The sequence below is a fragment of the Gammaproteobacteria bacterium genome, assembly GCA_035501935.1.
In the GTDB taxonomy this organism is placed as follows: Bacteria; Pseudomonadota; Gammaproteobacteria; order JAJPIJ01; family JAJPIJ01; genus JAJPIJ01.
In genome coordinates this window covers 57,672-115,342 of the sequence record DATJVC010000030.1, presented here as the reverse complement: position 1 = coordinate 115,342, position 57,671 = coordinate 57,672, and the positions used below count along the sequence as shown (strand labels likewise).

At 61.3% G+C, this 57,671-nt stretch carries 49 protein-coding genes, 1 tRNA gene, 1 other RNA gene, 1 pseudogene and 1 riboswitch (2 of these 53 cut by a window edge); of the genes and pseudogenes, 34 read left to right on the top strand and 18 right to left on the bottom strand.

All coding sequences use genetic code 11. From position 1 onward, the window contains the following. Together prfA and hemA are read right to left on the bottom strand one after the other, a co-directional pair. Positions 1-331 carry the 5' portion of a peptide chain release factor 1 gene (gene prfA, locus VMH34_08315; GenBank protein ID HTT08778.1) on the bottom strand. It extends 752 nt beyond the left edge of the window, so 331 of the gene's 1,083 nt are visible here — the first part of the coding sequence; its start codon is at positions 329-331; its stop codon lies off the left edge, out of view. 16 nt (positions 332-347) lie between these two features. Further along, on the bottom strand, positions 348-1,628 hold the full coding sequence (gene hemA / locus VMH34_08310) for a glutamyl-tRNA reductase (protein ID HTT08777.1): 1,281 nt from the start codon (positions 1,626-1,628) through the stop codon (positions 348-350). 188 nt (positions 1,629-1,816) lie between these two features. Between hemA and VMH34_08305 the strand changes: the two genes are divergently transcribed. From VMH34_08305 to ychF, 8 genes and pseudogenes are all read left to right on the top strand, one after another. Further along, positions 1,817-3,583, top strand: a complete 1,767-nt coding sequence (locus VMH34_08305) for a tetratricopeptide repeat protein (GenBank protein HTT08776.1) — start codon at positions 1,817-1,819, stop codon at positions 3,581-3,583. A gap of 5 nt (positions 3,584-3,588) precedes the next feature. Then, positions 3,589-4,197: a lipoprotein insertase outer membrane protein LolB gene (gene lolB / locus VMH34_08300; GenBank protein HTT08775.1), complete on the top strand. Its 609-nt coding sequence runs from the start codon at positions 3,589-3,591 to the stop codon at positions 4,195-4,197. A 7-nt stretch (positions 4,198-4,204) separates the two neighbouring features. Further along, positions 4,205-5,095: a 4-(cytidine 5'-diphospho)-2-C-methyl-D-erythritol kinase gene (gene ispE / locus VMH34_08295; protein HTT08774.1), complete on the top strand. Its 891-nt coding sequence runs from the start codon at positions 4,205-4,207 to the stop codon at positions 5,093-5,095. Between the two features lie 44 nt (positions 5,096-5,139). Further along, positions 5,140-5,214 (top strand) — tRNA-Gln (locus VMH34_08290). 230 nt (positions 5,215-5,444) lie between these two features. Further along, entirely contained in the window at positions 5,445-6,383 is a 939-nt protein-coding gene (locus VMH34_08285) for a ribose-phosphate diphosphokinase (GenBank protein HTT08773.1), read from the top strand. A 95-nt stretch (positions 6,384-6,478) separates the two neighbouring features. Continuing rightward, positions 6,479-7,141: pseudogene (locus VMH34_08280) on the top strand (50S ribosomal protein L25/general stress protein Ctc). A 165-nt stretch (positions 7,142-7,306) separates the two neighbouring features. Further along, on the top strand, positions 7,307-7,909 hold the full coding sequence (gene pth, locus VMH34_08275) for an aminoacyl-tRNA hydrolase (GenBank protein ID HTT08772.1): 603 nt from the start codon (positions 7,307-7,309) through the stop codon (positions 7,907-7,909). A gap of 9 nt (positions 7,910-7,918) precedes the next feature. Further along, positions 7,919-9,016 carry a redox-regulated ATPase YchF gene (gene ychF, locus VMH34_08270; GenBank protein HTT08771.1) on the top strand — a complete coding sequence of 366 codons (1,098 nt, stop codon included), beginning with the start codon at positions 7,919-7,921 and terminating at the stop codon, positions 9,014-9,016. Here ychF and VMH34_08265 read toward each other — a convergent pair. The 4 genes from VMH34_08265 to VMH34_08250 form a co-directional block, all read right to left on the bottom strand. Next, positions 9,013-9,474, bottom strand: a complete 462-nt coding sequence (locus VMH34_08265) for an EVE domain-containing protein (protein HTT08770.1) — start codon at positions 9,472-9,474, stop codon at positions 9,013-9,015. The two genes, ychF and VMH34_08265, sit on opposite strands and share 4 nt — an antisense overlap. Before the next feature lie 52 nt (positions 9,475-9,526). Continuing rightward, positions 9,527-9,713, bottom strand: a non-coding RNA gene (ssrS, locus tag VMH34_08260) — 6S RNA. Positions 9,714-9,785: 72 nt separating this feature from the next. Beyond that, a complete protein-coding gene (locus VMH34_08255; protein HTT08769.1) occupies positions 9,786-10,130 on the bottom strand; it encodes a cell division protein ZapA in 345 nt (114 codons plus the stop codon). After that, complete coding sequence (locus tag VMH34_08250) at positions 10,127-10,351, bottom strand: TIGR02449 family protein (GenBank protein ID HTT08768.1); 225 nt, start codon at positions 10,349-10,351, stop codon at positions 10,127-10,129. The genes VMH34_08255 and VMH34_08250 overlap by 4 nt, the downstream gene beginning before the upstream one ends. Before the next feature lie 159 nt (positions 10,352-10,510). Here VMH34_08250 and pepP point away from each other — a divergent pair, with 159 nt between their 5' ends. The 3 genes from pepP (at position 10,511) to VMH34_08235 (ending at position 14,434) form a co-directional block, all read left to right on the top strand. Next, positions 10,511-11,830: a Xaa-Pro aminopeptidase gene (gene pepP / locus VMH34_08245; GenBank protein ID HTT08767.1), complete on the top strand. Its 1,320-nt coding sequence runs from the start codon at positions 10,511-10,513 to the stop codon at positions 11,828-11,830. A 133-nt stretch (positions 11,831-11,963) separates the two neighbouring features. Next, on the top strand, positions 11,964-13,205 hold the full coding sequence (ubiH, locus tag VMH34_08240; GenBank protein HTT08766.1) for a 2-octaprenyl-6-methoxyphenyl hydroxylase: 1,242 nt from the start codon (positions 11,964-11,966) through the stop codon (positions 13,203-13,205). Beyond that, positions 13,202-14,434 (top strand): UbiH/UbiF/VisC/COQ6 family ubiquinone biosynthesis hydroxylase, encoded by a 1,233-nt coding sequence (locus VMH34_08235; GenBank protein HTT08765.1) that lies wholly within the window; start codon positions 13,202-13,204, stop codon positions 14,432-14,434. The genes ubiH and VMH34_08235 overlap by 4 nt, the downstream gene beginning before the upstream one ends. Here the strand turns inward: VMH34_08235 and VMH34_08230 are convergent. Further along, positions 14,431-14,832: a VOC family protein gene (locus tag VMH34_08230; GenBank protein HTT08764.1), complete on the bottom strand. Its 402-nt coding sequence runs from the start codon at positions 14,830-14,832 to the stop codon at positions 14,431-14,433. The genes VMH34_08235 and VMH34_08230 overlap by 4 nt on opposite strands. Before the next feature lie 53 nt (positions 14,833-14,885). On the opposite strand from VMH34_08230, the gene VMH34_08225 reads away from it, so the two are divergent. Continuing rightward, complete coding sequence (locus VMH34_08225) at positions 14,886-15,782, top strand: phosphoribosylaminoimidazolesuccinocarboxamide synthase (GenBank protein HTT08763.1); 897 nt, start codon at positions 14,886-14,888, stop codon at positions 15,780-15,782. Between the two features lie 65 nt (positions 15,783-15,847). Next, positions 15,848-16,081, top strand: a complete 234-nt coding sequence (locus VMH34_08220; GenBank protein ID HTT08762.1) for a hypothetical protein — start codon at positions 15,848-15,850, stop codon at positions 16,079-16,081. A 6-nt stretch (positions 16,082-16,087) separates the two neighbouring features. Here the strand turns inward: VMH34_08220 and VMH34_08215 are convergent, their stop codons facing one another. Beyond that, positions 16,088-17,032, bottom strand: coding sequence for a LysR family transcriptional regulator (locus VMH34_08215; GenBank protein ID HTT08761.1), 945 nt, complete (start codon positions 17,030-17,032; stop codon positions 16,088-16,090). Between the two features lie 182 nt (positions 17,033-17,214). Between VMH34_08215 and VMH34_08210 the strand changes: the two genes are divergently transcribed. Further along, positions 17,215-17,655 (top strand): DUF4440 domain-containing protein, encoded by a 441-nt coding sequence (locus VMH34_08210; GenBank protein HTT08760.1) that lies wholly within the window; start codon positions 17,215-17,217, stop codon positions 17,653-17,655. Between the two features lie 78 nt (positions 17,656-17,733). On the opposite strand, the gene VMH34_08205 is transcribed toward VMH34_08210, so the two are convergent. The 8 genes from VMH34_08205 to VMH34_08170 all read right to left on the bottom strand — a co-directional run bounded on the left by VMH34_08205 (position 17,734) and on the right by VMH34_08170 (position 26,552). Beyond that, a complete protein-coding gene (locus tag VMH34_08205; protein HTT08759.1) occupies positions 17,734-18,180 on the bottom strand; it encodes a hypothetical protein in 447 nt (148 codons plus the stop codon). Between the two features lie 2 nt (positions 18,181-18,182). Further along, positions 18,183-18,794, bottom strand: a complete 612-nt coding sequence (locus tag VMH34_08200; GenBank protein HTT08758.1) for a CBS domain-containing protein — start codon at positions 18,792-18,794, stop codon at positions 18,183-18,185. A gap of 199 nt (positions 18,795-18,993) precedes the next feature. Further along, entirely contained in the window at positions 18,994-20,022 is a 1,029-nt protein-coding gene (locus tag VMH34_08195; GenBank protein HTT08757.1) for a class I fructose-bisphosphate aldolase, read from the bottom strand. 66 nt (positions 20,023-20,088) lie between these two features. Further along, complete coding sequence (gene pyk, locus VMH34_08190; GenBank protein HTT08756.1) at positions 20,089-21,537, bottom strand: pyruvate kinase; 1,449 nt, start codon at positions 21,535-21,537, stop codon at positions 20,089-20,091. Positions 21,538-21,555: 18 nt separating this feature from the next. Further along, the gene (locus VMH34_08185; GenBank protein HTT08755.1) at positions 21,556-22,761 is read right to left on the bottom strand and encodes a phosphoglycerate kinase; all 1,206 of its coding nucleotides are present in this window, start codon (positions 22,759-22,761) and stop codon (positions 21,556-21,558) included. A 12-nt stretch (positions 22,762-22,773) separates the two neighbouring features. Further along, entirely contained in the window at positions 22,774-23,787 is a 1,014-nt protein-coding gene (gene gap, locus VMH34_08180) for a type I glyceraldehyde-3-phosphate dehydrogenase (GenBank protein ID HTT08754.1), read from the bottom strand. A 14-nt stretch (positions 23,788-23,801) separates the two neighbouring features. Then, positions 23,802-25,841, bottom strand: coding sequence for a transketolase (gene tkt, locus VMH34_08175; protein HTT08753.1), 2,040 nt, complete (start codon positions 25,839-25,841; stop codon positions 23,802-23,804). Positions 25,842-25,991: 150 nt separating this feature from the next. Beyond that, a complete protein-coding gene (locus VMH34_08170) occupies positions 25,992-26,552 on the bottom strand; it encodes a thioredoxin family protein (protein ID HTT08752.1) in 561 nt (186 codons plus the stop codon). A gap of 84 nt (positions 26,553-26,636) precedes the next feature. Here VMH34_08170 and metK point away from each other — a divergent pair, with 84 nt between their 5' ends. From metK to VMH34_08095, 15 genes are all read left to right on the top strand, one after another. Continuing rightward, a complete protein-coding gene (gene metK, locus VMH34_08165) occupies positions 26,637-27,800 on the top strand; it encodes a methionine adenosyltransferase (GenBank protein ID HTT08751.1) in 1,164 nt (387 codons plus the stop codon). Between the two features lie 44 nt (positions 27,801-27,844). Next, positions 27,845-27,923: riboswitch (S-adenosyl-L-homocysteine riboswitch) on the top strand. 26 nt (positions 27,924-27,949) lie between these two features. Continuing rightward, positions 27,950-29,377, top strand: a complete 1,428-nt coding sequence (gene ahcY / locus VMH34_08160) for an adenosylhomocysteinase (GenBank protein ID HTT08750.1) — start codon at positions 27,950-27,952, stop codon at positions 29,375-29,377. 22 nt (positions 29,378-29,399) lie between these two features. Next, the gene (gene metF, locus VMH34_08155; protein ID HTT08749.1) at positions 29,400-30,287 is read left to right on the top strand and encodes a methylenetetrahydrofolate reductase [NAD(P)H]; all 888 of its coding nucleotides are present in this window, start codon (positions 29,400-29,402) and stop codon (positions 30,285-30,287) included. A gap of 92 nt (positions 30,288-30,379) precedes the next feature. After that, entirely contained in the window at positions 30,380-32,869 is a 2,490-nt protein-coding gene (locus VMH34_08150) for an EAL domain-containing protein (protein ID HTT08748.1), read from the top strand. Between the two features lie 74 nt (positions 32,870-32,943). Further along, positions 32,944-34,368 carry a sigma-54 dependent transcriptional regulator gene (locus tag VMH34_08145; protein HTT08747.1) on the top strand — a complete coding sequence of 475 codons (1,425 nt, stop codon included), beginning with the start codon at positions 32,944-32,946 and terminating at the stop codon, positions 34,366-34,368. Positions 34,369-34,387: 19 nt separating this feature from the next. Continuing rightward, the gene (locus tag VMH34_08140; protein ID HTT08746.1) at positions 34,388-35,437 is read left to right on the top strand and encodes an AAA family ATPase; all 1,050 of its coding nucleotides are present in this window, start codon (positions 34,388-34,390) and stop codon (positions 35,435-35,437) included. Positions 35,438-35,683: 246 nt separating this feature from the next. After that, positions 35,684-37,339 carry a pilus (MSHA type) biogenesis protein MshL gene (mshL, locus tag VMH34_08135; GenBank protein ID HTT08745.1) on the top strand — a complete coding sequence of 552 codons (1,656 nt, stop codon included), beginning with the start codon at positions 35,684-35,686 and terminating at the stop codon, positions 37,337-37,339. A 12-nt stretch (positions 37,340-37,351) separates the two neighbouring features. After that, entirely contained in the window at positions 37,352-39,130 is a 1,779-nt protein-coding gene (locus tag VMH34_08130; GenBank protein HTT08744.1) for a tetratricopeptide repeat protein, read from the top strand. Between the two features lie 128 nt (positions 39,131-39,258). Further along, positions 39,259-40,977: an ATPase, T2SS/T4P/T4SS family gene (locus VMH34_08125; GenBank protein HTT08743.1), complete on the top strand. Its 1,719-nt coding sequence runs from the start codon at positions 39,259-39,261 to the stop codon at positions 40,975-40,977. Positions 40,978-40,993: 16 nt separating this feature from the next. After that, the gene (locus tag VMH34_08120; protein ID HTT08742.1) at positions 40,994-42,199 is read left to right on the top strand and encodes a type II secretion system F family protein; all 1,206 of its coding nucleotides are present in this window, start codon (positions 40,994-40,996) and stop codon (positions 42,197-42,199) included. Next, entirely contained in the window at positions 42,171-43,883 is a 1,713-nt protein-coding gene (locus VMH34_08115; protein ID HTT08741.1) for a hypothetical protein, read from the top strand. Before VMH34_08120 ends, VMH34_08115 begins: the two co-directional genes overlap by 29 nt. Positions 43,884-43,886: 3 nt before the next feature. Further along, positions 43,887-44,513, top strand: coding sequence for a hypothetical protein (locus VMH34_08110; GenBank protein ID HTT08740.1), 627 nt, complete (start codon positions 43,887-43,889; stop codon positions 44,511-44,513). Positions 44,514-44,523: 10 nt separating this feature from the next. After that, the gene (locus VMH34_08105) at positions 44,524-45,003 is read left to right on the top strand and encodes a hypothetical protein (GenBank protein HTT08739.1); all 480 of its coding nucleotides are present in this window, start codon (positions 44,524-44,526) and stop codon (positions 45,001-45,003) included. Between the two features lie 123 nt (positions 45,004-45,126). Continuing rightward, the gene (locus VMH34_08100) at positions 45,127-48,360 is read left to right on the top strand and encodes a hypothetical protein (protein ID HTT08738.1); all 3,234 of its coding nucleotides are present in this window, start codon (positions 45,127-45,129) and stop codon (positions 48,358-48,360) included. Positions 48,361-48,362: 2 nt separating this feature from the next. Further along, complete coding sequence (locus tag VMH34_08095; protein HTT08737.1) at positions 48,363-49,088, top strand: prepilin-type N-terminal cleavage/methylation domain-containing protein; 726 nt, start codon at positions 48,363-48,365, stop codon at positions 49,086-49,088. 1 nt (position 49,089) lies between these two features. Here VMH34_08095 and VMH34_08090 read toward each other — a convergent pair whose 3' ends face one another. Further along, complete coding sequence (locus tag VMH34_08090; protein ID HTT08736.1) at positions 49,090-50,856, bottom strand: ATP-binding protein; 1,767 nt, start codon at positions 50,854-50,856, stop codon at positions 49,090-49,092. An 85-nt stretch (positions 50,857-50,941) separates the two neighbouring features. Between VMH34_08090 and VMH34_08085 the strand changes: the two genes are divergently transcribed. From VMH34_08085 to VMH34_08065, 5 genes are all read left to right on the top strand, one after another. Beyond that, positions 50,942-51,724: an ABC transporter permease gene (locus VMH34_08085; protein HTT08735.1), complete on the top strand. Its 783-nt coding sequence runs from the start codon at positions 50,942-50,944 to the stop codon at positions 51,722-51,724. Continuing rightward, a complete protein-coding gene (locus VMH34_08080) occupies positions 51,724-52,440 on the top strand; it encodes a hypothetical protein (GenBank protein HTT08734.1) in 717 nt (238 codons plus the stop codon). The genes VMH34_08085 and VMH34_08080 overlap by 1 nt, the downstream gene beginning before the upstream one ends. Before the next feature lie 121 nt (positions 52,441-52,561). Continuing rightward, positions 52,562-55,357, top strand: a complete 2,796-nt coding sequence (gene glnE, locus VMH34_08075) for a bifunctional [glutamate--ammonia ligase]-adenylyl-L-tyrosine phosphorylase/[glutamate--ammonia-ligase] adenylyltransferase (protein HTT08733.1) — start codon at positions 52,562-52,564, stop codon at positions 55,355-55,357. A gap of 18 nt (positions 55,358-55,375) precedes the next feature. Then, positions 55,376-56,302, top strand: a complete 927-nt coding sequence (locus VMH34_08070) for a branched-chain amino acid transaminase (protein ID HTT08732.1) — start codon at positions 55,376-55,378, stop codon at positions 56,300-56,302. A gap of 17 nt (positions 56,303-56,319) precedes the next feature. Beyond that, the gene (locus VMH34_08065; GenBank protein HTT08731.1) at positions 56,320-56,532 is read left to right on the top strand and encodes a zinc-finger domain-containing protein; all 213 of its coding nucleotides are present in this window, start codon (positions 56,320-56,322) and stop codon (positions 56,530-56,532) included. Between the two features lie 20 nt (positions 56,533-56,552). On the opposite strand, the gene hemH is transcribed toward VMH34_08065, so the two are convergent. Further along, positions 56,553-57,671, bottom strand: partial view of a ferrochelatase gene (hemH, locus tag VMH34_08060; GenBank protein ID HTT08730.1) — the 3' portion only. 3 nt of this gene lie beyond the right edge of the window; only the last 1,119 of its 1,122 coding nucleotides appear in the window; the start codon falls outside the window, past its right edge; it ends in the stop codon at positions 56,553-56,555.

The following is a 57,671-nucleotide window of genomic DNA, read 5'->3' as shown; positions in this document are numbered from 1 at the left end:
TGTTGTCCGCCGGATCCTTGGGCAGCAACAACTGCTGCAATTCGTCTTCCAGGCGCAGGTTTTCAGCCTCGGCGCGTTTGAGTTCCTCCTGCGCCAGCTCGCGCATGGAGCGATCGGCGTCGTTGGCCAGCTCGCGGGCATGGGCCAGCGCCTCTTGTGTGTGCCGATATTGATCGAAGCACGCCACCACCGGCGCCAGCCCCGCGAGTTCCTGCGACAACATACGGAAGCGGTTCTGGTCGGCAATGATGCCGGGATCGGCCAGCATAACGTTCAATTCCTGCCGGCGTTCGGCGAGCGTATGCAATTTGCGCAGCAAAGAGTCTTTCATGGGGTGAACGAACAGTTTAGCCCGAATTCCCGCCGTTGCCCGGTTTGGGGGCGAGATCGAACAACTCCGCCGCCGCGCGCAGAAGGTCATCGCGGCCGTCGATGCCGGCGTCCTTGAGCATCACGGTGGGTGCGTGCAGCAACCGGTTGGTGAGCGCGCCGGCGAGTTGTTGCAGCACATCGGCGGCGGGCACGCCCTGTTGCAGTTGCTGCTGCGCCTTGACGAGCAATTCATCCCGCACCGACTCGGCGCGGCCGCGCAACTGTCGCAGCAGTTCGACGGCATCGTGCTGCTGCGTCCACTCGAGGAAGCGGTGCGCCTCCAGATCGATGATCTCCTGGGCCTGGAGGGCGGCGGCCTGGCGGGAGCGCAGATTGTCGGTGATGACGGATTGCAGGTTGTCGATGGTGTATAGATAGACGTCCTCCAGACCACTTACCGCCGGTTCGATGTCGCGCGGCACGGCGAGATCGACCAGGAACATGGGCCGGTGCCGCCGCGCCTGCAGGGCGGCGGCCACCGTGGTGCGGCTCAATACCGGCAGCCGGGCGGCGGTTGAGGAGATGACTATATCGGCCTCGGCCAGATGGCGCGGCAGATCGGCGAGTGGCATGGCGTAGCCGCCGAAGCGGGAGGCCAGCCCTTGCGCACGTTCCAACGTGCGGTTGGCGATGAGCAGGCGGCCAAGGCGCTGGCGGGTCAGATGATGCGCCGTCAACTCAATGGTGTCGCCCGCGCCGATGAGCAGTGCGGTGCAGGCGCGCAGATCACCGTGGATCTGCTGCGCCAGGCGCACGGCGGCGAAGGCCACCGACACGGGGCTGTTGCCGATGGCGGTGTCGGTGCGGACTTTTTTCGCCACGTGAAAGGAGTGTTGGAAGAGCTTGTTGAGTATGCGGCCCACGGTGCCGCTCTCGGCGGCAGCCTGATAGGCGGTCTTCAACTGACCCAGAATCTGCGGCTCCCCCAGCACCATGGAGTCCAGACCGCAGGCCACCCGCAGCAGATGCCGCACCGCCCCAGTTTCGGGATGATGATAAAGAAAAGGCCGCAAATCTTGCGCCACGGCGCCATGGTGCGCCAGCAACCACTCGATGGGCGCGGCATTGTCTGTGCTATCGACCACGCAATAAAGCTCGGTGCGGTTGCAGGTGGACAGAATTGCCGCTTCCAGCACGCCTCCAGTCGCGCGCAGCCCCCGCAATGCCGCCGGCAATTCGGCCTCGCTGAAGGCCATGTGCTCGCGCAGGCTGACCGGAGCACTGTGGTGGTTGATACCAAAGATTGAAAGCGGCATGGCACAAATCGATGAAAATACGCGGACGTGCGGGCATTCTGCGGTAAGGGACGTTGCGTGACAAGCAATGCCGGGAGGACCAAGCTGACCGCCCCCCGCCAACTAGGCTATAGTGATAATCATAGAAACCATCGAGTGGACCGGTCGTCTAATCCGATCTGCTGGACGTTGAAGTCCTGATGAACATAATGCCCTCCTTACTGACCCGCCGGCTATTGCTGCTCACGTCCTGCCTGGCCTTGTTGCTGGCGGGGTGCGTCGGCACGCCGCCGAAAACCTCCGGGCAGGAAACGTCCGCCGCATCGCCCGCCACCCAGGCGGCCCCGGCGCCGCAGGTGATCCCGCCGCTGGACCTGCACTACACGCCGGGAGAAGGGCTGACCGAGGACGTGCTCTATGCACTGCTGCTGGCCGAGCTTGCCGGCCAGCGTGGCCAGGTGGACGTGGCACTCGATCAATATATGCAATTGGCGCGCACCCTGCCTGACCCCAAAGTGGCCGAGCGGGCGACGCGCATCGCCATTTATGCCCATGACGAGGAGCATGCCCTCGAGGCCGTCCAGCGCTGGGTCTTTCTCGAACCGGACAATTTGGAGGCCCAGCAGGTGCTGGCCTCGATTCTCATTGAGGAAAATCGCATTGATGAAGCGCTGGATCACCTGGAAGTGGTGCTGAACTCGCCGCTCGGCACCTCGAGCCAGCGCACCTGGGCGGTGGCCAACACCCTGAGCCGACAGGAAGACAAACAGGTGGCCCTCAATGTCATGGAAAAATTGCTCGCCCGTCACGAGCGCAATCCCGACGCATTGTTTGCCTATGCCTTGCTGGCACTGCGTGCCGGCGATACGGACAAGGCGCGGACGGCCATGGAGGAGGTGATCGACACCGATCCGAAGAATCTTGGCGTGGTCGCCGCGTACCTCGGCGTGCTGGAGAAGCAGGGGCAGGGCGCCATCGCCATCAGCTGGCTGGAAGAAATGTTGCAGCAGCGTCCGAAGTTGGATGATCTGCGCCTGCTCTACGCCCGCATGCTGACTGAGGCGCGGCGATACGATGACGCCCGCAGGCAGTTCGAACGGGTCGAAAAATCCCAACCTAAAAATGCGGACGTGCACTTCGCCTTGGGATTGATCGCGCTGGAGGCCAGCCAGAACGGCGCGGCCCGGCGGCATTTCCAGAAACTTATTGCACTCGGTGAGCACGCCGATGAGGGCCGCTTCTATCTGGGCCAGATTGCCGAGCTGCAAAAGGATTACGCCGGCGCGGCAAAATGGTATCGCAGCGTCAAAGGCGGCGAGAATCGCTTCGACGCGCAAATGCGCGTGGCGCTGATGCTGGCGCGGCAGAACAAGGTGCAGGAGGCACAGAAGACATTGCAGACCGTCCCGGCCGAGAACGACGAGCAACGCCTGCGGCTGGTGCGGGCCGAGGCCGAGTTGCTGACCGAGGCCGGCCAATACGAACAGGCCATGGTCATCTATGACCGCCTGCTGCAGGACAGTGACGATGCCGAACTGCTCTACGCCCGCGCCATGCTGGCGGAGAAGATGGGCAAGCTGGATCTGCTGGAGCGCGATCTACGGCACCTGCTGGAGCTGGATCCCAACAACGCCCAGGCATTGAATGCACTGGGATATACGCTGGCCGATCGCACCACCCGCTATCAGGAGGCCCATGACCTCATCAAGAAGGCGCTGGAACTCAGCCCCAATGACTTCTACATTCTGGACAGCATGGGGTGGGTGCTCTACCGGCTGGGCCGGTGGGATGAAGCGGTCGATTTTCTGAAGCGCGCGCACACCATGCGCAAGGACCCCGAGGTGGCTGCCCATCTGGGCGAGGTATTGTGGGTCAAGGGTGACAAGGCTGAGGCGCGCGCCATCTGGAAGGCGGCGTTGAAAACAGCGCCCGATGACAAGACGCTGAAAACAGTCATCGACCGCTTCGGATTATAAATTAAGTGGGGCGCCGGTACGCCGCATTCTGGCTGTTCGGCCTGCTCGGACTGGCCGGCTGTGCCGAGATGAAGCCGCTCTTTCTACCGGAGGGGAAGCCGGAGTTGTCCCTGTGGCAACGCCGGCAGCAACAACTCCGGCAGTTGCAGCGTTGGGACATCCAGGGACGTGTGGCCATTGAGACCGCGCAGGACAATTGGACCGCCAGCGTCACATGGAAGAACGAGGCGGAACATTACCAGATGCGCTTCATGGCGCCTCTGAGCCAGGGCACCTTCGAACTCACCGGCGCGCCTGACCGCGTACAATTACGCATGCCGGACAAAACGCTGGAGGCGCCGGATCCGAGTCAGCTGATGCAGGAAAATCTCGGCTGGAGCCTGCCGGTGTACGGCATGCGCTACTGGGTGCTGGGTCTTCCCGCGCCCGGTCGCAAAACACAGGAGTTACGCGTCGATGAAGCCGGGCATCTGGTGGATCTGCAGCAGGATGGCTGGCGGATCAGCGTGTTGCGCTATCAGAAGGTGGGCGGGCTGGAATTGCCGGAAAAGATATACATGCAGAATGATCCGGTGAAGGTCCGGCTGGTGGTCGGGGAATGGCAATTGCATTGACAATGCGATGAGCACGAGCCTGCACTGGCCGGCGCCGGCCAAGATCAACCTGTTCCTGCACGTGCTGGGGCGGCGGTCGGACGGTTACCACGAATTGCAGACCGTGTTTCAATTCCTGGATTGCTGCGATCTGCTTGATTTCGAACGTCGCGATGATGGTGAAATCCTCCTCGTCACGCCGCTGCCGGGTATCACCGCGGAGCAGAATCTGGCGGTACGCGCCGCGCGTCTGTTGAAGACACATACCGGTATCGATGCCGGCGTTACTCTGCATCTCGACAAGCGTCTGCCAGTGGGTGGAGGCATCGGCGGAGGCAGTTCGGATGCGGCCACGGCCCTGGTGGCTCTCAATCATCTCTGGGACCTGCATCTGGCGGATCAAGAACTGGCCCAACTTGGAGTCGAATTGGGCGCCGATGTGCCGATCTTTCTCTATGGTCGTGCGGCCTTCGCCGAAGGCGTCGGCGAGCGGCTCACGCCTGTCGAGCCCCCGGAATCCTGGGTTGTGCTCATCAAGCCGGAATGTTCGGTTACCACGGCGATGGTCTTCGCCGACCCTGATTTGACACGTCATACTTCACCCATCACAATTCGCGCCTTCCTTGAGGGTACGGCGGTCGGAAACGACTGCGAAACGGTGGTACGACGCCATTTTCCGCCAGTGGCGGCCGCTCTGGACTGGCTTGCAGAGCGCGGGCCGGCGCGGCTGACCGGCACGGGTTCCTGCGTGTATGCTGCTTATGCTTCCGAGGCGCGGGCGCGGGCCGTGGGTATGCAGGTTCCCGCGCCATGGCGGGGTTATGTAGTGCGGGCGCTGAATCGCTCCCCGTTGCTGGACCGGCTGGAACACGCGCAGGCGAATGTCCAGATGAGTATGGACTGGCGATGGAAGCTTTAGATCGCCAGCAAACTGGGCGATCAGTTGTGGGCAGGACGACGAATTGGGGCGTAGCCAAGCGGTAAGGCACGGGACTTTGACTCCCGCATTCCCAGGTTCGAATCCTGGCGCCCCAGCCAATTTTATAAAATTTTCGAGTGATACGATGTGTGATGCATCGTAATGGATGGGTGGGCAATGCCAGGATGAGAACCTGGAAGGTTCGCCAATTCGCCCGGAGCGAATTGGAACAGCGGAGCGTAGCGACGCTGGCCCCGCAGGGGCGAAGGGCGGGATGCCCGGAATAGGACTGGCGCCCCGGCCAAATATATATGGTAAGCGAGGAGAGCAGGGCGTGGCGCTGGATCAGATGACGCTGTTCAGCGGCAATGCCAACCGCAAGCTGGCGGAGGCGGTGGCCAACTGTCTGCACTTGCCGCTCGGCAAGGCGGTCGTTGACCGCTTCAGCGATGGTGAGGTCCTGATCGAGGTCATCGAGAATGTGCGCGCCAGGGACGTGTACATCCTGCAATCGACCTGCGCCCCGGCCAACGACAATTTGATGGAATTGCTGGTGATGACCGACGCCATGCGCCGCGCGAGCGCGGCACGGGTGACGGCGGTGATCCCGTACATGGGGTACGCCCGTCAGGATCGGCGCCCCCGATCTGCGCGGGTGCCCATCACGGCACGCCTGGCGGCGAACATGATCCAGTCCGCCGGTGTGGACCGGGTGTTGACGGTGGATGTGCATGCGGATCAGGTGCAGGGATTTTTCGACATTCCGGTGGACAATATATATGCCTCGCCGGTGTTGCTTGGCGATTTATGGCGGCACCGGCCGCCGGATTTGATGGTGGTGTCGCCGGATGTGGGCGGGGTGGTGCGCGCGCGGGCGCTGGCCAAGCGGCTGGATGACGCCGACCTGGCAATCATCGACAAACGCCGCCCGAAGGCGAACGAGTCGGAGGTGATGAACATCATCGGTGACGTCAGCGGCCGCGCCTGCATCATCGTCGATGACATCGTGGACACCGCCGGAACATTGTGCCAGGCGGCGGCCGCGCTGAAGGACAACGGCGCCAATAAGGTGGTGGCCTATTGCACCCACCCGGTGCTGTCCGGGCGGGCCGTGCAGAACATTGAGAATTCAAAGCTGGACGAACTGGTGGTGACCGACACCATCCCGTTGCAGGGTGATGCCGCGGCCTGCAAGCGCATCCGGCAGCTGTCGGTGGCGGATTTGTTGGCGGAGTGCATCCGCCGCATCTGCATGGGCGAGTCGCTGAGTTCGCTATTCATGGATTAGAATTTGTTTGCCCCCGCAAGGGGGAATTGAAGTGCAAGAATCCGTCTGGTCGCGGGCGGGTATGTTAAACGCAGTTGAATAGTTGAGGAGAAGTCATCATGCAACAATTCGAAATCACCGCCGAAAAGCGCGTCGATGAAGGCAAAGGTGCGAGCCGCCGCCTGCGTCGCGCCGGCAAAGTACCCGGCATACTTTATGGCGCCGGCAAGGAGCCGCAGTCCATCCAGGTCGGCAACACCGATATGCTGCTGCATCTGGAACACGAGGCGTTTTACTCGCACATCTTGACGCTCAAGCTCGACGGTGCCACCCAGCGCGTCGTCATGAGAGACTTGCAGCGCCATCCCTACAAGGCATATCTGCTGCACATCGATCTGCTGCGCGTCGATGAGAAACAAAAACTCACCATGCGCATCCCGCTGCATTTCCTCAATCAGGAAATCTGCCCGGGTGTGAAGACCGAAGGCGCGGTGCTCAGCCATCTGATGTCCGAGGTGCAGATCCGCTGTCTGCCAAAGGACCTGCCGGAGTACATCGCGGTGGATGTCGGCGGCATGCACGTCAACGACACCCTACACCTGTCTGAACTCAAACTCCCGGCGGGTGTGGAAGTGGCGGAGGATCCGGAACACGCCGTGGTGTCCTGCCACATTCCGCGTGTCATCGAGGAACCGGTCGCCGAAGTGGCACCCGAAGCTGCGGCAGCCGAGGCCGCCGCTGGCGCCGAAGGCGCGGCCGCTGCTGGTGCGGAAGGCGCGGCGGCCCCCACTGCAGGCGCCAAGGCGGATGCGAAAGCTCCGGCTGGCGCGGCGAAACCAGGCGATGCCAAGGCGGCTCCCGCCGCGGGCGCCAAAGCGGGCGACGCGAAGGGCGAGGCCAAGCCCAAAGCCGACGCCAAGAAGTAATTGGCGGGAGCCGGGGCGTTGCCGGCAGAGATCAGGCTGGTCGTGGGCCTGGGCAATCCGGGCCCCGACTACGCGCATACCCGCCACAACGCCGGCTATTGGTTTGTGGATCAGCTTGCGCAGTCAGCCAGCGCCTCATTCAAGCGCGAAGCCAAATTTCACGGTGAAGTGGCGCGCATGGACGCTGAACGCTGGTTGCTCAAACCCGCGACCTTCATGAACTTGAGCGGCGACGCGGCCGCCGCAATGGCGCGTTTTTACCACTTTGAGCCCAGGCAAATCCTGGTGGCGCACGATGATCTGGACCTGCCCCCCGGCAATGTGCGTTTCAAGACCGGCGGCGGCGACGGTGGCCACAATGGGCTGAAGGACATTACCTCCAAGCTCGGTTCCGGCGATTATCACCGGCTGCGCTTCGGCATCGGGCATCCGGGCGACCGCGAGCGGGTCATGCCGCACGTGCTGAACCGCGCCACCGCCGAAGACGAAAAGGCAATCCGTGATGCCATTGCATCGGCGCTGGCGGAAATGCCATCTCTGCTTGCGGGTGAATATACGAAGGTCATGAATGCCCTGAACCGCCGCGCCACAATTGGCAAAGAAACGGGCGAAGAAGAATAAGAGGAAATCATGGGTTTCAAATGCGGTATTGTTGGCCTGCCCAACGTCGGCAAGTCCTCGCTCTTCAACGCGCTCACCAGCGCAGGCATCGCGGCGGAAAACTATCCGTTCTGCACCATCGACCCGAATGTCGGCGTGGTGGCCATGCCCGATCCGCGTCTGGATCGCATCGCCGCCATCGTCAACCCGGCGAAAGTGGTGCAGACCTACATGGAGTTCGTGGACATCGCCGGGCTGGTCGCCGGCGCGAGCAAGGGCGAAGGCCTGGGCAACCAGTTCCTGTCGCACATCCGCGAAACGCAGGCCATCGCACATGTCGTGCGCTGCTTCGTGGACGATAACGTCGTCCATGTCATCGGACGCGTCGATCCGGCCGCCGACATCGCAATCATCAACACCGAACTGGCCCTGGCCGATCTGGACGGCGTCAGCCGCGCGCTGGACCGTGTCGCCAAGCAGGCCAAGGCGGGCGCTGACAAGGAACTGCTGGCAAAAAAAGACCTGCTGGAGCGCGTTCTGAAACTGCTGAACGAGGGCAAACCAGCGCGCGCAGTAAATCCAAATGCCGAGGACAAGGCGCGGCTGCGCGATTTGAACCTGTTGACCATGAAGCCGGTGCTGTATGTCGCCAATGTCGATGAGGCCGGCCTGAAAAACGGCAACGCGTATCTGACGCAGGTGCAGAAGATTGCAGAGGGCGAAGGGACGCGCTGCGTGCCGATCTCGGCCGCCATCGAAGCGGAGCTATCGCAATTGAAACCGGAGGAGCGAAAGGAATTTTTAATTGAGCTGGGGTTGGAAGAACCCGGATTGAATCGCCTCATTCGCGCCGGCTATGAGTTGCTGGGCCTGCAAACCTTTTTCACCGCCGGTCCGAAAGAGTGCCGCGCCTGGACGGTGCCGAACGGCGCCACCGCGCCGCAGGCAGCGGGTGTTATCCATACCGATTTCGAGCAGGGGTTCATTCGCGCCGAGGTGGTGGGCTACCAGGACTTCATCGACTGCAACGGCGAGCAGGGCGCAAAGGAGAAGGGCAAGTGGCGCCTGGAAGGAAAAGAATACGTCATGCAGGACGGCGATGTCGTCCACTTCCGCTTCAATGTTTAATCACTATGGTGAAGTATAAAAATCCACTCGGACTTGGTGACGGGGGTAATGGAGAGGCGGTTGCCACGCTGCAATACCTGCATTTTGGCTAGTGGTTTATGCGAACGCAGTTCATCGATGGTGATGACGCGCTTGAATTTACTCTTGAACTTCACGTCCACACAGTACCAGCGCGGATTGTCCGGATCGCTGCTTGGATCGTAGTGGTGATCTTCGGGATCGAACTGGGTCGGGTCGGGATAACCTGCTTTTATAACTTCCATTACGCCTGCGATGCCGGGGATTTCGCAACTGGAGTGATAAAAGAAAGCGAGATCGCCTTTTTTGATGGTATCACGTAGCCAGTTGCGGACCTGGTAATTGCGCACGCCGTCCCAAGCGGTGGTTTGTTTGGGCTTTTTCTCCAGATCGCCGATAGAAAAGACTGACGGTTCGGATTTTATGAGCCAGTATTGCATAGCAATTTGCCGCCGGAAGAAAAAAAGCCCGCAACGGGGCTTTTTGTGGAATATGGTCTCCAGGATGCCGTTACCGGCCATCGACTTGAACCATGGGTTCAAGATGGAACATTGCCCGGCGAATCAGGCTTTCCGCTTGACGCGGACGTGCACAACATCGCCATCTAAGGCGCAGCTCCGTGAGATGTAACGTATAGGCTCAAGAATACCAAGCCGGCTGGCGTACACCCCAGAGAATTCTTTGATTTTTATAAAGAGCTGTTGAAAAGCAGCCGCGACCGGACACTTTTCAACTGCTCCTTGCGATTACGTCAGGCGTCCAATCTGCCTTGCACCGGATCGGTCATATCCATCTGACGTCCCTTCATGATGGCGCCGGCGATCTTCGACTGAATCCGCTTCAGACTGCTGCCGATGGTCGAAGTATATCCTTCTTTCTGGCGTTTGTACTCCTGAAATTCATTGGCGATGTTCAACGCGGCAAGCACGGCGATCCGCTCGGCGCCGATGATCTTGCCACTGTCACGCAACTCCTTCATTTGGCGGTTCAAGTATTCCACCGCCTTGAACAGGGACTCCCGCTCGCCCTCGGTGCAGGCGACCAGATACTCCTTGTCCATGATATTGACGGACACCGGCCGTGGCGCATCGCTCATGAACGGGATTCCATGGCCTTGAGCCGGGCGATCATCGCCTCCACGCGGGTGCGGGCCATTTCTGTTTTTTCAATCAAAAGCGCCCGCTCGCTGGCCAGCGTGGCGTGCTGGCTCTTGAGGGCGCGATTTTCGCTCGCCAGGTTTTCGACCGTGCGGATCAATTCATCGACCCGCGCCTCCAGCGACGTCAATTCCAGATTTTCGTTTTCCTGCTCGGCCATGCGCGCCATCGAGTGGTGCAATTTCGTCATGCCAATATAGAGCGGCGTCTCAGGGTGGTCAACAGCGTCCGGTGTGGGTGAAAAGTGTGCTACGCTTGACGGCCTTGAAGGCCCATTCCCCAAAGGGCGAATCGCAAGCAGATCCGCGCACCATCGCACATGGACAAGCAGGAATTCACCCGCCGCCGCAAGCGGCTGATGGAAGTCATCGGCCAAGGCGGCATCGCCATCGTTCCCACCTCGCCGGTGCGCATCCGCAACCGCGACGTCGAGTTTCCCTACCGTCCCGACAGCGATTTTTATTATTTGACCGGCTTTCCCGAGCCGGGGGCGGTGGCGGTGTTCGTTCCCGGCCGTGCGCATGGCGAGTACATCCTGTTTTGCCGTGAGCGCGACCCGGAACGCGAGACTTGGGACGGGCGCCGCGCCGGGCTGGAAGGCGCGTGCCGCGACTACGGCGCCGATGACGCCTTCCCCATCACCGATCTGGACGAAATCCTGCCGGGCTTGATGGAAGACAAGGCACGCGTGTATTACACGATGGGCAACGACGCCGATTTCGATCATCGCGTGATGAACTGGGTGACGCTGGTGCGCGGCCGCGGTCGCGCCGGCGTGCGCGCGCCGGAGGAGTTCATCGCGCTGGGCCACGTGCTCCACGACATGCGGTTGTTCAAGAGCAAGGCCGAGATCGCGGCGATGAGAAAGGCCGGTGAAATTTCCGCCGCCGCGCACCGCCGTGCCATGCGCGTCTGCAAGCCGGGCATGAATGAGCACCAGATCGAGGCCGAATTGCAGCACGCCTTCATGACCGGTGGCGCGCGCTCATGGGCCTACCCGCCCATCGTCGGCGGCGGCGCCAACGGCTGCATCCTGCATTACCGCGACAACAACGCGCCGCTGAAGGACGGCGATCTCCTGCTCATCGACGCGGGCGCTGAATATGACAGCTATGCCGCCGACATCACGCGCACCTTTCCGGTGAACGGCCGCTACACGCCGGCGCAGCGGGAGGTCTACGAGATAGTTCTGGAGGCGCAACAGGCGGCCATCGACAAGATCGAACCCGGCAACCATTGGAACGAGCCGCACGAGGCGGCGATCCGGACCGTGACCAGGGGATTGGTCGACCTCGGCATCCTGAAGGGCCGCCTGCCGGCGTTGATCAAGGACGAAGCGTACAAGCCCTACTATATGCACCGCACCGGCCACTGGCTGGGCATGGATGTGCATGACGTCGGCGACTACAAGATCGGCGGTGAATGGCGTGTGTTCGAGCCCGGCATGGTGTTGACCGTGGAGCCGGGGCTATACCTCAAGGCGGGGGCGCCGGGCGTGCCCAAGCGCTACGGCAACATAGGCATCCGCATCGAAGATGACGTGCTGGTGACGCGCGATGGACGCGAGGTGCTGTCCACCGATGCGCCGAAGACGATCAAGGAAGTTGAATTAGCAATGTCCATGCGTCGCGCCGCCTGAAGGCTTAACCTCACACCAGGCATGACTGTGCTGCTCAAAGGCTCGACCTCACCATGCGCCGGTTTCCGCGCTCCGACCTCCCCCGGCTGATGCCTCTCATTACGGTTTGTCGGCGTCCTTTGAGTTTTGATGCATGGACTCCTTTGATTGCCTGATCGTCGGCGGCGGCGCGGTTGGCGCCGGCCTCGCCTGCGCCTTGCGCGGCACGGGCTGGCGCATCGGCCTCATTGAAGCCGCCGCCACACCTGCCGGCATCCGGTCCGACGGGTCGGCAGCGCCGGGAGTCGGCCACGATGATCGCGGGCTGGCGTTGTCGCTTTCTTCGCAGCGCATCCTGCAAGGCATCGGTATCTGGCCCGCGCTCGCCGCGCGCTCCACGCCCATCCGTCATATTCACGTGTCCGAGCAGGGTCGTTTTGGCGCCACGCGTCTGTCGGCGGAGGACTGCGGCTGGCCGGTGCTGGCGCATGTGGTCGTTGCCCGCGCCTTGGGCGATGCGCTGTACCGGCAATTGCGCGCTGCCGGCCACTGCGAACTGATCTGCCCGGCGCAGCTGCAAGGCATCAACGTTCTGCCTGATCGAATGGAAGTGACCTTGCGACGGGAGGGACGCGAACGCGCGCTGGCGGCGCGGCTCCTGATCGCGGCGGACGGCACAATCTCGCGCGCCCGCGCCTGCCTTGGCATTACCACACAAGGCCGTGATTATGGCCAAAGCGCCGTTGTCGCCAATGTCACGCCGGCGCGGCCGCGGACATACACCGCTTATGAGCGTTTCACGCCGCAGGGCCCGATTGCGCTGCTGCCGCAAACCGGTGACCGCTACGGCCTGGTGTTCGTGCGTCACACGGGGGAGGCCCAACGGTTGCTGGAGTTGCCGGAAGCTGAATTTCTTCAGGAACTGGTGAGGCAGTTCAGCCGGCGGCTCGGTGATTTCCGGCGTCTCGGCCGCCGCCAGATTTATCCCCTGCGCCTGGTGACGGCCACGCGCATCGCCGGGCCGCGGTACGTGATCATCGGCAACGCCGCCAACACCGTGCATCCCAACGGCGCGCAGGGCTTGAACCTCGGTCTGCGCGATGTGGCGGTGCTGACCGAGCTTCTGCATGCGGCAGCCCGCGACCGCCGCGACCCCGGAGAGACGGAGATCACCGCGATGTATGAAGAACGGCGCCGGACGGATCATCGCCGCACGGTGAACTTTACCGACGGACTGGCGAGGCTGTTTTACAACACATCACCGCCACTCACTTTGTTGCGCCGGCTGGCGATGTGGGGCGTCGACAGCCTGCCGCCGGCGAGAACTGAACTTGTCCGCGCCGCCAGCGGATTGCAGGGCGGCGCGTCGGCGTTGGTGCGTGGATTGCCGCTATGACCAATCTGCGCAGCGTGCCGGATTGCGAAGTCGCCGTCGTCGGCGCCGGGCTGGTCGGATTGACGCTGGCGGCATTGCTCGCGCGTGCGAACATACGCACCGCGCTGATTGACGCGCAACCGCCGTCAGCGGCGGAAAGCGCGGACTATGATCTGCGCGTTTTTGCCATTACACGCGCCTCGGAACGCATTCTGACCGCAGCGCAGGCGTGGGCGCAGATCGAACGTTCGCGCCACGGCGTTTTTCGCGCCATGGAGGTGTGGGACGAGAAGAGCCGCGGCCGGGTGCACTTCGACAGCGCACTGATCGCCGAGCCGGCGCTGGGTTACATCGTTGAACAGCAGATATTGCGGCGGGCGCTGGAACAAGCCATTGCCGGATTGCCGGCGTTGATCTCCCGCCGGCCGGAAAAGCTGTGCGGCTGGGAGGCGCAGCCGGATCGGCTGACGCTGGAACTGGAAGACCATCCGCCGCTCAGCGCTCGGCTGCTGATGGGCGCCGATGGCGCGGACTCGCGCGTGCGCAGTCTGGCGGGTATCGGCCACACTCGCCAGGACTACGCCCAGACCGCACTGGTCTGCAATGTGACCACTGAAAAACCGCACGGTGAAGTGGCGTGGCAGCGGTTTTTGAGCACCGGCCCGGTGGCCTTTCTCCCGCTCGATCAGCCGCACCTGTGCGGCATCGTCTGGACCACCACACCCGATCAGGCCCGGAGATTACTGGGCATGACGGAAGAGGTGTTCCGCGCCGAATTGACGCTGGCTTTTGACCATGGGCTGGGTGTGGTGACCGGCTCCGGCCCGCGCGCCATATTCCCACTCTCGCGTTCCCATGCCGGGGCCTATGTGGGACCGCGGGTGGCACTGGTCGGTGACGCCGCGCACGTCCTTCATCCGCTGGCGGGGCAGGGCGCCAATCTCGGATTGCTCGATGCCGCCGCGCTGGCGGAAGTGACCATAGATGCCGTGGGTGCCGGCCGCGATCCGGGCGCCGTGCATGTACTGCGCCGCTATGAGCGCTGGCGCAAGGGCGAAAATGCCCTGATGCAGACGACCATGGATGTTGTTAACACTTTATTCGGCAGTACCTACGAGCCGGTGCGCGCGCTACGGGGAATGGGACTGAACCTGACAGACCGGCTGTCTCCGATGAAGGAGTTCTTCATGCGCCGCGCCTCGGGCTTGACGGGCGACCTGCCGCGCTTTGCTCGTGGGGCGATGAATTAGATCTTGTCGGCGATGGGTGGGTGGTGGATGAATTGCACCACATTGCCTTCCGGATCCTCGCAATAAAAACTACGGGCGCCGTCGCGGTGCGTTTTGGGTTCGGCGCGGATGCGCACGCCGTGGCCGAGCAAGTAGGCATGCCAGGCGTCCACGTGCGCCGGCTCGGCAAGTACGAAGCCGATGTGATCCAGCCGCTGGCCGTCTGAAGCGTGCGGAGTTTTTGCCCGGTGCAGGGCAAGATTGTCGCTGCCGGAACAGAGGTAAACGTTGTCGGCGTCAGGCCGCCATTCCACCGCCATGCCGAGCAATCCCACGTAAAAGCGCTCGCAGACGGCTAGGTCCGCCACGTTCAGGGCCACGTGGCGCAGGCCGCGGGTCGGCGGCGGACGTTGTATCATGTGTGCGCTTCTTCAATAAATTTCACGACAACCAGCCTAAAGCAACCCGGTACATGACGAAAGCCCCAACCGCCTTGTTCGAATCGAGCTTGAAGAGCCTGCCGCTCATTTATCGCGGCAAGGTGCGGGACGTGTACGCGATCGGCGACGCGCAATTGCTGATTGTCGCGACCGATCGGTTGTCGGCCTTTGACGTGATCTTGCCTGATCCGATCCCCGGCAAGGGTGCGGTCTTGACCGCCGTGTCGAACTTCTGGTTTGCGCGTCTGGGCCACGTTGTCCCCAACCACCTCGTGGATCGCACCTTGGCCGAGATTCTGCCGGACGCGGCGGAGCGCGCCCAGGTGGAGGGCCGCAGTGTCATCGCGCACAAGCTGAAGGCGCTGCCCGTGGAAGCGGTGGTGCGCGGCTATCTCATCGGCTCCGGCTGGAAGGACTATCAGCAGACCGGCCGCGTATGTGGCATCGCGCTGCCCGCCGGGCTGCAGCAGGCGTCGCGGCTGCCGGGGCCCATTTTCACGCCGGCGACCAAGGCACCCTCGGGCACTCACGATGAAAACATGGATTTTGCGCATATGACGCAACTGGTGGGCGCCTCGCTGGCGGGACAGGTGCGCGAGGTGAGTCTCAGGCTTTACCGGGAAGCGGCGGATTACGCGCTGGAGCGCGGCATCATCATTGCCGATACCAAGTTTGAATTCGGGCTCGATTATAGCGGCAGGCTTACGTTGATGGATGAAATCCTGACGCCGGACTCTTCGCGCTTCTGGCCGGCGGATTCCTATCGCGCGGGCATCAGTCCGCCCAGTTTCGACAAACAGTTCGTGCGCGATTATCTGGAAACGCTTTCATGGAACAAGACCGCGCCGGGCCCGCGGCTGCCGCAGGAGATCATTGCCCAAACCGCGGAGAAGTACCGTGAGGCCCAGCGCCGGCTGACTGGCGGCTGATTCGGCGGTACACTTTTTGAATGCAGTTCAATTATCGTCATGATTGAATCCTGGAGGAGCGCGCCATGAAGCACTCAATATCAATAACGGCCGTCATCGGACTCGCCGCAGGTCTGACCCTGGGGGGCTGTGACAAAAGACCACCCCCGCCGACCCCCCAGACCAGCGCCGCCAAACAGACCATCGACAAGGTGACCAATTCCGTGCAGCAATCGATGGATGCCAATAGCAAGGCGACACAACAGGCCATCGATCAATCCGAAAACGGCGGCAAAACGGCGGAAAGCGACAATAAATAATTTTCGTCAGACGCCGTGCTCAGGCAGCATTGACGGAACGTTGTTCGAATTCGCTGTGTTTGGGAAGGCAGCAGTCCACTGCGACCGGTGAAACCTGTCCTTCAAAAATTCCACGAACGTTCTGACCTTTGCCGACAAATGACGTCGGTGGAGGTACACGGCGTGTAATTCAACGCTTTCGGAATCGTAGTCTTCGAGGATGGTCTCGAGCCGGCCGGCGGCCACGTCCGCGACCACCATGTAGGCGGGTTGCAATATCAATCCGATCCCTTCAATGGCCGCCACCCGCAGGGCATCGGCGATGTTGGACTCAAACGTCCCACGCACGGGAATTTCGAATTTGCCCCGCGGGCCGTGAAATACCCACGTGTCGTTTTTGAGTGGCGGATAGCGCAGGCGCAGGCAGTTGTGGCGCAGCAATTCCTCGGGGTGGGCTGGTCGCCCGTGGCGTCTGAGGTAGGCGGGCGATCCGCAGACCACCGTATGCACCAACGCCAGTTGATGTGCAATGAGGGTGGAATCCTCAAGCTCTCCCAATCGGATTGCCAGATCCAATTCTTCTTCAGCAAGATCAGGAACCCGATCGTGCAGCAGCAACACCACGTCCACCTCCGGGTACCGGGATTTGTAGGCGGCGATGGCGGGCGTGAGATGAAACATGCCGAATGACGGCGGCGCCGCTACGCGCAACGTGCCCTTGGGGCGGTAATTGCCCGCCACGATCACCTGCTCCGCTTCCTCGACATCAGCGAGGATTTGCTGGCAGCGCGCAAGATACTGCTGGCCCGCTTCCGTCAGGCTCAACTGCCGGGTGGTGCGGTGGATCAGGCGCACGCCAAGCGCGTCTTCAATGCGGTTCACGTGCTTGGAAACCATCGCGCGTGACAAATCCAACTCCTCCGCCGCGCGCGAGAAATTCCGGCACTGCGCGACCTTGGCGAAAACACGCATGCTTTGAAGTTTATCCATATTTATTAGCAAGTTGCCTGTCACTGTTTCACGGAGGTGTCAACTATGTCCACTCTTTGTGCATTGCAGCATAGATAGACTCGTTCTATTTTTCAAGCATGAAAATGACCGCGTTCACTACGAACGGATCTGACGGAATTTTCAACCTTGAAAGGAGAGCAAACATGAAAAACGCAACAGTAATATCCCTGCTGGCGCTGGCGGTCTCCACCCAAGTCTCGGCGGCGGTCGCCGACGACGGAATGACTGAGATTGGCGCGCAGGAGCAGGCGCAATGGACGGCGGCCTTTGGCAAAGGCGATGCCCAGGAGATGGCCGGCCTCTACACGGATGACGCCATCATCAAGCCGCCGCGTGAGATCGGTACGCGCGTGATGAAGCCCGCCATCGCCAAGTATTGGGCGACGGCGCTCAAGTCCGGACCCGTGGAGTATCAGGTCAACATCGTGGCCGGCCAGCAACAGGGGGACGAACTGTATCTTAGCGGCTACTGGTCGGCCGTGCCGCGCGGAGCGGGACACAGTCCGGTCGGCGGCAGCATCGTCAGGGTGCTCGAGAAGCAGCCCGACGGAAGCTGGAAGATTGCGCTGGAAAACTGGTACTGACAGTCGTCCCGGGTTATGACGCAAGGCGGGAAATCGGGCGAGGACAGAGGTGTCGCGCCCGGTGTGTTAAGAGCAATCCTAGAAGTTCAAGGCCTGTTCGGTCAGGTCAGGGCGGATGATCAGCAGTTTCTCAAGATTCATAAATGATGTGCGATTGACGGCCCGTTCCAGCAATGTCATGGAGCGCGCCGGATCGATTCTACCATGCACCGTGCCGAGCAGCGGCAGGGCCACGATACGGAAGCCGTAAGCCTGTATGGCGGCGCAGGTCTGAATATAGGCGCACTCCACCCATTTATCGCGGCACGCGGGTTTGGCGTCCAAATCGTGCACGACGGCAAGCATGCGCGCGGGCCGTATATGAGTGACCACCCACACCGTCCCCGCCGGCCTGGGCTGCTGCCGCACCGCCTGTTTGATCAGGTCGGTGTAACTTTCCCGCGGGCTTTCCATGGGGTAGACCGGGCCGAGCAGGAGGTGGGTATCCTGTTCCTCCACAATAGCGTCAACTTGCACCGTTTCCATCCTCATGCCGTTTCGTGTTCGTGCAGAAGGACGCGTTCGAGCTCGGCGAAACTTTGAGCCACCTCGCCGGGCTCTATGTCCACGCCCAGCTGTTTGCCGATCTGCGTAAGCGAGAAGGCGCCGCGCAGCACGTAACGCCCGCTTCTGGCGTCCCGTTCAATGACGAGCATGTGCTGCCTCCCAGCGTCGCGCATGGCCACCACCACGTCACGGATATGGGCGCGCTCGATGTCGCGCACATCATAGGCCGTGACCTGACTGCGCGCCGTCATGATTTGACGCACCAGTATCTGCTCGTGCGGGATGCGTTCCGTCTGGCTGACCTGAACGGGCCGCTCCCCCAGAAGGTCCGTGCTGGTGATGAGTCCCAGCATGGCGCCATTGTCGTCCAGCACAATCAGCATCCGCACCTGGGCGTGGATCATCATTTGCATCGCCTCATCGATGGTCGCCTCTGGCGAGATGGTGATGAGCTTGATGCGCCTGAAATCCGTCATGGCCCCGATCGCCGGATCATGGGGGGAGACCCTTTCAGGGGGTGACGGGCGGATGCGGTATATCGGTGCGTCCTGCGGGAGCGGCAGGGTCTGCAAGGCAGTGGTGAAGATGGCCATGACTATCTCTTTTCGTCGTGAGCGGTGTATACCTTAAGGAACCCGGCATCGAACCAAAGGTTCCGCGATACGTGGAGGAATTCTTTTACTCAAGTTTAGCCGCTTCCGGCCGCCGGTGCAGGCGGGGTTTGGTACGTGTCCGAGGAAATATGAATGTGGGGAGGGCCCACCTTTCCGTTAAAAATTACCGAATGACGCTCTAACCGGTCTTTTCCATATCAGTGGTGTAGCGACCGGCGCAGGCGAGACTGTTCATTTTTTCGCGGTGGGAAAGGGCCTTCTGCGCGGCAGTCACGTTTGCGGCTTGACCTTTCCATGCCTTGAGTGCGGGATCCTGCAGGGCGCGGCCGTAGGAAAACGACAGCGGCCAGGGATATTTCCTGCCGCCGGCGTTCATGGCGTTCAGATGCTCGGTGGCAATCTGTGCGCTTTGGCCGCCTGACAGGAACACAACACCCGGCAGGGCGGCAGGCACGGCGTTGAGCAGACAACGCACCGTCATATCGGCGACCTGCCGCACACCCGCCTGCTGCGGACATTTTTTGCCGGCGATGACCATGCTGGTCTTGAGGATGGTGCCTTCGAGCAACACGCGCTGATCACTCAGTGCCGTGAATACGCGGCGCAACACTTCCACGGTCACGTCATAGCAACGCTCGATGGAGTGATCTCCCTCCATCATCACCTCCGGCTCCACGATTGGCACCAGCCCCTGCTCCTGGCACAGCGCGGCGTAGCGTGCCAGCGCGTGGGCATTGGCCTGTACGCCGCCCGCCGTCGGGATGCCGGCGCCGATGTTGATGACGGCGCGCCATTTGCAGAATTTTGCGCCGATGTTTTTGTATTCGGTGAGGCGCGCGCGCAGGCCGTCCAATCCCTCGGTGACTTCTTCGCCGGTGAACCCGGCAAGCGGCTTGGAGCCGGTGTCCACCTTGATGCCCGGCAGGATGTCCTGGCGGTTCAGGGCCTCCACGAATTTCTCGCCCTTGGCAGTCGACTGGCGCAGCGTTTCATCGAACAGGATCATGCCGCTCACGTAATCGCCGGCGCCGGGGGTTGTGATCAGCAATTCGCGGTAGGCACGGCGGGCCTCCTCGGTGGATTCCACGCCGATGGAATCGAACCGTTTCTTGATGCTGGGAAAACTTTCATCAATGGCGAGAATGCCCCTGCCTGGCGCAACCATCTTGCGGGCCACGGCATTGAGTTCAGAATGCGGTGTATTCATCGTCTATGTCCTTCGAATTGGCAGGATAGTTATAGGCGCAAATTATGCCCGCAGGAGTGGCGCTGTCTATTGGTAGCGGCCAATCACGTCGCCGATGCGGACAATTTTTAACAGGTTCGTGCCTCCGGTGCTGCCACGAATATCGCCCTTGGTGATGATGATGCGATCCCCCTCCTGCACCACCTTGCGCTGCAGAAGCAGATCCACCAGTTCCCGGTTGATCTCCAGCGAATCCGTATGTGTCACGTCGAACTTGACGGGGTAAACGCCGCGGAACAGCCTGACCTTGCGCTGGGTGGCCTCGTGTTGCGTGAAGGCGAAGATGGGAATGGCCGAGTGGATGCGGGACATGGTGATACAGGTGTTGCCGGTCTCGGTCAGGGCGGCGATGGCCCTGGCGTCGATACGGTTGGCGGCATACATCGCCGAGATGGCGATGGCCTCATCGATGCGATCAAAATGCACGTCCAGCTGGACATGCGCGTCCTGTTCCCGCCATTGCTCTTCGGTGCCCAGGCAGATGCGGGACATGGCTTCAACCGCGGCATCAGGGTATTTGCCAACACTGGTCTCAGCCGACAGCATGACGGCGTCGGTGCCGTCGAGCACGGCGTTAGCCACGTCGAAGACCTCGGCGCGCGTCGGGATCATATTCTCGACCATCGATTCCATCATCTGGGTGGCGATGATGACCAGACGCTTCTTCCCGCGCGCCAGCCGGATGAGCCGCTTCTGCATGGGGGCCAGATGGGCGTCGCCAATCTCGACGCCCAGATCGCCGCGGGCCACCATGATGCCGTCCGCTGCGACGATGATGTCGTCGATGTGTTCAATCGCCTCGGCACGCTCGATCTTGGCAATGATGCCGCATTTGCCGCCGGCCTTTTCCACCAGCTTGCGGGCGGCATGAATGTCCGCGCCCGTGCGCGGGAAGGATACGGCGATGTAATCGGCGCCCTGGGCGACGGCGTGTTTCAAATCCTGCCGATCCTTTGGCGTCAGGGACGCCGCCGAAAGGCCGCCGCCCTCCCGGTTCAAACCCTTGTTGTTCGAAAGCTGACCGCCCAGCATGACGACGCAATGGACGGCGGTCCCCTTGACCTGTTCCACTTTCAGCACCACGCGACCGTCATCGATCATCAGCGTGTCGCCCGCCTTGACGTCGCGCGGCAGATCCGTGTAGGTGACGCCGACGTGATGCTCGTCGCCCGCGCCGGCATCCCACTTGGGATCGATGATGAACTCATCGCCCGCCTCCAGCCAGATCGGGCCCTCGCGAAAGCGCTGAATGCGGATCTTGGGCCCCTGCAGATCGGCAATGATGCCGATTTCGGTGTTCAATTTCGCGCTCTGTTCGCGCACCAGCTGGAAAAGGGCTTCATGGCTCTCGCGGGTCTCGTGTGAATAATTGATGCGCGCCACGTCCATGCCGGCCTGAATCAGCCGGCGCATGACAGCCGGGTCATCGGAGGCGGGGCCCAGCGTGACGACAATCTTGGTGCGGCGAAGTGCCATGTGAGTCCTGCGTGCGCGTCAGTAACCTTCGCTGGGATGATAGCGATGTGGCATGGCCCGGGCGCGTTCCTCCAGGATCGCGACCGCCGGCAGGGTCTTGCCTTCGAGATATTCAAGAAAGGCGCCACCGGCCGTCGAGATGTAGGAAATCTTGCCGGCGACACCGTACCTGGCGATTGCCGCCAGCGTATCGCCACCGCCGGCCACGGAAAAGGCGTTGCTGGCGGCAATACCTTCGGCAAGTGCCCGCGTGCCATGCCCGAATTGATCGAACTCGAAGACGCCCAGCGGCCCGTTCCAGCAGATGGTGGCGGCCTGTTTCATCATGTCGACGTATTGCGCCGACGTTTTCGGGCCGACGTCGAGGATGAGATCATCTTTGGCAATCTCGGTCGACGCCTTGGCGACGGCGGGCGCGTCGGCGCTCAAGGTCTTGGCGCAGACCACGTCAACCGGCAGGGGGATCGCCGCCCCCCGTTCCTTGGCGGCGGCCATCAGCCGCCGGGCGGTATCCAGCAGATCGTCTTCGCATAACGACCGGCCCACCTTGAGACCCGCCGCCTTCATGAAGGTGTTGGCGATGCCGCCGCCGACGATGAGTTGATCAACGAACTTGATCAGCGATTCCAGCACCGAGAGCTTGGTCGATACCTTGGCCCCGCCGACGACGGCCAGCAGTGGGCGTGCCGGTTCATCCTTCACTTTCTTGAGCGCCTTGATCTCGGCTTCGAGCAGTGGCCCGGCGCAGGCAGAGCGGGCGTACTTGGCGATTCCGCAGGTGGAGGCCTCGGCGCGATGAGCGGTGGCGAAGGCATCATTGACGTAAACGTCACACAGCGCCGCCATGCGGCGGGCCAGATCATCGTCGTTCTTTTTTTCGCCGGCCTCGAAACGGACATTCTCGCATAACACCACCTCGCCCTCGGTGACATCGATGCCGCGCAGCCAGTCGGTTACCAGCCGCACGCGCATACCCAGCAGTTCGGAGAGCCGCGCAGCCACCGGTTTGAGCGACAACGCGGGATCCGATTCGCCCTCCTTCGGGCGGCCGAGATGGGAGACGACGATGACGCGGGCGCCGGATTCGGCGGCCTGCCTGATCGTCGGCAGCGCGGCGCGGATGCGGGTGTCATCGGTGATACGGCCATCGGCCATGGGCACGTTCAGATCCTCGCGGATGAGCACGCGGCGCCCGGCCAGCTTGACGTGATTCATGCTCAACATGGAATGTCGGACTCACTTCGCCCTGGACCAGGCCGTCGCCACGTCCAGCATGCGATTGGAAAAGCCCCATTCGTTGTCGTACCAGGACAGCACCTTGATCAGTTTGCCGCCGATGATCTTCGTCTCCGACGCTTCGTAGATCGACGATCGAGGATCGTGGTTGAAATCGATGGAAACCAGCGGCTCGCTGTTATAACCGAGTATGCCCTTGAGCGGGCCTTCGGCCGCCGCCTTCATGACGGCGTCGATCTCGGTCTTGCTGGTCTCGCGCGCGGCGGTGAAGGTGAGATCAACCAGCGACACGTTGAGCGTGGGCACCCGCACGGCGTAGCCGTCCAGTCTGCCCTTCAGTTCCGGCAGCACGAGGCCCACGGCCGCGGCTGCGCCGGTCTTGGTCGGGATCATGGACTGCGTGGCGGAGCGGGCGCGCCGCAGATCCTTGTGGTAAACGTCGGTCAGCACTTGATCATTGGTGTAGGAGTGCACGGTGGTCATGATGCCGGCGGTGACGCCGATGTGCTCGTGCAGTGGTTTGACCAACGGCGCCAGGCAGTTGGTGGTGCAGGAGGCGTTGGAGATGACGGTGTGCGTCGATTTCAGCACATCGTGATTGACGCCGAAAACCACGGTGGCATCGACTTCATCGCCAGCCGGCGCCGAGATGATGACCTTTTTCGCGCCGCCCTTGAGGTGCAGGCCGGCCTTCTCGCGGGTGGTGAAGAGGCCGGTGCATTCGAAGACAAACTCCACGCCCAGCAGGGTCCATGGGAGCTTCGCGGGATCCTTCTCCGCCAGCACGCGGATGCGGTCGCCGTTGACGATCATGGAATCGCCATCGACCCTGATTTCTCCAGGGAAACGGCCGTGCGCGCTGTCATGGCGCGTCAGGTGGGCGTTGGTATTTGCGTCGCCCAGATCATTGATGGCGACGATCTGAATTTCCCGCTGGCGCTGCGCTTCATACAACGCGCGCAGCGTGTTGCGGCCGATGCGCCCGTAACCGTTGATGCCCACCTTGATGGCCATGCCACTTCTCCGGATTATATTTTCAGTGTTTGTTCCAGGGCGCCGACAACCGCCTCGACGGTGAAGCCTAAATAGGCGAACACCGTATTGCCGGGCGCGGATTCACCGTAACGGTCGAGACCGATGACGGCGCCATCCAAGCCGACGTACTTGCGCCAGTAATCCCGCACGCCGGCCTCGACCGCCACGCGGGCGCGGAGCGATGGTGGCAGCACAGACTCGCGATAGGCGGCGTCCTGCGCGTCAAATCGATCGGTGCTGGGCATCGATACCACGCGCACAGCGCGGCCCTGATCGTTGAGTTTCCTGGCGGCGGCCATGGCCAGCGCGATCTCCGAACCAGTGGCGATCACGATGGCTTCGGGCGGGCGCGGCGGTTCCAGAAGTACGTAACCACCCTTGCGGATGGCGGCGATCTGCTTTTCGTTTCGTGGCTGTGCCGGCAGATTCTGACGCGAAAACAGCAGTGCGGTGGGACCGTCGCGCCGCTCCAGCGCGCAGGCCCAGGCGACCGCGGATTCGGTCGCATCACACGGTCGCCATACGCTCATGTTCGGCATCAGCCGCAGTGAAGCGGCATGCTCGACGGGCTGGTGGGTGGGGCCGTCCTCTCCCAGGCCGATGGAGTCATGCGTATAGACATGGATGCAGCGCAGCTTCATCAGCGCCGAGAGACGCACGGCATTGCGGGCGTAATCGGAAAACACCAGGAAGGTGCCGCCGTAGGGAATGAAACCACCGTGTAACGCGAGCCCGTTCATGATCGCAGTCATGGCAAATTCACGCACGCCGAAATGGATATAGTTACCGTCAGCCTGTTTTCCAGACATGATTTTTGAGCCCGACCAGAGCGTCTGGTTCGATTCAGTCAGATCGGCGGAGCCGCCGATCAGTTCCGGCAGCCATGCGGCGTAGGCGTTGAGGGCATTCTGCGAGGCCTTGCGTGAGGCGATGGTTTCCATTTTGACGGCCACGGTGTGGATATAGGCTCCCGATTTCTCAGGCCAGTCGGCGGGCAGCTGGCCCGCGACGCGGCGCTCGAACTCCGCCGCCAGTTCCGGATACACCTTGCGATAGGCGCGCAGGGTGCGCAGCCATTTTTTCTCCGCCCGCGCGCCGCGCTCACGCGCATCGAAGGCCGCATAGGTTTCCGGCGGGATGACGAAGGGTGGATGGGTCCAGTTGAGTTGCGCACGGGCGCGGGCCACCTCATCGGCGCCCAGGGCGGCGCCGTGACAGGCCTCGGTACCCTGCTTGGTGGGCGCCCCGCAGCCGATGATGGTCTTGCAGCAGATGAGACTCGGCTGATCCTTGGCGCGCCGTGCTTTTTTGATCGCGCGTAGCACTGTCTCTGGATCATGGCCGTTCACGTTGCGGATGACCTGCCAGCCGTAGGCCTCGAAGCGTTTGGGCGTGTCGTCGGTGAACCAGCCTTGCACTTCACCGTCTATGGAGATGCTGTTGTCGTCATAGAAGCCGACAAGTTTGCCGAGCCTCAGCGTGCCGGCGAGCGAGGCGGCCTCGTGGGAGACACCTTCCATCAGGCAGCCGTCGCCGACGCTGAAATAGGTGTAATGATCGATGAGCGTGAGTCCGTCGCGGTTGTAATGTGCGGCCAGCGCCCGCTCGGCGATGGCCATCCCCACCGCATTGGCAAAACCCTGTCCCAGCGGCCCGGTGGTGGTCTCGATCCCGGGCGCCGAGCCGTATTCGGGGTGCCCGGGAGTCTTCGAGTGCAACTGCCGGAAGTGTTTGATTTCCTCCATCGGCAGGTCGTAACCGGACAGATGCAGCAGCGCGTACAGCAGCATGGAGCCGTGACCGTTCGACATCACGAAGCGGTCGCGATCGATCCAATGCGGGTTGGCCGGGTTGTGCCTCAGAAAATCGTTCCACAGCACCTCGGCCAGATCGGCCATGCCCATGGGCGCACCGGGATGACCGGAGTTGGCCTGTTGTACGGCGTCCATGGCGAGCGCCCGGATCGCATTGGCCAGCTCGCGCCGTGTGGGAACGGCCTCCGCCGGCGCTATCTGCGCGGATGTGGATGTCATGCTCAACTTTCGGTTTTCATCGGAAACACGGCAGGGGGATGAAGCCGTGCCGCATCAAAAAGGGCGCCATTGTCCCGCAGCCATGCGCGAGGGGCAAGTAAAACAGGGGTGGGTGAACGCCGGAGCGGGACGCAGCCGACGGCGGAAAAATCACGCTTCCCGCCATTTAATGGAGCAGCCCTGACTCGGGGTCTGATCCCAGGGTCCCTGTCCGTTGCGGGCGACGCCGATCATGGCCTCAAGTAGCTCCCGCGGCGTGCCCTTGGGCGCAGGCCGGCCGGGTGTAGTGGCGTCCAGCCGCCCCCGGTATTGCAGTTTCAGATCGGCGTTGTAACCGAAGAAATCCGGCGTGCAGACGGCGCCATAGGCACGCGCGACGTTCTGCGTTTCATCGATCAAATAGGGGAATGAGAAACCAAGCTCGGCGGCCAGTGCGCGCATATGCTTGGGCGCATCCTCCGGGTAAGCGCGGTAATCATTGGGCATGACGGCGACTGATCGCACGCCGTGCTCAAGCAGGGCGCGGGTGTCGGCGGCGATCAGCCTGCCCACCGCCTGCACGTATGGACAGTGATTGCAGATAAACATGACCAGCGTGCCGCGCTCGCCGCGGCAATCCTGCAGGGACCACTGTTTGCCATCCGGATCAGGCAGGCGGAAGTCCGGCGCATTGGCGCCGAAATCACAGACGGGGGTATGTATCAGCGCCATGATATGCCGCCTCCTTCAGTACCATTCTTGCCTTTACGCGGGTAGACTACTCCGCCTTTCGTCATGTCCCGACAGGAATAGTGCATGCCAAACGATTATCTCTTCACCTCGGAGTCGGTGTCCGAGGGTCATCCCGACAAGGTCGCCGATCAGATTTCGGACGCCATCCTGGACGCCATTCTCGCACAAGACGTGCATTCGCGCGTGGCCGCCGAAACTCTTTGCAACACCGGCCTGGTCGTGCTGGCGGGCGAGATTACGACCAAGGCAAATGTCGATTACATCGCCGTGGCGCGCGAGACCATCAGGATGATCGGCTACGACAGCACCGAATACGGCATCGACTACAAGGGGTGTGCCGTGCTGGTGGCCTATGACAAGCAATCGCCGGATATCGCCCGGGGCGTGAACCGCGCCTACGATGACAACCTCGATCAGGGCGCGGGCGATCAAGGGATGATGTTCGGCTACGCCTGCGATGAAACTCCGCAGCTTATGCCGGCGGCCATTTATTACGCCCACCGCCTGGTCGAGCGCCAGTCGAAATTGCGCAAGACCGGGAAACTCCCATGGCTGCGGCCCGACGCCAAATCGCAGGTGACGCTGCGCTACGTGGATGGCCGGCCGCGTTCCGTCGATACCGTGGTATTGTCCACCCAGCATGCCCCGGACGTGAGCCATAGACAGATCCGCGAGGCGGTGATCGAGGAAATCATCAAGCCGGTTCTGCCGAAAAAAATGATGCGCGGGAAGGTGAAGTACCTCGTCAATCCCACTGGTCGTTTCGTGGTCGGCGGTCCCCAGGGCGATTGCGGACTCACCGGGCGCAAGATCATCGTTGACACCTACGGCGGCGCCGCACCGCACGGCGGCGGCGCATTTTCCGGCAAGGACCCGACCAAGGTCGATCGCTCCGCCGCCTATGCCGCGCGCTACGCGGCGAAGAACATCGTGGCCGCCGGTCTCGCCTCACGCTGTTTGATCCAGGTTTCCTACGCGATCGGCGTGGCGAAGCCCACCTCGGTGATGGCGACCACGTATGGCACCGGCAAACTGAGCGACGAGAGACTCGCCGCGCTGGTGCAGAAACATTTCGATCTGCGGCCGCGCGGCATCGTGAAAATGCTGAAGTTGCTGCGCCCGATTTACGGCAAGACCGCCGCCTATGGTCATTTCGGCCGCGCGGAGCCCGAATTCACTTGGGAACGTATAGACAAGGCCACCGCACTGCGGGCGGCGTTGCGATAAACGCAGCTTTGCAGCAAGGCACGGCTGCGCTATGATTATATCGTCGGCTTGAGGAGCGTTGCAGCGTCGTTATCGACGTCAGGCTCAAGACGGCAGGTCCAAAGGCAACGGCGCTCGCAAACTTCTTGTTATAGAAAGGAGGGCGCGAGATGGGCGCCGCAAATCCGACTCCACGCAATACCGCTGCTCACAGCGACTTTTACGTCGCTGATTTGTCACTGGCCCCTTGGGGACGCAAGGAGATGGCCATCGCCGAGGGCGAAATGCCCGCCCTGATGGCCATCCGCGAGGAATACGCCGCGCAGAAACCGCTCAAGGGCGCGCGCATCGCGGGTTCCCTGCATATGACCATCCAAACGGCGGTGCTGATCGAAACCCTGAAGGCGCTGGGCGCGGAAGTGCGCTGGGCCTCGTGCAACATCTTTTCCACCCAGGATCACGCCGCCGCCGCGATAGCCACCGGCGGCACGCCGGTGTTCGCGCGCAAGGGCGAAACACTGGATGAATACTGGGACTACACCCACAGGATCTTCGAATTCGGCAAACTCGGGCCGAACATGATCCTGGACGACGGCGGCGATGCAACGCTGCTCATGCATCTCGGCGTCCGGGCGGAGAAGGATGCTTCGATACTCACCAAGCCGTCCAGTGACGAGGAGAAATCACTTTATGGCGCGATTAAGAAAAGACTGGCCTCCCAACCCGGCTGGTATTCGGCCATGGTCAGGGACATCCGGGGCGTGACCGAGGAGACCACGACCGGTGTGCACCGTTTGTACCAGATGCACAAGGAGGGGCGGCTGCTGTTCCCGGCCATCAACGTCAACGACTCCGTGACCAAATCGAAGTTCGACAACATCTACGGCTGCCGCGAGTCGCTGGTGGACGGCATCAAGCGCGCCACCGACGTGATGGTCGCCGGGAAGGTGACTGTGGTGGCGGGCTACGGCGAGGTGGGCAAGGGCAGCGCGCAGGCGTTGCGCGGTCTGCAGGCCCAGGTGTGGGTGACCGAGATTGATCCGATCTGTGCTTTGCAGGCGGCGATGGAGGGCTACAAGGTGGTGACGATGGACTGGGCCGCGGACAAGGCCGATCTCTTCGTCACCGCCACCGGCAACGTGAATGTCATCACGCATGCGCACATGGCGCGCATGAAGAACAATGCCATTGTCTGCAACATCGGCCACTTCGACAATGAGATCGACGTTGCTTCACTGAAAAAATATCAGTGGGAGAACATCAAACCGCAGGTCGATCACATCATCTTCCCCGACGGCAGGCGCATCATCCTGCTGGCCCAGGGCCGTTTGGTGAACCTCGGTTGCGCCACCGGTCATCCGAGTTATGTGATGAGTTCGTCTTTCGCGAACCAGGTGCTGGCGCAGATCGAACTCTACAACAACACCGACAGATATCCGGTCGGCGTGTACATCCTGCCCAAGCACCTCGACGAGAAGGTCGCGCGCTTGCAGTTGAAGAAGCTCGACGCGATGCTGACCGAGCTGACCGATGAACAGGCCAGATATATCGGCATACCCAAGGCCGGCCCCTACAAGTCGGAACATTACCGCTATTGAACCGGCTCGTTGCAAACGCACCATGAAATCGCAAGCCAGTTTCAGGCGGCTCTTCAGCTTTGAGTTTTTCCCGCCGCGGACGCCGGAGGCCGTCGGTAAATTGCAAACCACGCGTGATCGCCTGGCGAAGCTGAAACCTGATTTTTTCTCGGTGACCTTCGGTGCCGGCGGCAGCACCCGCGAACTGACCTTCGAAACGGTGCAGGAGATCCACAAGGTGACCGGTCTCGAGGCGGTGCCGCACGTCTCCTGTATCGGCACGCCGCTCACCACCATCCGCGAGGTACTCCAGCGCTACAAGGCGGCGGGTATCACCCACATCCTCGCCCTGCGCGGCGATCTGCCCTCCGGTACCGCCAACTACGGCGAACTGCGCTACGCCAACGAGTTGGTGGAATTCATCCGCAGGGAGACCGGCGGGGTGTTTCATATCGAGGTGGCGGCCTATCCGGAGGTGCATCCACAGGCTGTCTCGCAGCAGGACGACTTGAGGAACTTCAAGCGCAAGGTGGATGCCGGCGCGAACGCAGCCATCACGCAGTATTTCTACAACGCCGACGCCTACTTCCGTTTTGTCGAGGATTGTGAGCGACTTGGCATAAATATCCCCATTACGCCCGGCATCATGCCCATCATCAACTATACTCAATTGGTGCGATTCTCGGACGCTTGTGGCGCCGAAATCCCGCGCTGGATCATCAAACGCCTGCGCGATTTCGGCGATGATCGTACCGCCATCCGTGCCTTCGGCATCGACGTCACCACGCAGTTGTGCGCACGGCTCCTGGAACGGGGCGCGCCGGGATTGCACTTCTATACCATGAACCAGGCCGAGGCCTCCGAGACCGTCTGGAGGAACCTCGGCCTGGACGTACGTGAGGGCCGGCAAGCCGTTGCCGGGAAACGTTAATTCCAACCGAGGTCGTCAACCGGTTATAATAAAAAAATAATTATAAAGAAGGGGCAGCTGCGGATGTTTAAGTTGTTATAAGGAGCAGCGCCATGCAGCACAGCATTACCCCCGCGCCGGTGAACCTGCCGCGAACTACCGTATTGGTAGTGGAGAATGAGGCCATCATAGCGATGGATCTCAGACAGCAACTCGAGTCTCTCGGCTATCTCGTGATCGGTACGGTGGCGGAGGGCGAAGAGGCCATCACCCTGGTGCGCGAGAAAAAACCGTCGCTGGTGCTGATGGACATCCGGCTCGAGGGATCGATGGGTGGCAATGGAACGGCCATACAGATCAGCCGCGGATTCAACGTTCCGGTGGTGTTTCTCATCGCCCCCGGCGATCGCTCCGTTTCCCCGCCCACAGAAACCGGAATCATGCCCTACGGCCATCTCACCCGGCCCTTTCAGGCGAAGGAATTGCGCGCCGCCGTCGAGGTGGCGTTGTACAAATCACGGCTGGAACGGGAGTTGAGCGAATCCGAGCAGTGGTTTGCCGCCACCATGCGTTGCGCCGGCGAAGCCGTGATTGCGACCGATATCGAGGCGCGGATCATCTATCTGAATCCCGTGGCCGAGACACTGACCGGCTGGAAGGCGGAGGATGCGCGGGGCCGTGAGGTGGAGCAGGTGCTGCGTTTGAGCACGGGCACCGCGGGCGCACCCATCATGTCGCCATCGCGGCGGGCACTGCGCGAGAACACGGTGGTCGGCATCGAGCATGGGGCGCACCTGCTGAATCGCGATGGCGCGCCCGTACCGGTGGATTGCGCCGCCGCCCCGCTGCGCGGCGAGGACGGAAGACTGGCGGGCGCGGTGGTGGTGGCGCGCGAAGCCGGCGAGCGGTTGCGGCGCGAGGCGCGACTGCGCGACGATGAGGAGCGGGCGCGGCTGTTTTTCGAACTGGCGCCCTCCGGCATGGCGATGGTGGCGCTGGACGGCCGTTTTCTGCAGGCCAATGCCGCGCTGGCGACCATGCTTGGTTATGAATTGCACGAGTTGCAGACAAGAACGCACGCGGCGGTCAGCTACCCCGGCGATCTGCCGCAGGAGCAGGATCAGCTTCGTAATCTGCTGTCGAATCAAATACCGACGGCGCAGTTCGAGAAACGCTATCTGCACCGCGATGGCAAACAGATCATCTGGACGCTGGTCCATGTTTCCATTCTGCGCGAAGCCGGGCAGCCGGTGTGTTATCTGTATCAAATCCACAATATCAGCGATCGCAAAAAGGCCGAATATGAGCAGGCCCACCTCGTCTGCCATGATCCACTGACCGGTCTGGCCAACCGCGTCCAATTACGGGCGGACCTGGATCGCCTGCTTGCCCAAGCACGCCGCCACCGCCGCTTGCTGGCGGTGGTGTTTCTGGATCTCGATCATTTCAAGCAGGTCAATGACGATCTGGGTTTCGAAGCCGGTGATGAATTGTTGAAGACCGTGGCCGCCCGCCTCAAGGGGATGCTGCGGGACAGCGACTGCGTCGCGCGGCTGGGCGGAGATGAATTTGTGCTGGTGTTGCCGGACATGGACAACTTTCAGAATGTCATGCGCCTCATGGGCAAACTGCGCGCGGCGGTGAGCCGGCCGCTGGTTCTGGCCGGCAGGGAATTGATGGTGACGTTGAGCGCCGGAGTGAGCATCCATCCCGGGGATGGCGGGGATGCGCACACATTGCTGCGGAATGCCGATAACGCCCTCCACGTTGCCAAAGCCGCGGGCCGCAACCGAGTGCAGTTTTTCGGCGCCGAACTGGCGCAGCAAGCCGCCGACTGGCTGGATCAGGAAACGGCATTGCAACGTGCGTTGTATGGTAATGAACTGCTGCTGGAATATCAGCCCATCGTTAACATGGACGGCGGCCATATCGTCGCCTTTGAAGCATTGCTGCGCTGGCGTCGTAACGGAGAACTGGTTTTACCGCGGGATTTTCTGTCCATGGCCGAAGGGACGGGTCTGATCGTCGCCTTCGGAGAGTGGATGTTGCGCGAGGCCTGCAGCGCCGCCGTCGTCTGGATGGCACCGCTGCCCCTGCACATCAATTGGTCCGGGCCACAACTCAAGGAAGGCCGTTTGGCGGAGATGGTCGCCGCCGTGCTCAAGAAGACGGGTCTGCCCGCGGAACGGCTGTGTCTTGAACTGACCGAGAACCTCATTCTCGACAGCGATGAAAGGCAACTGGAACGATTGGCGCAATTGCGGATGCTGGGCGTGTCGGTGGCCATCGATGACTGCGGCAGCGGCCATTCCTCCCTGTCCCACCTCAAGCGCTACAAGCCGCAGACCCTCAATCTCGACATTCAATTCGTGCGCGACGTCGTCACCGACGCCAACACCACGGTCATTCTTGCAGCCACCGTGGCCATTGCCCACAAGCTTGGTTTCCAGGTGGTGGCCAAGGGCGTCGAGACCGCCGAGCAGGCATCGCGGCTGCGCGCCTGTGGTTGTGATTTGGGCCAGGGTTTCTACTACAGCCGTCCGGTCGCCGCTGCTGCGGTGGTGGATTTGATTCAAGCCGGTCGGCTGCCGCTCGGCGCGTAACAAAAATCCAAGGGGTGCTGAACCTCAGGTCGGTTGCCGGTGAGCATGGAACAGCGTATGTTTACCGACTGGTGATGAGCTCTCTGCAAACAGCTGATCGAGCCGCTGAGCGGCCCCTGCTCCTGCTTGTCGATGATGATCCGCTAATCATCGAATCCCTCCGCTTCGTTCTTGAAGACCGCTATCAAGTGCTGACCGCCGCCACGCGCGGCGAGGTCAGAAGCCTGCTGCGCCGATCTTCGCCCCCACCGTCGCTGGCGCTGGTTGATCTAGGTCTGCCGCCGGCGCCGCACGCGCCGGAGGAAGGCTTCGCGCTGGTGGAGGATCTACTGGCGTTCAACCGAAGGATGAAGATCCTAGTGCTGTCCGGCCAGAACGAGCGCGCCAACATCCGCCATGCGCTGACCTTGGGCGCGGTAGATTTCGTCCCCAAACCCTGCGATATCGGCCTGTTGAAATCGCGGCTGGAATACCAGCAGATGATGCTTGCCGCCGAACAGCCGGAGGAAACGCAACCCAGCCCCGCGCGCCTGCTCGGCGACAGTCCGGCCATGGGCACCCTGCGGGCACTCATCCGCCAGTTTGCCAAGACGCCCTTTCCGGTGCTGATTGAGGGTGAATCCGGCAGTGGCAAGGAGTTGGTTGCGCAGGCGATCCACGCGGAGAGCGATCGCTCGGAAGAAAAATTTTTGGCCATCAATTGCGCCGCCTTCACGCCGGAGTTGCTGGAGGCGCAGCTTTTCGGCCATGCCCGCGGCGCCTTTACCGGCGCCGAGTCCGCCAAGCCGGGGTTTTTCGAGCAAGCCCACGGGGGCACGTTATTTCTGGACGAAATCGGCGAGTTTCCCCTGAGCCTGCAACCCAAGCTGCTGCGCGTGCTGGAGAACGGCGAGTATTATCGCATCGGTGAAACCGAACCGCGCCGCACGGAGGCCCGCATCCTGGCCGCCACCAATCGCGATCTGCGCGAAGAGGTGCGCGCCGGCCGCTTCCGGCCCGATTTGTATCACCGCCTTGGCGTGCTGACCGTGCGTGTGCCGCCGCTGCGCGAGCGCGAAGGCGATGCGCTGAGCCTGTTTGAGATGTTTCGCACGCTGTACGCGGGCCGGATGCCATCATTTACGCTCACCAAGGAGGGCGCGGAACGGCTGCGCCGGTACGGTTTCCCCGGCAACGTGCGCGAACTGCGCAACATCGTCATCCGGTTGTCCGCCAAATACGCCAGCCGCAGCGTCGGCGCGTCGGAGATCGAGGCGGAACTGGAGACCGAGTGTATCCCGAACGCAGGGGATCAGAATGGCGGGATGGAGGCCGAGCAGGCACTTCAGCGCGCCGGTTTTATCCTCGAGGAAACCTTGGCAGAATGGGAACGACGCTACATCCAGGCGGCGCTGCGCTTGAGCGGCGGCAACATCAGCAAGGCGGCGCGACTGCTCGGTGTGAACCGCACACATCTCTACAGCCGGTTGCAGCGACTGGGGATTCACATCGGTAACTGACCGCGGCGGTGATAGCAAAATGTATTATAAATATTTCGGGCTCAGACAGGCGCCGTTCAAGATTACGCCGGATCCACGGCTGTTTTTCACCGGCGGCAATCGCGGCGCGACGCTGGATGCGCTGATCTATGCGATTACCAGCGGTGAGGGCATCGTCAAGGTGTTGGGCGAGGTCGGGAGCGGCAAGACCATGCTCTGCCGCATGCTGGAAGTGGAACTGCCCAGGAATGTCGAGATTGTCTATTTCGCCAATCCGCGGCTGGCCCCGGAACATGTCCTGCATGCCATTGCCTTTGAATTGAAATTACCAGTGGGCAGTGACGATGACCGGCTCAAGGTGTTGCAGGTGTTACAGGATTTCCTGCTACGCAAGCACGCCGACAACCGCCGGGTGGTGGTGTTCATCGAAGAGGCGCAAAGCATGCCGGTGGCCACACTGGAGGAAATCCGCCTGCTGACCAATCTCGAAACCAGCGAGGATAAACTGCTGCAAATCGTACTGTTCGGGCAGCCGGAACTGGATGAAACCCTGGCGCAGCACGAGATCCGCCAGTTGCGCGAGCGCATCACCTATCATTTTTACCTGGAGCCGTTCTCGGAGGAGGAAATCCGCGCCTACATCAACTCGCGTCTGCTGGCGAGCGGGTATCGCGCCGGCGAGCTTTTCACGCCGGCGGCCGTGCGTGCCATCGCCCGTCATTCGCGTGGCCTGCTCCGGCGCATCAACATCCTCGCCGACAAGGCCATGCTGGCGGCCTATGCGGAGAACGCCACCCGCATTGATCGCAAGCAAGTGCTGATCGCCGCGCGTGATAGCGAATATCACGTTGAACCCTCGACCCGATGGTGGCCGTGGGCGGTGGCTGCGGGTCTGCTGGTGGTGCTGGGTGCCGCGCTTTACGGGTGGTTGACGGATACGCCCTTCAGATTTCCGGAGCCGCCAGCCATGATGAAGAACCTCCCCGGGACAGTGCCTGGAAGTCTGGGGGCATCTCAACTGCAGGATGGACGTTCCACGGCCGGCAAGTATCTGGCGGGTTCGACAGGCGCGACACCGTCTGCAAACTAAACCCTGACCGGGGAGTAAAAACGCGGGTTGAATTTTTCCGCGTCCGGGCCTGAAGAATTACTACAACTAGTTGATAATGATTATTTAGTCAGATACGATGCTTAGAGATTCGCGTTGATAATCGCCTTTAACTCAGACGGCGGGCATAAGACCGTAGATAACAACCTGCGAGGGTGTGGTACGGGGGGAATGAAGCGTTATCTGATAATTATGCTCGCGGGGATGATGGGTGCATGCGCCCAACTGGTGACTGCGCCCCGCGATACCTCCACGGGCCACATCCAGGCCGAACCGGAAACGCCGGCCACGGCGACGCCCATCCCCAGTGTTGTTGAAAATCCGCCGGCATTGCCGGCACCGCAACCCACCGCCGAGCCCGAGCGCTACACCGTAGTCGTCAACGAAGTGCCGGTGAAAGAGCTGCTGTTCGCCGTCGCGCGCGATGCCGGCATGAACGTGGATGTCAATCCGGCGATCACCGGCGTGGTTACGCTCAATGCCGTGCAGCAGACGCTGCCGCAGATCCTGGAACGCATCGCCGAACAGGTAAACCTGCGTTATGAGATCAAGAGCGGCACCATCGTGATTACCCCCGACACACCGTACTTCCAGACCTACAAGGTCAATTTTGTCAACATGTCACGGGACACGACCAATACCGAGGCGGTCTCCACGCAGGTGACGGGCACCGGTGGCACCGATGTAGCGGCGGGAGGGACCGGCGGCGGCACGAGCGGCGGCAGTACCAGTGGCGGCGGCCAGAACAATTCCACCACCAGCGTCACCAGCACCTCCAACCAGCGTTTCTGGGCGACGCTGGTAAATAATATGATCGCAATTGTCGGAGAGACGCCAACCGCTACAAACTCGCCCGGCAGCGTGCCGATTTCAAAGTCCGTCATTCCCAATCCGGAAACCGGCGTGATTACCGTGCTGGCCAATTCCCGCCAGCAGGCCCAGATACAGAAGCTGCTTGATCAAGTGATGGCCAGCGCCGAACGGCAGGTGCTGGTCGAGGCCACCATCGTGGAAGTAACCCTGAATGATCGTTACACCGCCGGCATCAACTGGAGCAAAGTCGCGGGCTCACTCGGGTCGCAGTTCAAGATCAACGTAGCCTCCGCCGTGGCCGGCGGGGGGGCGGCGACCCCCTTCAATCCGGCGTCGTTGGGGCAGTTTTTCACCTTCAATTACAACGGAAATACTACCGATGTGACCTTGAGTCTGCTCAAGGAGTTTGGCGATGTAAAGGTGTTGTCGAGCCCCAAGTTGATGGTGCTTAACAACCAGACCGCGCTGCTCAAGGTGGTGGACAATCAGGTTTATTTCACCATCACGACGAACACGGTCGTTGCCGGGCAAACCGGGGCGCAAAACTCCACGTTCCAGACCAACATCCACACCGTCCCGGTCGGTCTCATCATGAGCGTCACGCCGCAGATCAACGAAAACAGCGCCGTCATGTTGAATGTCCGTCCCACAATCACGCGAATAAACGGATTTGTAGCCGACCCCAATCCGTCGCTGCAATTTGCGCCCAACGGAACACCGCTGGCCACTCCTATCTCGAATCAGATACCGGTGATCCAGACGCGGGAGATGGAATCGCTGCTGCGGGTCAACAGCGGTCAGACCGCGGTGCTGGGCGGATTGATGACCGACGACATTAGAGCCACGACGCAGGGTGTTCCCTGGTTGCAGGATATTTTCCCGTTTGGAGAATTGTTCAAACAGCGCGACAACAACTACGTGAAAAAAGAACTGGTCGTCTTCCTGCGACCCACGGTGATCAAAGACGCCAGCCTCAACGGCGATTTCAAGTCTTACAAGCCCTTCCTGAATCCCCCCTTTGACACCGGCGTTGTCAAACCGCCCGAGCAGACCGGCAATCCCGCACCGTGAGGTCTTGAGTCTATGAGCCTGCTCATGGAGGCGCTGAAAAAGGCGGAAGCGGAAAAAAAGAAGGCCGCCTTCGAACAGCAAAACCTGCAAACGCAGCGGACCGGCGAACATGCCGCTGCTTCGAGCGCCGGTCGCGCCACACCGGGCGAGGCGCCCGTGCCGCCGCACACCGGCACGTTCGACACCAGCCGCTTGAGTCTGGAGCCCATAGAGCGGACACCCTCCCCCCAACCTTTGCCACCCGCCGCTTCGTCCGCGGCGCAGGAGGAAGCCGACCGCTTTATCGCGCCCTCTCCGAGCGAAGAGGTCATGCCCGGCCGGGGCGATGAGATCGATCTGGCGGCGGAGGAGCAATACGACTACGGTGAGCCCATCAGCCTCACGGAACCGCCCACCGCGCTGTCCGAGACCCATCCCGCTCCATTCGAGCAGACATCGGTGCTGATGGAGCCGCCATCGTCGGTGTCATCCGCTGAAGCGGCAACCGCCGAGATGGGCGTCGATGATGGCGATGCCGCGGGACTCCCGCAGGCATCGGGGCGCGCGAATCTGTTGAGGGATACGCCCGTGACCGCGCAAGCGGTCTTTGCCCGTCCCTCGCGCCGCCGTTCGCCGATCGGCATGATTGCCGCGTTGATGGTGGTGACCATAACCATTGCCGCGGGTTATTTCTGGGTCCGGTACCAGATGACGGTACCCGCGGTGCGCCAGTTGCCCGCCTCCGCGATCACGGGTCTCGCACACGGACCGCCAACACTTCCGGAAGTGCAGCCCCAGGGGAATCTGGAACAGGCCGGCGCGCTTGCGCCGCCCGCGGCGGAGCAAGCTCCGTCCTCCAACACTGAATCCACGTCCCCCTCTCCACCGCCAGAGACCGCCGTCGAAAATCAGATGGCAGCCAACCCGCCCACGCCGACCGAGAACGCCGCGCCGATGCCCGAGGAAAAAAAGGAAACCGCAGAGGCGCCCGCCCCCCAAACGGAACAAGCGCCCGTGGCGGCGGATATCGCGAAGAGTCAGCCGTTGGAGAAATCCGTCGCGGGAACGCCACCCCGGGAGAAACGATCGCAGGAAAAACCGACCAGGGCAAAACCATCCAAATCAAAAGGGCAAGTCACCGCCGCCGATCAGAACCAGGCCACCGCCTCGATGTATGACGTCTCACCGGGCGAGATCAAGATCAGTACGGTGCGCGGCGGCAAGGCCGTCAATCCGAAAATTCAAGAGGCCTATGGCGCCTACCAGGCCGCGGACTACTGGCGCGCCGAACAACTCTACCGCGAGGTGCTGGACAAGCAGCCGGATCAACGCGATGCCCTGCTGGGCCTGGCGGCGATCCAGCAACGGCGCGGCGATCGCGCCGGAGCGGCGGAAGTGTACGGCCGGCTGTTGCATCTGGACCCCAACGATGCCTACGCACAGGCGGCATGGACCGCGCTGCGCCGCGAGCAGCCGACCATTGCCGATGAAAGCGATCTCAAGCTGTTGCTCCAGCAGGATCCCCACGCCGCCAACGTGCATTATCTCCTGGGCAACGTCTACGCCCGCGAGGGGCGCTGGCCGGAGGCACAGCAGGCTTATTTTGACGCCTATAAACAGGATTCCAGCAACACCGATTACGTATACAATCTGGCGGTGAGTCTGGACCACCTGGGTGAGCGGAAAACAGCGCTCAATTACTACAGAATGGCGCTGGATTTGGCCGGCAAACGGCCGGTCAACTTTGCCACGGACCAGGTCCTGGGCCGCATCCAGGCCCTGTCCGATGCCGGCGGCGGAGGCCCACCGTGAATGATCAGGAGCCTGGCTAGAACTCATCTCAAGAATCCCCGTGAGATGCGTTGCATCACCAAGACACGGTTGCCGTGCGAGGGCCGGAGCCATCATGCAATTGCAATCATGCTATCGGATGCGCGTGAATGGCTGATCTGAACCCCAAGCAACAGCCCACGCTGCGCATCGGTGAACTGCTGGTGGAGAAGGGCGTGGTCAGCCACGACCAGATCCGCATCGCCCTCACCGAGCAGAAAAAGCAGAAGGAACACCTCGGCAAGATTCTCGTACGCCTCGGGTTCGCCACCGAAGCCGTCATCCTCGACGTGCTCGGCGGCGCGCTGGGCCAGCAAAGCGTCGATCTGGAAAAAGTGGTGGCCGACAACGAGGCCATCAAGCTGCTGCCCAAGGATGCCGCCCGCCGTTTCCGCGTCCTGCCGCTGACCTATGACATGAACCGCAACCGCCTGTCCGTGGCCATGGCGGACACCTTCAACGTCGTGGTGCTGGATCAACTCGCCGCCCTGCTCGGCGGCGACGTCGAGATCGTGCCGGTGCTGGCCATCGACACGGAGATCGACAAGGCCATCGAACGCTTCTACGGTTATGAGTTGTCGGTCGACGGCATCCTGCAGGAGATCGAGACCGGCGAGATCGACTATGCCAGCCTGGAGATGGACAGCGGCGAGTACAGCCAGCCGGTGGTGCGGCTGGTCAACGCCCTGCTCGGCGACGCGGTCAAACGCGGCGCCTCCGACATCCATTTCGAACCGGAGGAGGGCTTCCTGCGCTTCCGCTACCGTATCGACGGCGTGCTGCGTCAGATCCGCAGCCTGCACAAGAATTACTGGCCGGCGATCGCCGTGCGGCTCAAGGTCATGTCGGGGATGGATATCGCCGAGATGCGGGCGCCGCAGGACGGGCGCATCTCGCTGTCGCTGATGGGCCACCCCATCGACTTCCGCGTGGCCACGCTGCCGACCGTGCACGGCGAGAACATCGTGCTGCGCATCCTGGATCGGCAGAAAGGCATCGTCGCGCTGGATCAACTCGGTCTGGAGGAGGACGTGCTCAACAACCTGCGGCTCATGGTGGCGCGACCGGAGGGCATTCTGCTGGTGACCGGACCGACGGGATCGGGCAAGACCACCACGCTGTACTCGGTGCTCAATCACCTGAACACCGAGGACGTCAACATCATGACCCTGGAAGATCCGGTGGAATACCCCATGAGCCGCATACGCCAGACGGCGATCAGCGACAACGTGCGCCTGGACTTCGCCGGCGGCATCCGCGCCATCCTGCGCCAGGACCCGGACATCATCCTGATCGGTGAAATCCGCGACGAAGAGACCGCCACCATGGCCTTCCGCGCCGCCATGACCGGCCACCAGGTCTTCTCCACCCTGCACACCAATTCCGCGCTCGGCGCGGTTTCGCGCCTCATCGACATCGGCATCCGCCCTGAAATCATGGCCGGCAACATCATCGGCGTCATCGCCCAGCGCCTCGTGCGCAAGCTGTGCCCGCAGTGCAAGGAGGCCTACGAGCCGAGCGATCTGGAGCGCAAGCTGCTGAACATCAAGCTGACACCGGGGCCGCAGGTGATCTACCGGGCCAAGGGTTGCGTGCATTGCGACAACCAGGGGTACAAGGGCCGCACCGCGCTCATGGAACTGCTCAAGTTCGATCGCGACATCGACGAGGCCATCGCGCGCGCCGCCACCCTCAAGGATTTGAACACGCTGGCGCTGTCCAAGGACTTCAAGACGCTGGCCGACATGGCCATCCGCCGCGTCAACGAGGGCGTTACCAGCATCGATGAGGTCTCGCGCGTCGTGGATTTGACGGAGCGGCTGATTTGAGGCCGGCATCCCGCTGATGGAAATGTATCGCTACAAGGCCGTCACCACGCAGGGCCGCGTCATGCACGGCAACCTGGACGCGGTCAATGTCGGTGATTTGGAACTCCGTTTGAGCCGCATGGGGATGGAGCTGGTCAACTACCGCGAAATGAAGACGCGCGGCAAGAGCGTATCGGGACGCGGCATCAAGCGCGTCGATTTGATCAATTTCTGTTTTCATCTGGAGCAATTGGTGCGCGCCGGCGTGCCCATCTTGGAGGGGCTGGCCGATCTGCGCGACAGCATGGAAAGCCGCAGGCTGCGCGAGATCTGTTCGGCCATGGTCGAATCCATCCAGGGCGGCAAGAACCTGTCGCAGGCCATGAACGATTTTCCGCACGCCTTCAATAACGTGTTCGTCAATTTGATCCGGGTCGGCGAGGAATCCGGCCAGCTGCCTGAAGTCTTGCGGCAGATGACCGAAAATCTCAAATGGGCCGACGAGCAGGCCGCGCACACCAAGAAACTGTTCATGTATCCAGCCTTCGTCTTCGTCGTGGTGACCGCCGTGCTGTTTTTCCTGATGATTTACCTGGTGCCGCAACTGCTGCAGTTCATAAAGAACATGGGGCAGCAACTGCCGCTGCACACCCGCATACTGGTCGTCGTTTCGAATATTTTCGTGAAATACTGGTATCTGATCCTGGGGCTGCCCACCGCATTGGTGATTGGCGTGCTGGTGGGGATACGCACCAGTCCCCCCTTTCGCGCCAGGGTCGACGGCTGGCTTCTGAACGTGCCGATCATCGGTCCGATCCTGAAGAAAACAATTCTGGCCCGCTTTGCCAATTATTTCGCCTTGATGTATACCTCCGGCGTCACCGTGCTGGATTGCATTCGCATCTGCGCCGATATCGTCGGTAACAAGGCGGTCGAGGCGGCCATTCAGGATGCCGGGCGGCGGATCGCCGACGGCGCCGGGATCGCCGTGAGCTTCTCCGCCTCCGGTCTGTTCCCGCCGCTGGTATTGCGCATGCTGCGCGTGGGGGAGAACACCGGGGCGCTGGATGCGGCGCTGGTCAACGTGGGTTATTTTTACAGCCGCGATGTCAGGGAATCCATCGCCAAGCTGCAAACGCTGATCGAGCCGGCCATGACCGTCATCATGGGCGGACTGCTCGCGTGGGTCATGATTTCCGTGCTGGGACCGATTTATGACCTCATCACCAAAATCAAGGTTTGAATTCTTCGACCGCCGGGCCCTGGTCATCAGCGGTGACCGGGCCTCGATCTATGACTGGCAGGGTGGAACATTGGGCGATGCCCGACATTTCGATTTGTCGGTCTTGAAACAGAAAACCTTTGAAAGAAACAAGGCAGCCGCGGCAACGGCGGGCGATATCGACATCAGCAGCGAACCGGCCCTGTCGGAATTGGAGCAATATTTCCAGGCGGACCCGGACGTGCCGCTCTATCTGCTGGCGGATGTGGTCGAGGAGGAATTCCGGCAGGATACCATCCCGCACATTTCCGGCGGCGACCGCCGCGCCCTGATCGAGAGACGGGTGGGGCGGCTGTTCCGCGGCACGCCGTATTATTACACCCTGACGCAGGGCCGCGAGACCGAGGGTCGTCGAGATGACAACATTCTTTTGTGCGCCCTGACCCAGCCGGAGTTTTTCAATCCCCTGCTGCACGTACTGGCGCGGAGCAAGGTGCCGCTGGCCGGTGTCTATTCGTTGCCGATGCTGAGCCGCCTGCTGCTCACAAAGATCGGCGCCCGTACTCCCAACGTGCTTCTGGTCAGTCTGCACAGCGCCAGTGGCCTGCGGCAGACCTTTTTCAAAGATCAGCAATTCAAATTCAGCCGCCAGGTCAAGCTCCCGAGACTGGGCACGGCGCCCTATGGTCCCTATGTGACCGGCGAGGTCGAAAAGATACGCCGTTATCTGAACGGCATGCGACTGACCTCGCGCGACGCGCCCCTGTCGGTATATATCCTGACCGGTGGGGCCCTGACCGCCGAGCTCGAGTCGAGCTGCGTGGATTCAGATCAGGTTCGTTATCAACTCATCGACATCGGGGCGGCCGCGCACAAGATTGGCATCGCCGGACATGTGGAGAGCCCATACAGCGATCTCCTGTTCGTGCAGTTGCTGCTCTCGCAACGCCCCAAGAATCACTACGCGCCGCGCCCGGCCATGCACTACTACGATCTCCACAGGACGCGGAGCGCGCTGCAGGTGGCGGCGCTGTTGCTGCTCTTGGGCAGCACGCTGTGGAGCGGTTTTCAGTTTTTCGAGGGAATCACGCTGAGTCAGGAAGCGGAGGATTTGAGCCGCAAGGCCGATTATTACAACGCCCGTTATCTGCAGGCGCGTGAACGCATACCCCAAACGGCGGTGGATGCCTACGGCATGAAAACCGCCGTGGACATCGCTGATAGCCTGATGCGCCACAAGGCCGTCCCGACGCCCATACTGTCCATTATCAGTTATGCCTTGGAACCCTATCCGGATTTGCAGGTGGATAAAATCGATTGGACCGCGAGCGTGGATCCGAAGGCCTCGGTTTCAGGCCCGAGCCAAACCGCGACAACGCCATCCACCGCCGCACCCACGCCTGCGCGGGCCGTTCCAGCGCCCACGCCGCCAACCACGGCGCCGGCGGCCTACGCCTATTACCACATCGCCGAGGTCAGCGGCCACATCAGCCCTTTCGACGGCGATTACCAGCGCGCTTTGGGGCGTGTGAATGGATTCAGCGGCATTTTGAAAACGCAACCTTCGGTCTATGAAGTACAGGTGGTTACAGAACCGCTGGACGTGAGCTCCAGCGCCAACCTTCACGGCAGTGTCAGCACGGAGGCCAGGCCACAGGAAGCCCACTTCAACGTGCGCGTGGTGCTGGGTATGAAGGGTACTTGAGTCATGGCGGATAAAAACAGCAGATTTGACTGGGCGTACCTCCGCGGCGCGTTCGTCGTGCTGTTCGTATGCACGGTGTTGAGCGGCGGCATGCTGACGGGGGGGTATTATTTCCGGGCGCGCATGGGGCAGACCAATCAGACTGCACACCACCGTTTTAGTGACGTCAGCCGGCGCTATCTGTCCGTCGATGATGAGGAAAAAACCTTCCGGAAGCAGCAGCCGAAGTTCGTGGCGCTGCAACGGCGCGGCATCGTGGGCCAGGAAAACCGGCTGAGCTGGTTGGAGACACTGCGCGAAGCCAGCAAGGTAATTGAACTGCCCCAGTTAAATTACCAGCTAGCCGCGCAGACACCATACACCCCGCCCTATGCGCTGAACACCGGCGCCTTCCAGATCTTCAGCAGTACCATGAAACTGGAACTGGGCCTGCTGCATGAAGGGGATTTTTTTGACTTGCTTGATGCATTGGACAAAAAGGCGGTGGGACTGTACAGCGTCGGCAGGTGCAGTTTCCTGCGCACCGAACCCGTGATCAAACTGCAGGTCAACACGAAAAACATCAGCGCCAGTTGTGAATTGCAGTGGTACACCATAAACCTGCCGGGCACCGGCATCGTGATGCAGTGAGGAGCTGAACATGTCCCCGCGCCTCATGCTGTTGCAAATGTCGGTGCTGTGCGTGGCGTTCTCTGCGGCTGGCCCGGTGTCCGCGGATCCGCTGGGGCGACTGTTCACCACCCCCGCTGAACGCGAGGAATTGCAACGCCTGCGCACCGCGCCGCCGGTGGTGGCAAAGCCCGGGCCGCCGCCGGCGCCGGTCGCCGAAGCGCCGGCCCCGCCGCCGGAAGTCCCACCGGTGACGGTCAATGGGGTCGTGGTTCGGTCGCATGGCGAAGGCACCGCCTGGGTCAACGGCAAGAACACCTATGACGGGGACTTGAGTGCCGATCATGTCGCGGTCGACACCCGCGGCCTGCGTGGCGCACGGGTGACCGTCGAGACGCCCGGCCACTTGCCAGACGTCGGACTGAAGCCCGGCCAGACCTACCACCCGGAAACCGGCCAGATCACCGATCTATACAACACCCCGGAAAATACCGTCCCCGCTCACCCCTGAGTGGAGGTTGAGTATCGGGTAACCTGTAGAAGCCTTTGTGCCGGTGAGCCGCAGATGGTTTGAGCGGCCCGCCATCCGGGGCCTGATTGCGGTCAAGAAACGGAAGCCTGTTAAACTTGTGCCATGCCAGGGAGTTATCGACGATTATCCGGCGGTCTGAAAACACCGATACATCAGCGCGGTGTCGCCCTGCTGCTCGTCATGTTGCTCATAGTTTCCCTCTCTTCGTTTGTTTTCCTGAAAAAACTCAACCAGCAAACCCAGACCGCCTACCGCGACGAAATCTCTACTGCTTCTCTCGCGCGCGCCAAGGAAGCTTTGCTGGGTTTCGCCGCAGCCTACCCAGAAATGGTCAACAACCCGCCGGCCGATACAGGACCGGGCTATCTGCCATGTCCCGACAAGCCTGCGGATGACACGAATCCCGCCAAGATAGGCGTATCGACGTCATCCTGTGCCATTTCGACCGGCAGTAGTTTGGGGCGGCTGCCCTTCCGCACGTTGGGCGTGACTGATCTTCGCGATAGCAGCGGCGAACGTTTATGGTATGTGGTCTCTGATAACTTCAGATATAACCCGCAGACGAAACCACTGAATTCAGAAACACCGGGCGATCTGTCCGTCGACGGGCAAAACGACATCGTTGCCGTGATATTCGCGCCGGGACCACCATTGCCGGGGCAGAACCGATCAGCCGATCCGACACAGCCCGCCTATATCGACGTCACGGCCTATCTCGATGGCGAGAACAATAACGGCGGAAAGCTGTTTACCGCTGTTCAATCAGATACGATGAATGATCGCCTTGTGACCATTACACGCCAGGAATTGATGGCGCGGGTTGAGCAGCGTATTCTGAATCAGACTGCTTTAGCATTGAAGAGTTACAAGACATCCAATCCTGGCGGGCGTTATCCATGGCTGGCGCCATACGCCGATCCCAAGGCGTTTACACTCAACCTGACCAGTACGGCCACCGCAGGCAGTACCAGCTTGCAATTACAGGACAGCGCAACGGATTTCACCGATTGGGGCGTGGCGGCGGGCGATGTGGTGCGTGATCTGACGGACGGTTCCATCGGCACGGTGACTGGTACTCCATCGGCAAATAGCCTTAATGTCAGCAGCCTCCAAGGCGGCGCAGCGAATAGTTTCAATGTGAATGATACGTATCAGATCATGGTAAAGGGTATACCTGCCCGCTTGCGCGGTACCGCTACTGGTGGCACAAGCAATTTCACCTTGGAGGATACGACCAAGGACTTCGCAGAAATCGGAATTGGCATCGGTGATGTGGTGGATGATCGTACCGACGGTTCATCGGGTGTCATCACCAATGTGTCTGGCATGCAGTTCACCGTGCAAAACATGGCGGGTGGAGTGAACAATAGATTTGCCACCGGCGATGTTTACCAGATCCGCAGTGCCTATGGCACCGTGACAGCCACTGACGGAACATTCACCGATGACACCAAGACTTTCGATAACAGCAACCGTGGACTTCAAATCGCCGCCAACGACATCATCGAGGATCTGAATAGCAATACAGCCGGAACAATCACCGGCGTTACCAACGCCAGTAAACTGGCGGCCAACATTACAGCGACTTTGGACGACACCTATCGCATACCGCGCTACAACGGCTCGCCGTTGAACGCAGTTACGGAAGGACTGCTGCCATTTCATGAGGTGGGCGAGCCATTCCGCACAGGCTTTACTTTCAACTGGACGCTGAATCCCTCCGTCAATATCACAGTCACGCCCCCGCCGGCCTCACCATCACCGCTGGTATACAGCACGTATGTCACCAATTTTGCGGAATCCTCGGCAGTATCAGGGGCGATAACAACGGCTATTACCGACAACGCCTACTGTTATTGGACACAACCCACGGAAGCTGATTGTCACGGGATTTACAATACTCCTTTCATTTTTGGAGTTGCGGCCAGCGGCAGTAATAATTTCACATTGATTGATAGCAGCCGGAATTTCACTGATTGGGGTATGCGTGTCGGTGATCGCGTCTTCAATTTGTCAGATCCTAGTGCTGCCCCTCTGTTGTCTGGAACGGCGACAGCGGGAAGCACTGGACTAACACTTGAGGATACGAGCAAAAATTTTATAGCCAGCGTGATCCCAAATGAATATTTCGTACGAGATCAAACTTCCGGCTCAATCGGCCAGGTTATTGCAGTAACCACTACAACAATAACCGTATCCTCTCTATTCGGTGGTGTAGCAAGAAATAACTTTCAGAATAACGATACTTACCAGGTTTTTAAGACAAGTGATGTAGCTGCAGGCGTAGTAAGCAGCGCTGGCGCGGGGGCCTTATCAACGTTTGATTTGAACAATGGCGTGAAAAATACTTTCGACAGTGGCGACATCTATAAAGCGGAAGTGCCGACACAGCTGATAACAGGGACAGTTGTATCTGCGGTTGCACAAACAATCATTACTGCGCCGCCCGTCGCAGCATCGGTGAATGATGTTATAGAGAATGTCTCTGTTAGTCCAAATTCTTATGCGCTTATTACCGCAGTTGATTCCACCAGCATACCAGGCTCCACGATCATTACTCACGAACCACTGCAGGACGGTGTAGGTGGGACAACTGTGTTTAACCCCGCCGGAGGTGATAATTTTCAAATAAGATCCGGCTGGGTTGATCATCGTACCTATGAATTCAATTACCGGCATCGTGGGACGCTGGCAGTGGGCAGCAGTTCCGGGGAGCGGGTGCGTAATCTGACCACTATTGATCCCAGCCAAATCGCGCAGAACAGTGCTACACCAGTGATTCGCATACGTGACTACGATATATCCAATATTTTGCTCGCGGATAATGGCACGTTCAACCCGGACGGCACGCATAACACAGTGACGGTTGCCTTGACGGGGCAGCCCGCTCTTGCCACTGATAGTTTGGCCAGCATGCAGACCAGCAATATCCGCTATGAATTGCGTGAAGACCCGAGCGAGCTGCCCACGTGGTTCACCGCCAATCGCTGGCAACGGTTAGTTTATGTTGCGGTTGCGAGCGGGTTCGCGCCAAGCGGCGGCGGCACCTGTACCGTAAATGCACTACCGTTGTTACCTGTAGGCACGCCTCTGCCTGCCGCGAATTGCCTGGGTATTCGCGATAGTACAGATCAAAATAATTCCGACAAACAGCGAGGCGATGTACAGGCGCTGGTCGTTACCACAGGAGCGCCGTTGAGCGCTCAAGATCGTACACAAAGTGGGATGAACTCCTATTTGGAATTCGAAAACAATACCAGCGGCGATCACGTCTTTGAAAAGCAGCCTGTCAGCACAACCACATTCAACGATCAGATTCGCGTGGTCGCGCCGTGATCATGAATCATAAAAGCAAAGGTTTCACCCTCATCGAACTGGCGGTGGTATTGTTGGTCGTCAGCTTGTTATTGGGCGGCTTATTAGTGCCGCTGTCGACACAAATGAGTCAACGCAATATACAAACTACTCAGGCGCAATTGGATGAAATCCGCGAAGCTTTGCTGGGTTTCGCGGTCGTGAATGGCTATTTACCGTGCCCAACAAATACTACCGATCCCACCAGCCCTAATTATGGCCAGGAGGATGTCCGCGTAGCCGGCGCTTGTCCTTCAGCGTCTGGCATTTTGCCGTGGAAAACGCTCGGCGTGTCGGAATACGATGCTTGGGGCATCGGTAGAAATGCGGCTGCGGATCCTTGGACAGGCTACTTTCGTTATCGCGTGCAACTGATTTTCAGTAATAGTATTACGCACATTGCCATGAACAGTGATCCAACTGCTGGTGGGACGTTATCAGTGCAGGATGCGGCGGGGAACGTCCTCACCTCCAATACTGAACCGCCGGTGGCCATCGTATATTCGACCGGGCCGGGTGATGCTGATGGAGACGCCAACAATCTGCGTGCAGACGGTGCAAACGAAACCAACGATCCCGACAATCCAGCTCCTACGGCGAGCACTGTGTATCAAGGTGGCTTGCCAACCGCAACATTTGACGACCTGACAACCTGGATTTCGCGTCCGCTGCTCTACAATCGGCTAATCGCTGCTGGCCGCATTCCCTGATTCATGTCGCTTGGTGCAGAACGGCTTCGGGGCGCGCCGTGGCGGGTGGTTCATTTGCGGTTTCCAGCGCGAAGCAGACATCGCCGGTGACATTACGGCACAGACGCAGGCGGTATCCCAGACTTTCCGCCAGCTTTGATGCCTGATAAAGGCCGATCCCCAATCCATCGCTGGAGGATACCGCCTGACTGAAGAGTTGTTGCGCCTTGGTTGCCGGAATTGCCGAACCGTTATCGCCGACTTCCAATGCTATCCCGTGAGCCTTCACCGTGAGCTGGGCGGTGACACGCAGCTCCGGTTCAAGTCGTTTCTTGTTGTATGCATTTTCCAGCAGATTTTGCGCCACGCTGTCGAACAGTTCCGACGGAACGGAGGGATTGTCATCGGATGGTATGCGTTCGCGGAAAATCACCGGCATGTGCTGATTGCGGGCCTTGAATCCTTCCCACCACTCGCGCAACGGCCGCGTTTCACTCCCGGATTTTTCCGGCGCCTGCAATTTGTCGAGTGCGAGTTGCAGCCGCTGGGTGATGATGGGCAGCTGTTTCTCCAGCAATTGCTGGCCGCGTTCGCGCGTTGCCGGGTCGTGTTCCGCCCCGGCCAGCGCCATGGTCATGGTCCGCAGCGATTGCAGGAGGTTCTTGATGTCATGCGTGACACGCGCCCCGGTTTCATACACGGCCTGGATGTGGGCCTGTTGCGACAGCGTCTGTTCCCGCGTTTTGGCGTCATAAAACACCTCCAGCACGCTGACAAGCAGTTTGATGTGTAGCAACAGCGTGACGCTGGGGGACTGCCGCAAGTACAGCCGCACATGCCAGTCGTCCACGTGGAGATCGGTGTAATGGCGGCTGGCCCTCCCGTGGGTCGCTGGCGCCGCCGCCGAATTCTGCCGCCAGGTCACGCCCACGCACCAGGGCAGTTTCGTCAGGGCCCGCAGACCGGCGTCGAGAAACTGCGCGGGCGTGGGTTCACGATGGGCGAGCGCCGCCAGATCAATCAGCCAGTCTTCGAAGGGCGTGCCGATGTTCAACAATGATCGCTCCCACAGTTGCAGCAGCCCGCCGGGGCCGGCGTGGGGGGTCAGCAGCCAGCTGATCAGAAGCAGGAACGCGGCCAGCACCAGCAGCGCTTGTAAAAGCGCGGTGAGATAGTTGCCGGCAGTGTGGTACACGGTCAGCAGGCTGCTGACGGCGACCAGCGCCGTCATCAACGCGGCGGTCACGGCGCGGAACAGATCGATCAATTGCGGGCGGGCGTGGACGGTATGCGCCAACCGGACGAAAGGGATCAACAACGGGATCGCCAGCAGGCCATAGCGGAACATCTTCAGCAGCGCCTTCGACAGGCCGCTCACGTAGAACAGATTCGGCACGGTTCCAATCAGCAGATCGCACACCAGCATGAACAGCGCCAGCATGTAAACAACCCGATCGCCGCGGCTGGCGAGCGGACGGCCGCCGACCAGGCCGATGAGCAGGATTTGCCAGCCCGCCAGCGACCACCAGTTCAGCGTGCCGATGAATGCGACAGTGGAAAGCAGGAACAGGACACCTTCCTGGCCGCTCAGGTGCGACTCGCGCTGCCACAGCGGTTGCCAGAGCAGGAACAGGCCCAGATGGGCGATCATGAGCGAGGTGGACAGCGCCGAACCAAAATCCCACTGGCTGGCGACGTGCAGCAGCAACAACATGCCGGCCAGCAGCAAATTTTCCTGGCGTAACAGCGCGCGCGGGAGGTTTTGGGGCGCCGGGTTTGTCGGGGCCATGGGACTCTAGGATAATGTAAAAATCATGCCGCACATGGTTTCGATCATGCCACAGATTATCGCGTCACGTGTCCGCAGGTGCTGAATGCGGACCCGTCTCTGGCAGCCCATCCCCATTATTGCGCGGCTCACCTGGCTTGAAGCCCTGCGGGGCCGGCTGGCATGGCTGGTGGCGGCGGCGCTGGCCTTGGCGCTGGTGCTGATTGAGTTTGCCGGCGCGATTGCGGTCACGGAAAGTGTGCAAATAAGAGCCGCATTTCTGGGCAGCCTGCTGCGCGGGCTGGCGGTGTTCATCCTGAGCCTGTTTATCGCAGGCAGCATGACGCGGGAATTTTCCGACAAGACGATAGAATTGATGCTGTCTCTGCCGTTGCCGCGCACGAGCTATTATCTGGGCAAGCTGGCGGGCTATCTGTTGGTCGCGGCCGCGATTGCGGCGCTTTTCACCCTGGCGGCCTGCATCGTGGCGCCGTGGGGGCAGGCCGCGATCTGGGGGGTGTCGCTTTGGTGCGAGCTGGTCATCGTTGCCGGCGCCAGCCTGCTGTGCATGCTGACCTTGTCGCAAATCACCCCCGCCATCTGCGCCGTCGCCGCTTTCTATCTGCTGGCGCGCGGCATCGCCGCCATGCAGTTGATGAGCCGCGGGCCGCTGGTGGATCCCCACAGCCTGGCCAACACGGTCATGACACATGTCATCGACGCGCTGGCCTACGCCCTGCCGGCGCTGTACCGCTTCACTTCCAGTGAATGGTTGACCTATCCGGGCGTGGGTGCGGCGGTGCTGGCGCCGGTCCTTGCGCAGACGGTGATTTACAGTCTGTTGCTTCTGGCGGCAGGGCTCTTTGACTTGCACCGCCGTAATTTCTGATGACAAATGAACGTTCCTGGCGTGAAGTCCCGGCGGCGGCGCTGGCGCTGCTGGTCGCGAGCCTGTTGATGCAATTCGCCTGGCACGCCTCGCAGCCGCGCCCGCAGGCCGCGGCCGCCACGCTGACCGTGCCGCCGAGCGTGAATATGCTCAACGTCGCCAGCTTGGGCGAGCCGATCACGCTGGCGCGACTTCTGATGCTGTGGCTGCAGGCATTCGACAACCAGCCGGGGATCAGCATTCCCTTTCGGGAATTGGACTACGGCCTCGTCACGCAATGGCTGGAGCACATTCTGCGGCTTGACCCGCGCGGACAATATCCGCTGCTCGCGGCGGCGCGTCTCTACGGCGAGGTGCCGGTGCCCGGGAAACAGCGGCAGATGCTGGAATTCGTCTATGAGCAATTTTTGCTCGATCCGGATCGGCGCTGGCCGTGGCTCGCGCACGCGGTGTTCGTGGCCAAGCATCTGATCAAGGATCAGCCGTTGGCCCTGAAATACGCCGAGGCGCTGGCCAATGACGCACCTGCGGCGCCCGACTGGGCCAGGCAGATGCGCATCTTTGTCCTGGAAGACATGGGCGAGTTGGAAGACGCGAAAATATTGCTCGGTGGCCTGCTCGACAGTGGCCAGATCAAGGATCCCGCCGAGGTCAAATTCCTGAGTCAGCGGCTGAAGGAGTTGAAACAGCGCACTGAATCATCACCGCAACATTGATAGTCGCCGTCCATTCGCCACGATGAGCACGCCACCTGCTTCATTTCGCGCGCCCCTTAAGAAACTTCCGCTTGATCTGCGGGCAGAGACGGAGCGACATTGCCGAGAAATCTGGTCGCTGTTGCCGGCGGCAATTCATGAGAATTTGCCGCCGGCGGAATTGGTGCGCGCAACGGCATGCAGTCCATGGCTGGGACGGCTGTTTGTACAACAGCCGGCGCTTCTTGAAGGACTCGTCGCCAGCGGTGATCTGGATACGGTGTATAGCGCCAGGCACTACCCAGGCATGCTGGATGAGGAAGGGGATCCCCCACCGGACGAGAACGCCCTCGGCCGGAAGTTGCGCCATCTGCGCCGCCGCGAGATGGCGCGCATCATTTGGCGCGATATCAACGAACAGACGCCGCTCTCGCAGACCCTGCGCGAACTGTCCTGGCTGGCCGAGGCGGTGCTCGAATACGCGCTGGCCTGGCTGTACGCCGATCACTGCCGGGATCTGGGCACACCCATCGATGCGCGGGGCCGTCCACAGCAGCTGTTCGTGATTGGTCTGGGTAAATTGGGCGGGAGCGAACTGAATCTTTCCTCGGACATCGATTTGCTGTTTGGCTATGACAGCGAGGGCGAAACACAGGGCGCCCCGCGGTCATTGTCAAACCAGGAATTTTTTGATCGCCTCGGCCGCCGTTTGATCCGGGTGCTGCATGAAGCGACCGATGAGGGCTTCGTGTTCCGCGTCGACATGCGCCTGCGGCCCTTCGGCAGCGACGGCGCGTTGACCCTGAGTACGGCGGCGTTGCAGACCTATTACGAAACCCACGCCAGCGACTGGGAGCGCTATGCGCTCATCAAGGCGCGTGTCGTGGCGGGTGATCGTGCCGCCGGCGGGGCGCTGCTGGAACAGTTGCGGCCGTTCGTCTACCGGCGCTATCTGGATTTCGGCGCGCTCTCGGCGTTGCGCGAGATGAAGCGGGAGATTGAACATGAAGTGGAGCGGCTGGAGCGTCAGAATGACATCAAGCGCGGCGCCGGCGGCATCCGGGACGTGGAGTTCATCGCCCAGCTGTTTCAACTCATCCGCGGCGGCCGTGAGCCACAGTTGCGCACACCTTCCACGCTGTCCGCGCTGGAGGCCATCGGGCAACTGGCGCTCCTGCCTGCCGCCGTGGTGAAGGCTTTGACGGCGGCCTACGCATTCCTTCGCAATACGGAACATCGTTTGCAGGCCGTGGAGGATCAGCAGACGCAATTACTCCCGGAAGATACGGTGGGACGAACGCGCCTGGCCTATGCCATGGGCTACGCCGGCTGGAGCGAATATGCGAAGGCGCTGGACCGGCATCTGGAGAAGGTGTGCCGGTGTTTTGAACAGGTGCTGGTCGCGGAGAAGGATGACGAACACGGCGACGGCGCGCTGAAGCAGCGTCTGCGCGAACTATGCCAGGGCGCCCTGAGCGGCGAGGCGGCGGAGGCGGTGCTGCGCGAACTGGGTTATCGCGATCCCGCCTCGGCGTCGCAAACCCTGACCGCGTTGTTGCGGTCGAACGCCATCGGCCGCCTGACGCCGGAGGGGCAGGCGCGGTTGCAGCGTCTATTGCCGCTGCTGCTCAAGGAAGCCGCAGGTGGCAGGAACGATACCGTCACTCTGCAGCGTTTGCTGCAATTGGTCGAAGCCGTCGCCGGACGCAGCGTCTACCTCGCCCTGCTGGCGGAATACCCGCAGGCGCTGCGCCAGTTGACGCGCCTGCTGGCGCGCAGTTCATGGATTGCCGAGGCCGTCAGCCGGCATCCCGTGTTGCTGGATGAACTTCTTGATGCGCGCGCCTTGTACGCGCCGCCCGGCATGGACGAACTGGAGCGCGCCCTGCATTTGGAACTGGGCAAACATCCGCCGCTTGATCTGGAGCGGCACATGGAGACGCTGCGGCAGTTCCGGCAGGCGGAGATGCTCAAGGTGGCCGCCGCCGATCTCACCGGCCATCTGCCGCTCCCGGAGGTCAGCAATCATCTGACCTGGATCGCCGAGGCGGTGCTGCGCGCCGCGCTGCAACTGGCGTGGCGTCATCTCGCGGATCGTCATGGCGAGCCACGTTGCATGGCCGGCGGACAGCGCCGCCGCGCCGGCTTCGCCGTCGTCGCCTACGGCAAACTCGGCGGCTTTGAGCTGGGTTACGGCTCCGATCTCGATCTGGTGTTTCTGCACGACAGCGAGGGCGAGGAGCAAACGACCGACGGCGCGCGGCCGCTGGACAATGCCGTGTTTTTCACCCGTGTGGCGCAACGGTTGATTCATCTGCTGAGCACCGTCACGCCCGCCGGCGTGGCCTACTACGTGGATACGCGCCTGCGCCCCAGCGGCGCCTCCGGTCTGCTGGTCAGCAGCGTGGCGGCATATACCGAATATCAGCGCCGTTCGGCATGGACCTGGGAACATCAGGCGCTGGTGCGCGCGCGCGGCATCGCCGGCGATGCCACGGTCATCGCGCAATTCGACGCCGTGCGCGGTGAAGTACTGGCCCGGCGGCGCGAGCAGGGCGCCTTGCGGCGCGAGGTGATTGATATGCGCGAGCAGATGCGGCGGGAATTGAACAAGCCGGCACCCGGCATGTTCGATTTGAAGCAGGGGGAGGGAGGTGTCACCGACGTTGAATTTATGGTGCAATATGGTGTGCTGGCCCACGCAGCAACGCAGCCGGCATTGCTGCGTTGGACTGACAATCTGCGCCTGCTGGGCGAATTCAGCCGGTGTGGCCTGCTTTCCGGGAAAGATTGTGTTGCGCTCCGCGAAGCCTACTTCAAGCTGCGTGGGGCCATCCACCGCTGCACCTTGCAGGGCCGGCCCGCGCAGGTGGCGGAGGGGGAATTCAGCGCCGCACGCGCCCTGGTGACGCAATTGTGGCAACGCTGGTTGATGTAATGGATGAGGAAAAACGTAATGACCACGATGGATGATCGCGACGGAGTAATCTGGTTCGACGGCAGGCTGGTGCCCTGGCGCGAGGCGAAGGTGCACGTGCTGACGCACAGCCTGCATTACGGCATGGGCGTATTCGAGGGCATCCGCGCCTACAAGACCGATCGCGGCACCGCCGTCTTCCGGCTGCAGGAGCATGTGCGGCGGCTGTTCAACTCGGCGCATATCCTGCACCTGGCCATGCCTTTTGACGCCGCCACCGTCGCGGAGGCCTGCCACGCCGCCGTGCGCGAAAACAAGCTGGAGACGGCCTACATCAGGCCGCTGTGCTTCCTCGGCTCCGAGGGCATGGGCCTGCGCGCCGACAATCTCAAGACGCACATGATGGTCGCCGCCTGGCCGTGGGGCTCCTATCTCGGCCATGACGGCATGACGCGCGGCATCCGCGTCTGCACGTCGTCCTACATCCGCCATCACGTCAACATCACGATGTGCAAGGCCAAGGCCACCGGCAATTACATGAACTCCATGCTGGCGCTGCGCGAGGCCATCGATGCCGGCTATGACGAGGCCCTGTTGCTCGACACCGAGGGTTACGTTGCCGAGGGCAGCGGCGAGAACATCTTCATCGTCCGCAACGGCGAGATCAAAACCCCGGAAGTGACCTCCGCGCTGGAGGGCATCACCCGCGACACACTGATAACGCTGGCACGGGAGAACGGGATCACCGTGCGCGAAGGGCGCATCACCCGCGATGAAGTTTATATCGCCGATGAGGCGTTCTTCACCGGCACCGCGGCGGAGGTGACGCCGGTGCGCGAACTCGACGGCCGCATGATCGGCAGCGGCACGCGTGGGCCGATTACCGAGCGCCTGCAGAAACTTTACTTCGATGTGGTCCAGGGCCGCAGCAAAGCGCACGCCACGTGGCTGACGCCGGTAAAATGACCCTGAGGGAAGCCGCCATGAATCCGGGAAAATCTTCAGACACTGCCGACCTGATCACGCCCAACGCGCAAAACCGCTACGAAGTGACGGCGGATGATCTGCCGCTGCACTGCCCCATGCCAGGCATGAGCCTGTGGAACTCACATCCGCGCGTGTTCCTGCCCATCGAAGAGACCGGCCAGGCCAAATGCCCCTACTGCGGCGCCGATTTCGTCCTCGTCGGTCGTTAAGCGGTTCCTGGACTGATTCTTCAGCCACGAAGTGACGTTTTGTTTATTTGCGCCTGCGCGCGCTCGTTGGTGAGTTTGCGCTCTTCCGCCTGCTGTTGTTTATCCCAGTCGGTGGAAAATTCCGGCCACCCGTGTGTGTGCTGTTCAATCAATCCCGTCATCATCCGTATGTGATCGGCATGATCATTGAGGCATGGGATGTAGTTGAATTCTTTCCCCCCTGCCTTTAGGAAAAATTCGCGGTTGCGGATGTTGTTTTCCTCCAGCGTCTCCAGGCAATCCACGGAGAAGCCGGGGCAGATCAGATCAACACGCTGCACGCCTTGTTTCGCGAGTTGAACCAGGATTTTGTCGGTATAGGGCCGCAGCCAGCGCTCAAAGCCGACGCGCGACTGGAAGGCAATGCACCACCCGTCATTGGCGAGTTGCAGATTTTCCGCCAGCAGGCGCGCGGTCTTGTGGCAGAAGCAGTGATATGGATCGCCCTGTCGCAGATACCGCTCCGGCAGTCCGTGGAAGGACATGACTAATTTCTGACCACGGCCATGCTGTTCCCAGTGCCGCCGCGCCGAAGCCGCCAGCGCGGCGATGTAACGCGGGTCATCGTGATAGCCGTTGACGGTGCGGAGTTCCGGCAGCCAGCGCCAGTTGTGCAGCACTCGCGCGACGGCGTCGAAAGTGGAGGCGGTGGTGGTGGCCGAGTATTGCGGATAGAGCGGCAGGATCAGCAACCGGCGCAGGCCGGACTGGCGCAGCGTTTCCAGCGCACTTTTCAGCGAGGGCCGGCCATAGCGCATGCCGAGCGCGACCTGGATTGGCGCGTGAAATTTCTGCTTGATAGCTTCTTGCAGTGCTTGTGTTTGCTGGCGACTGATAACAAGCAGTGGTGAGCCCTGCGGCATCCAGATTTGCTGGTAGGCGTGTGCGGAGCGTTGTGGTCGTATGTTCAGGATGAGGCCGTACAAAATCGGCAGCCACAGCCAGCGCGGTTTGTCGATCACGCGCGGGTCGGAAAGAAATTCCGCGAGATAGTGTCGCACTGCCGCCGGTGTTGGCGCCTCAGGCGTGCCGAGGTTGGTCAGCAGTATGCCCGCAGTTGCTTGCGTGTCGGCGGGGTGATTCGTAATGGTTGCGGCGGC

Bases quoted from the DNA above. Each gene is read 5' to 3' on its own strand.
- VMH34_08255 (HTT08769.1), bottom strand. From the start codon at position 10,130: ATGAGCGATGCGCCACGGCCGGTGTCCGTCAATATCATGGACAAGGAG.
- VMH34_08225 (HTT08763.1), top strand. From the start codon at position 14,886: ATGACGAAAGCCCCAACCGCCTTGTTCGAATCGAGCTTGAAGAGCCTG.
- VMH34_08145 (HTT08747.1), top strand. From the start codon at position 32,944: ATGAGCTCTCTGCAAACAGCTGATCGAGCCGCTGAGCGGCCCCTGCTC.
- VMH34_08080 (HTT08734.1), top strand. From the start codon at position 51,724: ATGACAAATGAACGTTCCTGGCGTGAAGTCCCGGCGGCGGCGCTGGCG.
- hemA (HTT08777.1), bottom strand. From the start codon at position 1,628: ATGCCGCTTTCAATCTTTGGTATCAACCACCACAGTGCTCCGGTCAGC.
- ubiH (HTT08766.1), top strand. From the start codon at position 11,964: ATGGACTCCTTTGATTGCCTGATCGTCGGCGGCGGCGCGGTTGGCGCC.
- VMH34_08230 (HTT08764.1), bottom strand. From the start codon at position 14,832: ATGATACAACGTCCGCCGCCGACCCGCGGCCTGCGCCACGTGGCCCTG.
- VMH34_08110 (HTT08740.1), top strand. From the start codon at position 43,887: ATGGCGGATAAAAACAGCAGATTTGACTGGGCGTACCTCCGCGGCGCG.
- VMH34_08085 (HTT08735.1), top strand. From the start codon at position 50,942: ATGCGGACCCGTCTCTGGCAGCCCATCCCCATTATTGCGCGGCTCACC.
- VMH34_08150 (HTT08748.1), top strand. From the start codon at position 30,380: ATGCAGCACAGCATTACCCCCGCGCCGGTGAACCTGCCGCGAACTACC.
- metK (HTT08751.1), top strand. From the start codon at position 26,637: ATGCCAAACGATTATCTCTTCACCTCGGAGTCGGTGTCCGAGGGTCAT.
- VMH34_08120 (HTT08742.1), top strand. From the start codon at position 40,994: ATGGAAATGTATCGCTACAAGGCCGTCACCACGCAGGGCCGCGTCATG.
- VMH34_08185 (HTT08755.1), bottom strand. From the start codon at position 22,761: ATGTTGAGCATGAATCACGTCAAGCTGGCCGGGCGCCGCGTGCTCATC.
- VMH34_08205 (HTT08759.1), bottom strand. From the start codon at position 18,180: ATGGAAACGGTGCAAGTTGACGCTATTGTGGAGGAACAGGATACCCAC.
- VMH34_08095 (HTT08737.1), top strand. From the start codon at position 48,363: ATGAATCATAAAAGCAAAGGTTTCACCCTCATCGAACTGGCGGTGGTA.
- gap (HTT08754.1), bottom strand. From the start codon at position 23,787: ATGGCCATCAAGGTGGGCATCAACGGTTACGGGCGCATCGGCCGCAAC.
- VMH34_08100 (HTT08738.1), top strand. From the start codon at position 45,127: ATGCCAGGGAGTTATCGACGATTATCCGGCGGTCTGAAAACACCGATA.
- VMH34_08285 (HTT08773.1), top strand. From the start codon at position 5,445: ATGACGCTGTTCAGCGGCAATGCCAACCGCAAGCTGGCGGAGGCGGTG.
- ychF (HTT08771.1), top strand. From the start codon at position 7,919: ATGGGTTTCAAATGCGGTATTGTTGGCCTGCCCAACGTCGGCAAGTCC.
- ispE (HTT08774.1), top strand. From the start codon at position 4,205: ATGAGCACGAGCCTGCACTGGCCGGCGCCGGCCAAGATCAACCTGTTC.
- VMH34_08215 (HTT08761.1), bottom strand. From the start codon at position 17,032: ATGCGTGTTTTCGCCAAGGTCGCGCAGTGCCGGAATTTCTCGCGCGCG.
- VMH34_08130 (HTT08744.1), top strand. From the start codon at position 37,352: ATGAGCCTGCTCATGGAGGCGCTGAAAAAGGCGGAAGCGGAAAAAAAG.
- VMH34_08115 (HTT08741.1), top strand. From the start codon at position 42,171: ATGACCTCATCACCAAAATCAAGGTTTGAATTCTTCGACCGCCGGGCC.
- VMH34_08200 (HTT08758.1), bottom strand. From the start codon at position 18,794: ATGGCCATCTTCACCACTGCCTTGCAGACCCTGCCGCTCCCGCAGGAC.
- VMH34_08220 (HTT08762.1), top strand. From the start codon at position 15,848: ATGAAGCACTCAATATCAATAACGGCCGTCATCGGACTCGCCGCAGGT.
- VMH34_08250 (HTT08768.1), bottom strand. From the start codon at position 10,351: ATGGCCGAGCAGGAAAACGAAAATCTGGAATTGACGTCGCTGGAGGCG.
- VMH34_08195 (HTT08757.1), bottom strand. From the start codon at position 20,022: ATGAATACACCGCATTCTGAACTCAATGCCGTGGCCCGCAAGATGGTT.
- pyk (HTT08756.1), bottom strand. From the start codon at position 21,537: ATGGCACTTCGCCGCACCAAGATTGTCGTCACGCTGGGCCCCGCCTCC.
- VMH34_08235 (HTT08765.1), top strand. From the start codon at position 13,202: ATGACCAATCTGCGCAGCGTGCCGGATTGCGAAGTCGCCGTCGTCGGC.
- VMH34_08210 (HTT08760.1), top strand. From the start codon at position 17,215: ATGAAAAACGCAACAGTAATATCCCTGCTGGCGCTGGCGGTCTCCACC.
- VMH34_08305 (HTT08776.1), top strand. From the start codon at position 1,817: ATGCCCTCCTTACTGACCCGCCGGCTATTGCTGCTCACGTCCTGCCTG.
- VMH34_08170 (HTT08752.1), bottom strand. From the start codon at position 26,552: ATGGCGCTGATACATACCCCCGTCTGTGATTTCGGCGCCAATGCGCCG.
- VMH34_08265 (HTT08770.1), bottom strand. From the start codon at position 9,474: ATGCAATACTGGCTCATAAAATCCGAACCGTCAGTCTTTTCTATCGGC.
- VMH34_08065 (HTT08731.1), top strand. From the start codon at position 56,320: ATGAATCCGGGAAAATCTTCAGACACTGCCGACCTGATCACGCCCAAC.
- VMH34_08090 (HTT08736.1), bottom strand. From the start codon at position 50,856: ATGGCCCCGACAAACCCGGCGCCCCAAAACCTCCCGCGCGCGCTGTTA.
- VMH34_08105 (HTT08739.1), top strand. From the start codon at position 44,524: ATGTCCCCGCGCCTCATGCTGTTGCAAATGTCGGTGCTGTGCGTGGCG.
- ahcY (HTT08750.1), top strand. From the start codon at position 27,950: ATGGGCGCCGCAAATCCGACTCCACGCAATACCGCTGCTCACAGCGAC.
- VMH34_08070 (HTT08732.1), top strand. From the start codon at position 55,376: ATGACCACGATGGATGATCGCGACGGAGTAATCTGGTTCGACGGCAGG.
- VMH34_08125 (HTT08743.1), top strand. From the start codon at position 39,259: ATGGCTGATCTGAACCCCAAGCAACAGCCCACGCTGCGCATCGGTGAA.
- VMH34_08140 (HTT08746.1), top strand. From the start codon at position 34,388: ATGTATTATAAATATTTCGGGCTCAGACAGGCGCCGTTCAAGATTACG.
- metF (HTT08749.1), top strand. From the start codon at position 29,400: ATGAAATCGCAAGCCAGTTTCAGGCGGCTCTTCAGCTTTGAGTTTTTC.
- pepP (HTT08767.1), top strand. From the start codon at position 10,511: ATGGACAAGCAGGAATTCACCCGCCGCCGCAAGCGGCTGATGGAAGTC.
- tkt (HTT08753.1), bottom strand. From the start codon at position 25,841: ATGACATCCACATCCGCGCAGATAGCGCCGGCGGAGGCCGTTCCCACA.